The following is a 45,940-nucleotide window of genomic DNA, read 5'->3' as shown; positions in this document are numbered from 1 at the left end:
CGCAAGGTCGACAAGGCCTGGCTCGACCGCGTCGTCGACACCGTCGGCCTCTCCGGCCGCCTCAGCCACCGCCCCTCCCAGCTCTCCGGCGGCCAACAGCAACGCGTCGCCTGCGCCCGCGCCCTCGCCGGCAAGCCCGACATCATCTTCGCCGACGAACCCACCGGAAACCTCGACTCCCGCTCCGGCGCCGAGATCCTCTCCTTCCTGCGCAACTCCGTCCGCGAACTCGGCCAGACCGTCGTCATGGTCACCCACGACCCCGTCGCCGCCTCCTACGCCGACCGCGTCGTCTTCCTCGCCGACGGCCGCATCGTCGACGAACTCCACCACCCCACCGCCGACACCGTCCTGGACCGCATGCGCCGCTTCGACGCCAAGGGCCGCACCAGCTAGAGCCACCACCAGCCAGGGCCCGCCAGCCCAGCCGCCGCCCCTACGCGAAACCCAGGACACCCCATGTACCGCACCGCACTGCGCAACGTGCTGGCCCACAAGGGCCGACTCCTCATGACGGCGCTGGCCGTCATGCTCGGCACCGCCTTCGTCGCCGGCACCATGGTCTTCTCCGACACCTTCGGCAAGGCCATGCGGGACAACAACTCCAAGAGCTACTCGGACGTCTCGGTCCAGGTCGTGGACTACTCGGCCGGCTCCCGCGCCAGCACCAAGGTGAAGAGCGAGAGCGGCAACGCCTCGCTCACCGACGCCACCGTCCAGCAGCTGGCCGCCCTGCCGGGCACCGCCAACGCCCGCGGCGTGGTCAGCGGCTTCACCGGGGTCGCCGACCGGAGCGGCAACCTGATCGGCCAGTTCTGGGCCGCCAAGGGCGCCAACTTCGCCCCGGCCGCGGACGGCAAGGACCCGCGCTACCCGATGGCCGAGGGCCAGGGCCCGAAGAACGGCAAGGAGATCGCCCTCGACCGCAAGACCGCCGACAAGGCCGGCTACAGGATCGGCGACACCGTCCGGATCGCCATCAACGGCCCGGTGATCGAGGCGAAGCTCACCGGCGTCTTCACCACCGACGACCCGGTGGTGAACAGCGGCGGCACCCTCACCCTGTTCGACCGCGCCACCGCCCAGCAGCTGCTGCTGGAGCCCGGCCACTTCAGCAGCATCGTGCTCACCGCCAAGCCCGGCACCAGCGAGGACGCGCTGCTCGCCCAGGTCCAGCCCAAGGTGCCGTCCGACCAGCACTTCGACGTCGAGACGGGCGCCAAGCTCAAGGCCGACGAGCAGGAGATGATCACCAAGGCCACCGACAGCATGCGCACCATGCTGCTGGTCTTCGCCGGGATCTCGCTCTTCGTCGGCATCTTCATCATCGCCAACACCTTCACCATGCTGGTCGCCCAGCGCACCAAGGAACTCGCGCTGCTGCGGGCGATCGGCGCCAGCCGCAAGCAGGTCACCCGCTCGGTGCTGGTCGAGGCCCTGGCGATCGGCACCGTCGCGGCGCTGGCCGGGCTGCTCGCCGGCATCGGGATCGGCGCCGGCATGCAGTCCCTGATGGGCCGGCTGAACGAGAACATGCCGCACGGCACGCTGGTCATCAAGCCGCTCACCATCGCGGTGACCCTGGCCGTCGGCGTCCTGGTGACGGTGCTGTCCGCCCTGCTGCCGGCCGTGCGCGCCGCCCGGATCGCCCCGGTGGCGGCGATGAGCAGCGGTGACCAGCCGGCCAGCCAGAAGAGCCTGCTGGTCCGCAACGCGATCGGCTCGGCGCTCACCGCCGGCGGCCTCGCGCTGATCGGCTTCGGCGCCTCCACCGGCAACGACAGCGGCCGCCTGCCGGTCGGCCTCGGCGCCCTGCTCGCCCTGATCGGCGTGTTCGTCCTGCTGCCGCTGCTCTCCCGCCCGGTGGTCGCGCTGATCGGCCCGCTGCTGCGCGGGCTCGGCGGCACCCCGGGCAAGCTCGCCCAGCAGAACGCGGTCCGCAACCCGCGCCGCACCGCGTCCACCGCCGCCGCGCTCACCATCGGCCTGACCCTGGTCAGCGGCCTCACCGTGATCGGTGCCTCGGTCGGCGGCGCGATCGACAAGGCCGTCACCAGCTCGATGAAGTCCGACTACATGGTCTCGGGCGCCAACCACATGAGCCTGTCCGAGCAGGTGCCCGGGCAGATCGCCAAGGCCCCCGGGGTGGCAGCCTCCTCCGCGGTGACGACCGCCAGCTGGAAGTTCGACGGCACCGGCGTGACGATCACCGGCATGGACGCCGGCTCCTTCGACCAGCTCGCCGAGGTCAAGCTGACCAGCGGCGCCACCGCCGCGCTCGGCCAGGGCAAGGTCCTGGTGGACCAGGACCTCGCCACCAAGCTCCACCTCACCGCCGGCTCGACGGTGGCGGTCTCCTACCCGGACCAGTCCACCGGTCAGCTCACCGTCGGCGGCGTGTACGAGAAGGGCGGCATGCTCGGCCCGGTCCTGCTGGCCAACAGCGAGGTCGCCAAGCACGAGCCGAAGCCCTACATCACCGACGTCCTGGTCAAGGGCAAGGACGGCGCCACCACCGCGCTCAAGCAGTCCCTCAAGGACGCCACCGGCGCCAACCCGGTGATCGACGTCAAGTCCAAGCAGGACGTCCGCGACGACTTCAGCCAGACCATCACCTTCGCGCTGAACCTGATGTACGGCCTGCTGGCGATGTCCGTGCTGGTCGCGATCCTGGGCGTGATCAACACGCTGGCGATGTCGGTCTTCGAGCGCAAGCGCGAGATCGGGATGCTGCGGGCGATCGGCCTGGACCGCCGGGGCATCAAGCGGATGGTCCGCCTGGAGTCCGTGGTGATCTCGTTGTTCGGCGCCGGCATCGGCCTGCTGCTCGGCTGCTTCATCGCCTGGGCGATCAACGGCACCCTGAAGTCCAGCCTGAGCGGCCTGACCACCGTCCTGCCGTTCGGCGAGCTGGCGCTGTTCCTGGCCCTGGCCGGGGTGGTCGGCCTGGTGGCCGCGATCTGGCCCGCCCGCCGGGCGTCCAAGCTGGACATCCTGGCGAGCATCAAGACCGACTGACCGCCCCTCACGGGCCCGCCCAGCGGGCGGACGACGAGAAAGGGCCCCTGCCGGAGGGTTTCGGCAGGGGCCCTTCTACTTCTGTACTCCGCCCGGTCGCACGGCCGGCTGAGCACCACGGAGGTCGTGGTCCGGCGACACTGCCGGGCGGAGGGCCTCCGACTCATACCCCGGTGCTCCCACACCGGGGTCTCAGTCGCTTACTTGCTGGCGAGTTCCTTCTCGGCGGCCGGCTTGGCGGCCTCCACGGGCTTCGTGGGCGCCGTGACCTCCTGGATCGGCAGGCGCGGCTGCTCCATCTGGGAGAGGCCGACCATCTCGCGCTTCAGGAACATGGCCAGCGTCCAGTCGGTGAAGACCCGGACCTTGCGGTTCATGGTCGGGACCATGGCGCCGTGGTACGCGCGGTGGAACCACCAGGCCAGACGGCCCTTCAGCTTGACCTTGCCGAAGAGGATCGCGACGCCCTTGTGCAGGCCCAGGCCGGCGACCGCACCGAGGTTCTTGTGCTCGTAGTTCTTCTGCGGGAAGCCCCGCATGCCCGAGATGACGTTGTCACCGAGGACGGCGGCCTGGCGCACGGCGTGCTGCGCGTTCGGCGGGCACCAGGCGCCCTCGCCGGAGGCGAGGTCCGGGACCTGGGCGTTGTCGCCGGCGGACCAGACGTAGTCGAAGCCCTGGACCTGGAGGGTCGGCGCGGTGTCGACGTGGCCGCGCGGGCCCAGCGGCAGGCCGAAGTTGGCCAGCACCGGGTTCGGCTTCACGCCGGCCGTCCACACGATGGTGGAGGCGTCCATCTCCAGGCCGTTCTTCAGCACCACGTGCTGGTCGACGCAGGAGTCCATCGAGGTCTCGATGTAGACCTCGATCTTCCGCTCCTCGAGCTTCTCCTTGGTCCACAGACCGAGGTCCGGGCCCATCTCCGGGAGGATGCGGTTGGCCGCCTCCACCAGGACGAAGCGCATGTCGTCACGGCTGACGGTCTTGTAGATCTTGGCGGCGTCGCGCGCCATGTCCTCGACCTCGGCGATCGTCTCGACACCGGCGAAGCCGCCGCCGATGACGACGAAGGTCAGGGCCTTGCGGCGGACCTCCTCGTCGGCGGTGGACTCGGCCTTGTCGAGCTGGGCCATGACGTGGTTGCGGAGGCTGATGGCCTCCTCCACCGTCTTCATGCCGATGCCGTGCTCCGCCAGACCCGGGATCGGGAAGGTGCGGGAGACCGAGCCGGTCGCGACGACCAGGTACTCGAAGGGCAGCTCGTAGCTGTCGCCGGCCGCGGGCTGGATGGTGGCGACCTTGCGGGCGTGGTCCACACCGGTGACCGCACCGGTGAGCACCTCCGCCTTCTTGAGGGCGCTGCGCAGCGGCGCGACGAGGTTGCGGGGCGCGACGTTGCCGCCGGCCGCCTCGGGGAGGAAGGGCAGGTACGTCATGTACGACCGCGGGTCCACGACCGTGACGGTCGCTTCGCCGTAACGCATCTTCTTGAGGATGCGCATCGCGGCATACAGGCCGACGTAACCACCGCCGACAATGAGGATGCGAGGACGCTCCGTGGTGCTCATATCCGAAAGTATCCAGCACCGTCCGGAGCAGCCTTCGTGAGCCCGGTCACAAGCTTCTGGACACCCCGTGCTACACTGCGCGGCCGCAAATCCGGGCCCGGCGCGCCGGCTCACGGCCTCGGGCGCCCCCTCGTGAGCGCACGCCGGAATACCACCCTGCTGAGCAGCAACGATCCGTACGGTGCCCGGGTTCCCGCTCGTGATTTCGATTTTCAAACCTCAACCGAGGCTTGACCTGCGATCCAGGGGTCGTCACGGCGAGCAGACCTTCGGTCCCACATTTCGGACGTAGCGGGCGAGCGGCTGCGACGAATGACTGGATCGCCATGTGAAGAAATTCACGAACTTTCCCGCACCGGTCCGGGCGCGCCCCGGCCCCGGACCCCCGAAAGGGGTGCCGGGGCCGGTCGGGTAAGGCTCGCAGGAGGTCAGGAGGCCATACTCCAGGCGATGCCGTCCAGGATGTCGTGCTCGCTCACGACCACCTCGGCCGCGCCCGTCCGCTCCATGATCTCCAGCAGCTCCAGCGCGCCGGCCGCGATCACGTCCACCCGGCCCGGGTGCATCGACGGGATGGCCGCGCGCTCGGCGTGGGTGGCACCCAGCAGCTCGCGGGCGATCCCGGCGACCCGCTCCCGGCCGATCCGCGAGTGGTGGATCGCCGCCGAATCGTAGGCCGGCAGGTCCTGGGCGATCGCGGACACCGTGGTGACCGTCCCGGCCAGGCCCACCAGGGTGGCCGCGCCGCGCAGCGGGACGACCTCCTCGGCCTTGTCCAGCTCGGCCCGCACGTGCGCCCGGGCCGTCTCGATCTGCTCCGGCGAGGGCAGCTCGGCGCCGCCGAAGTGCCGCTCGGTGAGCCGGACGCAGCCGATGTCCACCGAGCGCGCCGCCTGCACGTCCGCACCGCCCAGCACGAACTCGGTCGAGCCTCCGCCGAGGTCGAACACCAGGTACGGCGCCGGGAACTGGCCGCCGGTCAGCTCCTTGGTGGCGCCCACGAAGGACAGGTGCGCCTCCTCCTCGCCGCTCACCACCTCGGGCTCGACGCCCAGGATCGCGCGCACGCCCTCGACGTACTCGTCGCTGTTCTCGGCGTCCCGCGAGGCGCTGGTGGCGACGAAGCGGGTGCGCTCCGGGCCGACCCCGAACCCGGCGATGACCTCCCGGTACTCGCGGCAGGCCGCGAAGGTGCGGGCCAGCGCGTCCGGGTGCAGCCGGCCGGTCTGGTCCACGCCCTGGCCCAGCCGATTGATGATCATGCGGCGGTCGAGGTCGGTGATCTCCCCGGTGGCCGGGTCCAGGTCGGCGACCAGCAGCCGGATCGAGTTGGTGCCGCAGTCGATCGCGGCCACCCGGGTCATGCTCACGCGGACTCCCCGGCGTCGGACTCCTCGGCGGCCCGCTTCTTCGCGGCGCGCTCGGCGGCCTTCTGCTGCTTGGCCTCGATCACGGCCTGGTGGTCCTGGTCCTTGGCCCGGTTGCGGGCGACCCGCTCACCGGCGGCCTCGACCTCGGCCGGGGAGACGCAGGGGCCCTTGGCCCACCAGTCCTCCAGCAGGCCGATCGCCTCGTCGCCGAGCGGGTTGACGCCCTCGCCGGCCGCCAGCGAGTGGCCGACCAGCACGTGCAGGCACTTCACCCGGTCCGGCATGCCACCGGCGCTCGGGAAGCCCTCCAGCACCTCGATGGCATCGCGCCGGGCGATGTAGTCCTCGTGCGCCTTCTGGTAGGCGGCGGCCAGCTCCGGGTCCTCGGCGAGCCTGGCGGTCTGCTCCTTCATCACGCCGTCCGCCTCCAGGGTGCCGATCAGCGAGGCGGCCTTGGGGCAGGTCAGGTAGTACAGCGTCGGGAACGGCGTGCCGTCCGGCAGTCGGGGGGCCGTCTCCACGACGTCCGGGTTGCCGCAGGGGCAGCGGTGCGCCACGCCGCGCAGGCCGCGCGGCACCCGGCCGAGCTGGGCGGCGATGGCGGCGACGTCGGCGTCGGAGACGGCGGGGTGGTTCTCAGTGGTCATGGGGGGAGGTGTCTCCAGCGGGGGACGGTGGGAGCGGACGGGGGGAGGCGGGGGCCGGGGCGGCGGCGTCGGTGGTGTCGGCGGCGTCGACCGAGTCCCAGATGCTGGCGTACCAGGGCTTGGCGGCCCGCGCCGAGCCGCCTGGCGCGCCGTCGGAGGCGGCCGGGCCGGCGGCGGTGGCGGAACCGCCGGCGGACGCCGAGGGCCGGGCGGCGGCCGGACCGGCCGGATCCACCGCGATGTACGGGGTCTCCCCCGGCATCGCGTAGTGCAGCCGGGCACGGGCCTGCGCCTTGACGTACTCGGGGTCCTGCCAGCGGGCCTTCTCCCGGCGCAGCTGCTCGACCTGCTGGCGGGAGCGGTCGGCCTTCGCCTGCTGGGCGGAGATCTCGGCGCGCTGGGAGATGAACTGCCGCGTCGGGTAGGCGAGGATCGCCACCAGCGAGCAGAGCACCAGGACGAGGACGGTCGCCCGGCTCGTGAAGCGAGGCCGGGCCGCCAAGCCCGGGATCCTCCAGCCTGCCATCTCCCGTTCCCCTCCTGGTCGCGACGGTGCCCCGCCGTCCACCCTACGGGGTGAACGGCGGGGCACCGGTCAGGCGTGCTCACCGGTCGGCGGAGCGACCGTGCTCGCCGCTCCGAGGAGCGGCTGAGCCTGCTGCTCCGCGGAGCGGCTGTGCTTGCTATTCCGCAGAGCGGAAGCGCGGGAAGGCGCCGCGGCCGGCGTACTCGGCGGCGTCGTCGAGGATCTCCTCGATGCGCAGCAGCTGGTTGTACTTGGCGACGCGCTCGGAGCGGGCCGGGGCACCGGTCTTGATCTGGCCGCAGTTGGTGGCGACGGCCAGGTCGGCGATGGTGACGTCCTCGGTCTCGCCGGAGCGGTGCGACATCATGCAGCGGTAGCCGTTGCGCTGGGCCAGCTCGACGGCGTCCAGGGTCTCGGTCAGCGAGCCGATCTGGTTCACCTTCACCAGCAGCGCGTTGGCGGTGCCGGTCTCGATTCCCCTGGCCAGGCGGGCCGGGTTGGTGACGAACAGGTCGTCGCCGACCAGCTGGACCTTGTCGCCCAGCTTGACGGTCATGGCCTTCCAGCCGTCCCAGTCCGACTCGTCCAGCGGGTCCTCGATGGAGACCAGCGGGTAGGCGTCGACCAGCTCGGCGTAGTACTCGATGAGCTCGGCGGCGGAGATGGCCTTGCCCTCGAACTGGTAGGCGCCGTCCTCGTAGAACTCGGACGCGGCGACGTCCAGGGCGAGCGCGATGTCACGGCCGGGCACGTAGCCGGCCTTCTGGATGGCCTCGGTGATGAGGTCCAGGGCCTCGCGGTTGCTGTCCAGGTTCGGCGCGAAGCCGCCCTCGTCGCCGAGGCCGGTGGACAGGCCGCGCTCCTTCAGCACGCCCTTGAGGGTGTGGTAGACCTCGACGCCCCAGCGGACGGCCTCGGAGAAGGACTCCGCGCCGATCGGGGCGATCATGAACTCCTGGATGTCGACGTTGGAGTCCGCGTGCGAACCGCCGTTGAGGATGTTCATCATCGGAACGGGCAGCACGTGCGCGTTCGGGCCGCCCAGGTAGCGGAACAGCGGCAGGTCGCTGGCCTCGGAGGCGGCGTGCGCCACGGCCAGCGAGACGCCCAGGATCGCGTTGGCGCCGAGCGAGGACTTGTCCGGGGTGGCGTCCAGGTCGAGCATGGCCTGGTCGATCAGGCGCTGCTCGGTGGCGTCGTAGCCGACCAGCTCCGGGCCGATCTGCTCGATGACGGCCAGGACGGCCTTCTCCACGCCCTTGCCGAAGTAGCGGTTCTTGTCACCGTCGCGCAGCTCGAGCGCCTCGAAGGCGCCGGTGGAGGCACCCGACGGGACAGCGGCACGGCCGGTGCTGCCGTCGTCGAGGCCGACCTCGACCTCGACCGTGGGGTTGCCACGCGAGTCGAGGATCTCACGGGCTACGACGACATCGATGGACGGCACGAGGCATCTCCTTGCGGAAGCAGGGTCCGGCTGACGTTGGGTGCTGCCGGCGGGACGATTGCGGAGTCGTTACGACCAGAGCCTAACCGCCCCGGCCCCCGGGGCCGCGCTGGCCTCGGTCCCGTCTCAGCGTGTGGCCCGGCTACCCACCGGTAGTTCACCTGCTTGCCCGATCGAAGCGGGCGAATACGGGGGAATGCGGGCGAAGGGGGACGGGTCCCGTCCCCCTTCGCCCGCAGGGCGCGGGCCGTTCAGGGCCCGGGCCGCTCAGCCGAGGTGCAGCACCTGGCCGGGCATGATCAGGTTGGGGTTGCCGCCGACGGTGCCGCGGTTGCCGTCGTACACCGACTGCCAGCCGCCGGACACGCCCTGGGCGGCGGCGATCGTCGACAGCGTGTCGCCGGCCCGGACGGTGTAGTCGTGACCGCCCTGCGCGGCGGCGGGCTGCGCGGCCGGGGCGGACTGCGCGGGCTGCGCGGCGCGGGGCGCGTACTGCGGCTGGGCGGCGGGCTGGCCCGCGTACTGCTGGTAGACGCTCTGGTGGCTGGTCCAGTACCAGGCGCCGTTGTTCTGGTACCAGTACACCTTCGCGTCGGCGTCCCAGCCGGCCTTGCCGGAGAAGCCCTGGGTCTGCGGCTGCGTCTGCTGCGGGGCCTGCTGGACGGGCTGCTGGGCGGCCGGCTTCGGGGCGGCCTGCTTGACCGGCTGCTGGGCGGGCTTCGGGGCCTGCGCCTGCTGGGTCGGCTTGGCGGCGGACTGCTTGGCGGGCTTGGCGTCCGTGGAGGTGTCCACGGAGGCCGGGGCGCCGCCCTTGCTCAGGCCCGCCTTCTGGGAGCAGACCGGCCAGGCGCCCGGGCCCTGCGAGGCCAGCACCTTCTCGGCGACCGAGATCTGCTGCGCCTTGCTGGCCTGGTTGGCCTGCGGGGCGTAGGAGGTGCCGCCGTACGCCTTCCAGGTGCTGGGCGTGAACTGCAGGCCGCCGGAGAAGCCGTTGCCGGTGTTGATGCTCCAGTTGCCGCCGCTCTCGCACTGGGCGACGGCGTCCCAGGTGGAGGCCGGGGCGGCGGAGGCGCCGGTGGCGGTGAGGAGCGGCATCGCGAGTCCGACGCCGGCCACACCGGCGACGGCGATGGCCTTCTCGGTCTGGGTGCGACGGCGGTGGCGGCCGGTTCCAACGAACAGCATGAAGAGGTCCCTCTCCGCACGCCTGCGAGGTGAGCTGTCGGGTTCGGACCGGGAGGTGGCCCGGCCGCCGAAAGCGGAAACGATTCCGCTCGGGCGGCTTCACCCCAAGCCGTCGGGGAACGGCAACAAACCTGGTTCCCCCGCCCCTGCCCAGGGTCTGGTCGGTTTCCCGTGACGCGGCGGGCAGGATTCGGCGTTCCGCGCACGAGGTCCGCAGCTGCGAACTCCAGGGAGAGTAGACAGATCATCAGACCAATAACAAGCTCATATCACCGACATCACACACAAATTACGGCGCGTGGTCAATCGCCTACCAACGGCGGCGGTATGTCCGGATTAATGCGGGTTCAGACCTGGCTCCACGGGCCTCCGGAGACATGCCGTCAGCGTGTCGGGGCGTCGGTCGGCGTGACCGGCGGCGCGTGCGGAGAGCGGGTCTCCGGAGTGAATTCGACCGGGAGTTCCCGCAGGCCACGCATGATCAGGCCGCCCCTCCAGCGCAGGTTCTCCGGGTTTTCCGCGAGCCGCAGGTCCGGCAGCCGGGAAAGCAGCGTGGCCAGTGCGCTCCGCCCCTCCAGGCGGGCCAGCGGGGCGCCGATGCAGTAGTGGATCCCGTGGCCGAAACCCAGGTGCGGATTGTCCGTGCGGGCCAGGTCCAGGGTGTTCTCGTCCGCGAACCTGGCCGGATCGCGATCCGCCGCGGCCAGCACCACCAGCACCGGATCACCCACCGGGATGTCCACCCCGCCGATCGACAGCGGCCGCGTCGCGAAACGCCACGTCGCCATCTCCACCGGCCCGTCGTAGCGCAGGAGTTCCTCGATCCCGGTCTCCAGCAGCGCCGTCTCGCCGCGCACCACCGACTCCTGCAGCAGCCTGCGCTGCTCCGGGTTGCGCAGCAGCGCGTACGTGCCGTTGCCGATCAGGTTGACGGTCGTCTCGAACCCCGCGAACAGGAGGATGAACGCCATCGCGGCGGCCTCGTTCTCGTTCAGGTGCTCGCCGTGGTCGCTCGCCCGGATCAGGCCCGAGATCAAGTCATCACCCGGATCCGCCCGCTTGCGGTGGATCAGCTCCAGCAGGTACGCCCGCATCCGCTTCACCGCCCGCCCCACGCCTCCGCGTTGGCCGCCGCCGTGCCGGATCATCATCCCGGCCCAGTCCCGGAAGTCGTCCTGGTCCTCGGCCGGCACGCCCAGCAGGTCGCAGATCGCGTAGATGGGGAGCGGGAACGCGAACTCGTGGATCAGGTCCGCCGAACCGCGCTGCGCGAAGCCGTCGATCAGCCGGTCCGTGAGCTGCTGCACCCGCGGCTCGAACTCCGCCACCCGGCGCGGCGTGAACGCCTTCGACACCAGCCGGCGCAGCCGGGTGTGGTCCGGCGGGTCGATGTTCAGCAGATGCGTCATCAAGTCCGCCTGGCGCTCCCCCGGAATTCCCACCCGCCCGGTGCGGTGCGCCTGCTCGCTGTGGTGCGCCGGGTTCTTCGACAGCCGGCCGTCCGCCAGCGCCTGCCGCGCGTCCGCGTAGCGGGTCACCAGCCAGGCCTCCACCCCGCTCGGCAGCGTCGTGCGGTGCACCGGGGCGTGCTCGCGCAACCAGGCGTAGGCGGGGTACGGATCGGTGGCGAACTCCCAGGTGAAGAGCTGCGGGGCGGCGGGATCGGGCTGCACTGGCATGCGTCGACCGTATCCGGTGGGTCGGGGCCGCACCGCCTCCGGCGGACGCGACCGGCGGGGCCGGATCGTCGACACCCGGCGGACGGCCCGCCAACGCTCCGTGGACGCCCCGTGGACGGTCCGTGGACAGCTCTTGGACAGCTCTTGGCCGGGTGGCGGGCGTGACCCTGGTCACCTGAGGGGTAATCCCTGTTGCGGAGGGTCAGGACCTGCCTACGATCCTCCGCAGAAATCGTGGGCGCCGGTGCGGTGTCGCCCACAGGGAGGAGCAGACCATGCGGGTCAGCGGGGCAGTCGTCGTCATCGCGGTACTCGACGGCGGATCGGGAGCCGAGCTCGCCCGCCGGTTCGCCGCCGCCGGCGCCGCCGGAGTGCTGATCGCCGACCAGCGTGCGGGCGTCGCCGAGGACCTCGCCACCGAACTCGACCGGCCGGGCTGCCCCGTCGTCGGCGTCGGCGGCGACATCCGCCGCCCCAGCGACGTCGCCGCCCTCGTCGACACCGCCGAGAAGCACCTCGGCCCCATCGACCTGTTCTGCGTCGCCGGCCCCGACGGCGAGCGGATCGTCTCGCTCGCCGAACTGCCCGCCCGCCTCGACCTCGAACGCCTCGCCGAACTCCTCGCCCTCGTCGGCGAGGCCATCGGCGAAGTCGTCCCCCGGCAGCGGCGGCCGATCGAGAACACCGCCACGGCCGCCTGAGGCCCTGCCCGGGCCCGCTACTCGCCGACCGGCCCGAGGCCCTCGGCCGCGCGCACCGCGTCCCGGTAACCGCGCGCGGCCGAGCGCAGCGCCGCGTCCACGTCCACCCCGGCGTCGTGCGCCCGCTGCGCCACCGCCAGCAGCAGCCGCCCCGCCGACTGCGCCGTCAGCTCCGCCGGCAGCGCGTACGGCTCGTCCGGCACGCCCGCGAAGCCCGCCCGGCGCACCCGCGACACCAGCTTCGCCGCGTACGCCAGCGACGGCAGCCCGGCCGGCACGCCGTCCAGCACCGACTCCCGGTCCGCCTTCTCGGCCGCCTTCAGCTGCTCCCAGTTCGCCTCCACCTCGGCGGCGCCCTCCGCCTCGACGTCCCCGAACACGTGCGGGTGCCGGTACATCAGCTTCTCGACGATGTCACCGGCCACGTCGTCGATCGAGAACGCCTCCGCCGGGTGCTCCTCGGCGATCCGGGAGTGGAAGAACACCTGGAGCAGCACGTCGCCCAACTCCTCGCGCAGCGTCTCCCGGTCCCCCTCCTCGATCGCCTCGACCAGCTCGTACGCCTCCTCGACCAGGTACTTCACCAGGCTCTCGTGCGTCTGCTCGGCGTCCCACGGGCAACCGCCCGGCGAGCGCAGCCGGTCCATCACCGACACCAGGTCCAGCAGCCGCGCCCCCGGCAGGTCGTACGACCCCGGCAGCACCTCGATCTCCGGCACCTCACCGGCGTGCTCCACCGCCAGCCGCGCCAGCGCGTCCGTCAGCCCCGGATCCCCGTCCGGGCTGCCCAGCCACACCGTCGGCCCAGCCCCGCCCGGCTGTCCGGTCAGCAGCCGCGCCAGCGCCGGTGCCGATCCCGCCGCCACGACCTCGACCTCCACCCCGGCCTGCCGCACCGCCGCCACCTGCGGATGCCCCGCGTCCCCCGCCAGCACCCGCCCCGCCGACCGCAGCGCCTCCCACGCCGGCCACGCCAGCAACCCGGGGGCCACCCGGTGGGTGGTCGTCAACAGGATCAGCTTCGCGTCCGGAACATTCGTCGTCACACCCCGAACCTACCCGCCGCCCGCCCGGGGCGGGGACGGGCCCGACGGGACCCGCCCCTCCCGCCGGGGTCCTACTTCTTCGACCCCGCCAGGTCGTCGAACATCGCCGACAGGAACTCGCTGCACCAGCCCAGCAGTTCCCGCCCGACCAGCGGCTTGCCGCCGATCCGCCCGGTGCTCGGCCGCGGCACCAGCAGCTGCTGGGCGGCCGCCTTGACCTGGCTGCGCGGGTAGAGCCGGTTCAGCCGCAGCTGCTGGGACTCCCGCAGCTCCACCGGCCCGAACCGGACGTTGGCCCCCTGGAGGGTGATGTCCGCGATGCCGCACCGCCGGGCGTACAGCCGCAGCGCCGCGACCAGCAACAGGTTCTCCACCGGCTCGGGCAGCTTGCCGTAGCGGTCGACGAGCTCGTCCCGGACCTGCTGGATGTCCGCCTCCGAGTTGACCGCCGCGATCGAGCGGTACGCCTGCAGCCGCAGCCGCTCGCCGGGCGCGTAGTCGTGCGGCACGTGCGCGTCGACCGGCAGCTCGATCTTCACCTCCAGCGGCTCCTCCTCCGGCTCGCCGCCGTTCGCCAGCGACTCGCGGAACTCGGCCACCGCCTCGCCGACCATCCGCATGTAGAGGTCGAAGCCGACGCCCGCGATGTGCCCGGACTGCTCGCCGCCGAGCAGGTTGCCGGCGCCGCGGATCTCCAGGTCCTTCATCGCCACGTACATGCCGGCGCCCATCTCGGTGTGCTGGGCGATGGTGGCCAGGCGCTCGTGCGCGGTCTCGGTGAGCGGCTTCTCCGGCGGGTACAGCATGTACGCGTAGCCGCGCTCGCGGCCCCGGCCGACCCGGCCGCGCAGCTGGTGCAGCTGGGAGAGGCCGAAGGTGTCCCCGCGCTCGACGATCAGGGTGTTGGCGTTGGAGATGTCGATGCCGGACTCCACGATCGTGGTCGACACCAGGACGTCGAACTCCTTCTCCCAGAAGTCGACGACGACCTTCTCCAGCTGGTTCTCCCCCATCTGCCCGTGCGCGGTGGCGATCCGCGCCTCGGGGACGAGGTCCTTGAGCCGGGCGGCCGCCTTGTCGATCGACTCCACCCGGTTGTGGATGTAGAACACCTGGCCCTCGCGCAGGAGTTCACGCCGGATCGCGGCCGAGATCTGCTTCTCGTCGTAGGGGCCGACGAAGGTCAGCACCGGGTGCCGCTCCTCCGGCGGGGTGGTGATGGTGGACATCTCGCGGATGCCGGTGACGGCCATCTCCAGGGTGCGCGGGATCGGCGTCGCGGACATGGTGAGCACGTCGACGTTGGCGCGCAGCTTCTTCAGCTGCTCCTTGTGCTCGACGCCGAAGCGCTGCTCCTCGTCGACGATGACCAGGCCGAGGTCCTTGAACCTGGTCTCGGAGGAGAACAGCCGGTGGGTGCCGATGACGACGTCCACCGAGCCCTCGAACAGGCCCTCCAGCACGGCCTTGGCCTCGCTGTCGCTCTGGAACCGGGAGAGCGCCTTCACCGACACCGGGAAGTTGGCGTACCGCTCGGCGAAGGTGGAGAAGTGCTGCTGCACCAGCAGCGTGGTCGGCACCAGCACCGCCACCTGCTTGCCGTCCTGCACCGCCTTGAACGCGGCGCGCACCGCGATCTCGGTCTTGCCGTAGCCGACGTCGCCGCAGATCAGCCGGTCCATCGGGACGGACTTCTCCATGTCGGACTTGACCTCGGCGATGGTGGTCAGCTGGTCCGGCGTCTCCGCGTACGGGAAGGCGTCCTCCAGCTCGCGCTGCCAGGGGGTGTCCGGGCCGAAGGTGTGGCCGGGGGCGGCCATCCGCGCCGAGTACAGCTTGATCAGGTCGGCGGCGATCTCCTTGACCGCCTTCTTGGCCCGCTGCTTGGTCTTCGCCCAGTCCGCGCCGCCGAGCCGGTGCAGCGTCGGGGCCTCGCCGCCGACGTACTTGGTGACCTGGTCGAGCTGGTCGGTCGGCACGAACAGCCGGTCGCCGGGGTGGCCGCGCTTGGCCGGGGCGTACTCCAGCACCAGGTACTCGCGGGTGGCGCCCTGGACGGTGCGCTGCACCATCTCGACGTACCGGCCGACGCCGTGCGCCTCGTGAACGACGTAGTCGCCGGCGGCCAGGGCCAACGGGTCGATCGCGTTGCGGCGCCGGGACGGCATCCGGCGCATGTCCTTGGTGGAGGACTTCTGGCCGGACAGGTCGGTCTCGGTGATGACCGTCAGCTTCAGGGCCTCGTCGACGAAGCCGTGCTCGATCGAGCCGCAGGAGACGTAGACGACGTCCCGGGTGGGCGCCTCGGCGAGGTCGGCGACCAGCCGGGCCGGGATGCCCTCGTTGCCGAGCACCTCGGCGAGCCGGGAGGCGGGCCCGTGGCCCTCCGTCACCATCACGACGCGCCAGTCGGCGGCCAGCCGCTCCTTGGCGTCGGCGATCGCCCGGGCGGTGTCGCCCCGGTAGGCCTCGACGGCGTGCATGCCGAGGGTGAGCGTGTTGGCGTCGAACTCCAGGACCTCGTTCACGGTGGACTCGCTGGTCGCGAACGGGCTGACCGACCACCAGGGCAGGCCGATCTCGGCGGCGTGCTCGCGCACCTCGGCGAGCGAGCGCAGCGAGGCGGCGGAGACGTCGATGGTCTCCAGGTCGATCGGCCGGTCCCCGCCGGCCGCGGCCGCCACCCAGGAGGCGTGCAGGAACTCCTGGCTGGTCGCCACCAGGTCGGCGGCCCGGGTCCGGACCCGCTCGGGGTCGCAGACCACGGCGACCGAGCCGAGCGGCAGCACGTCCATCAGCAGTTCCATGTCGTCCACCAGGACGGGCGCCAGCGACTCCATGCCCTCGACCGCGATGCCCTCGGCGATCTTGTCCAGGATCTCGGCCAGCCCGGGGTGCTCGGCGGCCAGCTCGGCAGCCCGCGCCCGCACCTCGTCGGTGAGCAGCAGCTCGCGGCAGGGCGGCGCCCACAGGCCGTGCTCGGCGATCTCCAGCGAGCGCTGGTCGGCGACCTTGAAGTAGCGGATCTCCTCGACGTCGTCGCCCCAGAACTCCACCCGCAGCGGGTGCTCCTCGGTCGGCGGGAAGACGTCCAGGATGCCGCCGCGGACGGCGAACTCGCCGCGCTTCTCGACCAGTTCGACACGCGCGTAGGCGGCGGCGGAGAGCCGTCGGGCGACCTCCTCCAGGTCGTGCGACTCGCCGCGCCGGACGGCCACCGGCTCCAGCTCGGCCAGCCCCTTGACCTGCGGCTGGAGCACGGAGCGGACCGGCGCGACGACCACCTGCACCGGGCCGGCCGCCGGGTCGTCCGCCCGCGGGTGCACGATCCGGCGCAGCACGGCCAGCCGGCGCCCGACGGTGTCCGAGCGGGGCGACAACCGCTCGTGCGGCAGGGTCTCCCAGGCCGGGTACTCGGCGACCGCGTCCGGCGGCAGCAGCGAGCGCAGCGAGGCCGCGAGGTCCTCGGCCTCCCGGCCGGTCGCGGTGACGGCGAGCACCGGACGGCCCCGCTCGCCGGCGGCCTGGCCGGCCAGCGCGCGGGCGAGCGCGGCGATGGCGAACGGCCGGGCGGCGGGCGGTCCGACCAGGTCCAGGTGGCGGCGGCCGCCGGCCGCGGCTCCGGTGGCGGTCGCCGCCTCGATGGCCTCGGCGAGGGCCGAGTCCCGCGCGACGACATCGAGCAGTCCGGTCAGACTCATCAGGGTCTCTTCTTCGTCCCGTGGCTGGTGCTGCCTCCGGGCGGCAGCGGCCTGCCGGGGCAACGCGAACGGCCCGGCACGCCGAGCGGCCGGGGGTCTCCAGCCTACGCCGCGGCACGGACGCGCACGCGGTGTACGGCCCGGCGGGGCCGGGCGGGAACGAACCACCGTCCGGGGCGACGAACGGCCCCCGGGCGGAGCCCGGGACCGGACCGCGACCGGACCGCGGACGAACCACTGGACGGAACACCGGACCGGCCGGTGGACGAACCGTCCGGCCCCCGGTCAGATTCGGCTCCGCGATCTGCCACGAACTGGACATACTCCTGTCACTGCCTGTCCATGGAGATCGCGCACCATGGTGAATGTGCCCGCCGCACCCAACCGTGGGGGATGGCTGTGGCGGCACTGTCGCACCCCCGATGGGGGTCGGAGGTGCGAGGCCGGGCGACCCTGGGTGGGGGCGCCCGCCCAAGCGCCGGGAACCGTGGCGCCCTTTCCTGGAGGGCGCCACGGGTCTCGGCCTCACTCATGGCCGCGCCCCGCCGGATCGCGTTGCGGCCCACCGCCGCCGCCACGGGCGCGGCGACCACCGGCGGGACGGGCCGACGTCGTACGTCATCACCTGGGGCCCCTGGTCGGCGGCGAAGCCGTACCGCTCCTCTTCGGTTCGCCGTCCCGGCCGGCTGCCGGCGCCGGCTGGTCGGCCGCGACGCGCAGGCCCTGGCCGCCCGGTGGGAGCGGTCAGGGCCCAGGACGCGAAGCCCACCCGGGCTGATCACGGGCGAGCCCCCGGCGGAGGCGCCGGCGCGGCGGTCAGCGGCGCCGGTAGCTCACCGTGTTCGGCGTGGCGTAGCCGGCACCGTCGTCCACGATGACGATCTTCGGGATGACCCGGGTCTCCTCCTGCGGCTCCTTCTCGGCGCCGTCGCCGTCCCTGTCGGCCTCCGCCGACCGGGGCGGTCCGACCGGCTTCGGCGGCGCCGCGGCCGGCGCGACCGGGCCGGTCGCCACCGCCCCGGCGGGCGCCTTGTCGGCGGGCGCACCGGAACCGCTCGCGGCCCCGGCGGCGGCCCCGCCCACCACCGGCATCCGCGGCCCGGCCACCGGTTTCTCCCGCGCCGCCGGTGCGACGGCCTTCCGCAGGTCGGCCACCTCGATCTCGCCGGTGTCCGCCTCCGAGTCCACCGGCGCCGCGTCCACCGGTGCCGCGTCGGCGACCGGCCCCGCGACCGCCGCCGCCAGCCGCTCCGGCTCGATGGCGCCGACCGCCGCGCCGGTGAGCGAGGCCAGGGTGGCCTTGATGTGGTCCAGGTGCTTCTGCACGGTCTCCAGACGGCCGTCGAACTCGCCCTGCTCGCGTTCGCTCGCCGCGTTGATCCGCTCGGCCTCCCGGCGGGCCTGCTCGATCAGCTGGTCGGCCTTGGCCTGGGCGTCGGTCTCCAGCTGCTTGATCCGGCCGAGCACGGTCTCCCGGTGCTGCTCGGCCTCCTTGACCCGCCGCTCGGCGGTCGCGGAGACCTGGGCGTCCTCGGCGTCGGCCTTGGTCTGGGCCTGGGCGAAGGTCTCGTCGGCCTTGCGGCGCAGTTCGGCGAGCGTGGCCTCGGCCTGCTCGCCGGCCTCGGCGGCGGCCACCCGCACCTTGGCGGCGTAGGAGGTGGCGGCGTCCCGGACGCTGCGGCTCTCCCGGTCGGCCTCGGCCCGGATGCCCTCGGCCTCGGCGCGGGTGCGCTCGTCGGTGCGCCGGGCGGCCTGGTCGGCCTCGGAGCGGGTGGTGGCGGCGTACTCCTTGGCGGCGTGGCCGAGGGCCTGGCCGGCCTCGTAGACCTCGTCCCGGAGGTCCTCCGAGAAGCGCTCGGCCTTCTCCCGGACGGCGCGCGCCTCGTTCTGGGCCATCACCGCCAGTCCGGCGGCCTGCTCGCTGAGCACCTCGTAGTCGGGCTCCGGGGCGTCCTCGGCGGCCCGGCGGATGTCGGCCAGCCGGGCCTCCATCTGCCGGATCCCGGCGCCGAGGACGCTCAGCCGCTCCCACGCCTCGTCGCGCTGCGCGGTGAGGGCGGTGAGGGCTCGGTCGACCTGCTCGGGCGCGTAACCGCGCCGGGCAGAGGTGAAGCCGTACTCGGGGACGGCGTCGCTCATGGGCTCTTCCCCTCATGTCGCGGGCTGCGGAGCCCATGATCGGACGGAACGGACGGATCCGGAACCGGTTCGGCGGCCAGGGCCGAAATCGGACGCCTGGCGGACCGGAATACGTCGAGGACCGGACGAAAGACCCATCCTCTTGACCTATTTTGCGCAGATCCGGGCGAAACCCCAACGAGGCACAGCCGGGACGGCATGCCGGAGGGGTCGTTCCAAACACCGGAACGACCCCTCCCCACCTGCGAGGATCCGCGACGACCCGCTACAGCAGGCCGTCCCAGAACTGCTCCAGCAGCACGGCCCACCACGTGTCCGCCGTCTGCAGGGCCGCCGGGTCGATCGCGGCGAGCTGCGCCTGGAAGTCGGTCGTCCAGCGACCGGCCTGGTCCGGGGTCAGCCCGTACCGCAGCCGCCACATCCGGCCCAGCAGGGCCATCGCGCGGACGAACTCCGGTACACCCGTGTTGACGAACCGGGGCGGCTGGCCGGTTCCGTCGACGTCCACGGCGACCACGTTCGCGGTGCCGTACTGGACACAGAGCTGGCGACCGTAGTCGTTGCCGAGCACCAGGTAGCCGCCGAAGTCCGGGGCCGCGGGCAGACCGCGCTCGGCGGCCAGCTCGGCGAGAGTCGGGATCGGCCGACCCTCCTGCGCCTGCGCCCAGAAGAACGGGCCGAAGTCGCGCGGCAGCCCCGCCCACACCAGGGCCTGCGACACCGGCTCGGGCACGCCCTGACGGGAGACCGCGCGCTGCTCGTAGCGGAACACGTTCTGGCCGAAGGCCGCCCCGAGCTCCTGGGCGAGCTGCTGCGGCGGGAGCGGCGGCAGCGGCTGGACCGTCCCCGGCGCGGGCAGCGGCACCCGGGACGGGCGGACCCGCTGGGCCCCGGAGGCCAGCTGGTGCAGCTCGTCCAGGTGGTCGAGCAGCTCGGCCATGCCGGCCTGCCGGGACGCGTGGTCACGGCCGTAGGCGGCGGTGTGGGTGAGCCGGACGTTCGGCCAGGACGCGGCGATCATGCGGTTGCAGTAGCCGCCCGGCAGGTCGCACGACTCCAGCTCGGTGTAGAGCTCCAGCACCTGCTCCGGCGGCACGTTCAGCCGCCGCAGGTCCTGGAGGATCTTCCACTCGGGGTGCGGGGTGCCGGGCTCGCTGCGGTGCAGCAGCTTCTGCTCGGAACCGTCCGGGCCCCGGTAGCTCAGCGCGGCGAAGTAGCCGGGGCCGACCGCCGGCACCCCCGGCGGGACGGCGGCGCCCTGCGGCACGCCGGGCACCGACGCCGGCGGGACGGCCGGGGCCGCACCGCCCGCGTTCGGGTAGCCGTACCCGGCCGCGGACGCGGCGGGGGCCGCCGGACCGCCGGGCGGCGGCGGGACGGCGGGGCCGCCGGACGGCGGGGTGCCCGGGTCGGCCGGCACGGCGCCCAGCAGCGCCGGGTCGACCGCCTCGGCCAGCTGGGTCGCCTCGTACGCCGCGCCGGAGGCGGGCGCGGCCGGCGGCACCGGGGCGGGCGCCGGGGCGACGGCCCCGCGCAGGCCCGCCGGAGGCGGGGGCGGCGGGGTCGAACCGGCCGCGCGGCCGCCGGGGCCCGCGGCGGGCGCGCCGGCCCCCGGGGTGTGCCGCAGCCCGGCGGGCGGGGGCGGCGGCGGGGCGGAGGCCGGACTGCGGCCGAGCGCGACGCCGTGCGCGCCCGGACCGGACGCGCCACCGCGCAGCGCGGCCGGAGGAGGCGGCGGCGGGGCCGACCCCGGGTTGCGGCCGAGCCCGGCTTGCGGCGCCGGGACCGGGGCCGCGGGAGCCCCGGGTGCCGGGGCAGCGGGCGGACCGCCCAGGCCGGGCAGGCCGCCGGGCGCGGCGAGCACGGTCGGCGCGTGCTCCACCGGCGCGGCCGGCTGCGGGGCGGCGGCGGGCGGGGCCAGGACGGTCGGCGTCTGCTCCACCCCGCCGGGCGGCCCGGACGGCGCACCCGGCAGGCCCATCAGCCCCGGCACGGCGTCCGACGACGCGAGCAGCGTCGGCGCCGGCTCGACGGCCGCGGGCGGCGGGACGGCGGAGGGCACGGGCAGCGGGACGACGGCGGGCGGCTGGGCGGCGGGCGGCGGGACCGGCGGCATGCCGTAGCCACCCTCCGGCGGCATCAGCACGGTCGCGGCCTCGGCCCCGGCCGGCGCGGGCGCGTCGGGCAGGTCGGAGCCGGTGGTCCGCAGCCCCTCGGGCATCAGGACGGTGGCCGCCTCGGCCCCGGCCGACGGCACCGGCACGGGGGCCGGGGCCTGCGGCGGGACGGCGAAACCGGCGGGACCGGACGGCACGGCGGGCGCTGCAGCGACCGGCGCGGGCGGCTCGGCCACCGGAGCAACGGCAGCCGGAGCCCCCTGGCCCCCCAGCCGCTCCGCCTCCGCCGCGATCGCCGCGGCCCCCGCCTCCTGCAGCCACTGCGGCGGGCTGAGCAGGAAGGACGTCGCCTCGACCGGCCCTGGCGCGGGCTTCGCCGCCCCCGCCGGGTTGGCCGCGACCGGCCGCCCGTACGCCTCCTCGTACTGCCGGACCACCTCGTTGACGGGCAGCGCGGGCCAGAGCGTGGTCGCGCCGGAGTCCCGGGCGATCACCAGTCGCGCCTCGCCGGCCGACCCGCCCCCCGCCCCCGACGGCCCCGCCGTCCCGTCCCCGGGGGCCACCGCCCAGCAGACGAAGCCCAGGTCGAACTCCCGGACCCGTACCTCGCGCTGCCGCGGCTGCGGCACCCCGCCGTTGATCCACTCCTCGGCGAGCTCCTGCGCCTGCGCGTACGTCACCACGCCCGGTTCACCCCTGTCCCCATCCTCGTCGTCCCCGCTCGTTCCACCGCCGCGGCCACGTCAGTCCACCGGGACGGCCCGGGCGAACCCGCCGTCCACCATCAGCTCCGCGACCGTCTCCAGCTCCGGCGGGCTGCCGGCCAGCCGCAGCAGGAACGCGTCGAAGTCCTCGCCGCAGGGCAGCAGCAGCCGGGCGCAGCGGTCCTCCGGGGCCTCCGGCGCGCCGGTGTCGCGGGCGTCGTCGTACAGGTGGAACCAGACCGAGCCGGCCCGGTCGCCGCGCACCTTGAGCGCGACGATGCCGCCCTGCGCGTAGGCGACGCCCAGGTAGTCCTTGGTGAGGTGGTCGCGCAGGCACTTGTTGGCGTACACGACGTCCTGGGTGCCGTACTCCTCGCTGAGGGTGAGGAAGGGCTGGTCGAGCAGCATGCCGAGCTCGGTGTCCAGCGCCACCCCGACCGGGGCGCGGCCGCCGCCCAGCTTGAGGAAGGTGCGGTAGGCGCCGGGCAGCCGGTAGCCGAGGCGCTCCTCGGCGCGCTGCACCAGGTCCTCGGGGACGCCGATCGGGTCGCCGCCGTCCTTGGCCAGCGAGAAGTGCACGGGCCGGCGCTCCTGCAACGGGCGGGTGCCGCGGCGGGTGTGGTCGGCGGCGGAGGTGGCCAGGCCGGCGTGGTGCCGCAGCAGCGCCTTGACCTCCACCGGGACGAGCTCCATCCGCCGCCAGCCGGGGGCGGCCCGGCCGACCGCGTGGTGCCAGGTCCAGCCGGGCGGGGTGGCGACGGCGGTGTCCAGGTCGGCCCAGAGCGGGTGGCCCTGGGTGAACAGCGCGGCGTTGGCCGACACGTAGTCGGTCAGCCGCAGCTCGTCCACGCCGAAGCCGTCCGGCGGGTCGGCGACCTCGGCCGCGGCGGCGGCGTACGGGCCGAAGTCCGGGTAGCCGTACTCGTCCACCCGGACCCCGGCGGGGTGTCGCTCCGCGCGGACCGGATCCGGGAACTGCACCACCTGACCTGCGTACGCCGCGTTCGGTGCGGCGGCGACGCCGGGCCGACCTGTCGTCATCTGGGAGCCCCCACTGGCTGCTGCAAATTCTCGAAGCGCTTGCTGGACACCAGCGTAGGGGGTCGTCTCCGGGCCCGGGCCCCCGCCCGGGAGAAGGGGAACCGTCAGAGCCGCTGCCCGAGCGCCCCGGCCAGCACCCCGGCGACCCTGGTCTGCTGCGCCTCGGTGAGGTGCGGGTGCAGCGGCAGGCTGAGCAGTTCGCGGGCGGCCCGTTCGGCGACCGGGAACGCCCCCGCGCGGTGGCCGAGGTGACGGAACGCGGGCTGGAGGTGGACCGGGACGGGGTAGTGCACCCCGGCGCCGATCCCGGCGGCGCGCAGCGCGGCGAGGACGGCGTCGCGGTCCCGGCCGGGGCCGATCCGCACCGCGTACAGGTGCCAGACGTGCTCGTTGCCGGGCGCGGTGCGCGGCAGGGTCAGGCCGTCGAGGCCGCCGAGCAGGGCGTCGTAGCGGGCGGCGGCGGCCCGGCGGGCGGCGTTCCAGGCGGGCAGCCGGCGCAGCTTGGCCCGCAGCACGACGGCCTGCAGCGCGTCCATCCGGGAGTTGAAGCCGAACCGCTCGTGCCGGTACTTCTCGCGCGCGCCGTGGTCGCCGATCAGCCGGACGGCGGCGGCGAGTTCGTCGTCGTCGGTGAGCACCGCCCCGGCGTCGCCGTAGCCGCCGAGGTTCTTGCCCGGGTAGAAGCTGGTGGCCGCGATCCGCCCGTAGCCGGTGCGACCGTGCTGCCGGGCGCCCTGGGACTGCGCCGCGTCCTCCACCACCGGCCGGCCGTCGGCCAGCTCCAGCAGCGGCCCCATCGGGGCGAGCTGGCCGTTCAGGTGGACGGGCAGCAGCGCGACCGCGCCGGGCAGCGCTCCGGCGGCCCGCTCGGGGTCGATCAGCAGGTGCGCCGGGTCGGCGTCGACCAGTACCGGGCGCAGCCCGGCCCGCTGTACGGCCCCGGCGGTGGCGACGAAGGTGTTGGCGGGCAGCACGACGCCGCCGCCGGGCGGCAGGTCGAGGGCGCGCAGGGCGAGTTCGAGGGCGTCGGTGCCGTTGCCGGCGCCCACGCAGTGCCGGGCGCCGGTGAAGTCGGCGTACTCCCGCTCGAAGCCGTCCACTTCGGGGCCCTTGACGTAGCCGCCGGAGGCGAGCACCCGGTCGAAGCCGGCCCGGACCTCGGCCGCGACCTCGGCGTGCGCGGCCGCCAGGTCGACCAGCGGGATCGGGTCGGCCGGCGGGATGCCGGCGCTCACCGGGTGGCCGCCCGGTCCCCGGACCCCACCGGGACGGTGGCACCGCCGAGTTCGAGGCTGAGCGAGGCCGCCTCCAGCAGCTGGAGCACCCGCACCCCGGCCCGGCCGTCGGTGAGCGGGGCCCGGCGCTCGGTGATCGCGGCGGCGAACTCGGCCATCACGTTGCGCAGCGCCTCCTGCTCGACCAGCGCGGGCGCGACCATCTCGCCGACCCGGTAGGAGATCAGCGCCCGGTGCCGGATCGCGTCGGTCAGCTGGTCGGGCGGGGTGAGGTCGACGCCGCGGTCGTGCACGGCCAGCCGGGCCTGCGGGTTGAGGTCGTCCCAGACCAGGGTGCGCCGGGAGCCGCCGATCAGCGTGGTGCGGACCTTCGTCGGGGAGAGCCAGTTGACGTGGCAGTGGGCCAGCGCGCCGTTGCTCAGCCGGACCGTCAGGTACGCCACGCAGGCCCGGCCGGCGCCGATCGGGTCGGCGCCCTGGGCGGACACCCCGACCGGTTCGACGCCGGGCGGCAGCACGAAGTCGAGGATCGACAGGTCGTGCGGGGCGAGGTCCCACAGCACGTCCACGTCGGGCTGCACCAGGCCGAGGTTGATCCGCACCGAGTCGAAGAACTGGACGTCGCCGATCTCGCCGCCGTGCACCAGCTCGCGGATCCGGCGCACCACCGGGGTGTAGCAGAAGGTGTGGTCGCACATCAGCACCAGCCCGCTGCGCTCGGCCAGGTCGACCAGTTCGGCGGCCTCGGCGGCCGAGGTGGTGATCGGCTTCTCCACCAGCACGTGCTTGCCGGCCTCCAGCGCGGCCCGCACCAGCCGGTAGTGCGCGGCCGCGGGCGTGGCCACCGCGACGGCCCCGACCCGTTCGTCGTCGAGCACCCGCCGGTAGGAGCCGGTCGCCCGGACGGTGCTGTACTCCCCCAGCACGGTACGGGCCTTGGCCTCGTCCAGGTCGCACAGCCAGTGCAGCCGCAGCGCCGGGGTGTCCTGCGCGTTGCGGACCAGCTTCGGGCCCCAGTAGCCGGCCCCGACCACGGCGAGGCCCACCGGGCGTTCCGGCGCCGGCCGGGGCGGTTCGCCCGGCGTGGGCACGTGCCCGCCGGGCGCCTGGTTGGCGGCCTGCGCATCCCAGGCCCCCGACCGCTGCCGTGGTCCGTTCCGACCGGGCTGCTCCGACGTCATCCACGAGCCCCTTCGCTCCGCCGCCGGGGCGGGCGCGGGCCCACCCCGGCGGCCCCAACGTCCGGCGCGGGCACCGGGTCCGGGCCCGCCCGCGCGTCCGCGGACGGTCGGCCGGATCCCCTTCGGCCTCGCTGCCGGAACGGTACCGGCCGTGCCCCCGGCCCGGGGGTGGTTTCGGGAAATCGGCGGACAAGTCGTGACGACGGTGTGCGGATCCGGCCCCGGTCCGGCGAGGATCGGGTGCCGGCCCGGCCGGTCCCGCACGGTCGTTCGTCCGCCCCCGCACCCCGGTTGTGCGGATGTCGGTGTCGTTTGACAGGCTTGCCCCGGACCGTCCCACCGGTCCTTCCGTCAGCGGGAACAGAGGAGGAGGACGACGCATGACCACCGGTGAGCCCGCGGGCCCGCCCGTGCTGCGCCACCACCGCGACAGCCTGCTGCCCGCCGTCGCCGCCGCCCTGTCGCTCAAGGGCGGCGAGGTGCACACCCTGGCCGGGGACAAGGACGCCCGACGGCCGGTCCTGCACCCGCTGGTCGGCGAGTTCCTGGACACGCTGCCCGTCGAGGCGCGCGAGCGGTTCACCGGCCGCTGCCCGGAGGCCGTCCTGCTCTCCCAGCACCTGGCCGCGGTCGACGGCCGGCGCTCCAAGCGCGCCGCCCGCAAGCCGATGACCCTGCACGAGGCCCGCAAGGCGCTCAAGGGCTCCCGGATGACGACCGTTCGCATCCGGGAGGAGGGCGACCCGGCGCACGGCACCCACGCCCCGCCGTGCCGTTCCTGCGCGCCGATGCTGGAGCACTTCACCGTGCAGAGCGTCGCCGTCGGGCCGCCCGCGCCCTGACCGCGCCCTCGTACGCCCCCTGTCCCCGAGCCCTGGAGTCCGCCCTGAACCCGCCCAGCCCGCCCCCGCCGGCCACCCTGTCCGCCGCCCCCACCGGGCGGGTTCGCCCGCGCTTCCCCGCCGACGTCGCCGCCGAGCTCAAGGCGGCCGGCTGGCACCCCGGCCGCTGGCAGATACGGCAGGCCGAGGAGTGGGCCGACGCCCTGGTCGGGTACGGCGGGCCGTCCGGTCTGCGGCACGCGGTGTTCCCGGCGGCGGTGGAGGCCTGGGCCGAGTTCGGCGGCCTCGCCTTCGACCTGGCCGGCCCGGGCCGCCAGCTGGCCCGCACCCCGTTCCTGATCGACCCGCTGTGCGGGCTGCACCAGCCGCGCACCCTGCTCGACCTCGGCCGCGCCCTGGGCACCCAGCTCGCCCCGCTCGGCGAGGAGGCGTACGGGCAGGCGCTGCTGGCCGTCGACGAGGAGGGCCGGGTCTACAGCCTGGACCACACCGGCGAGTGGTTCCTCGGGCACGGCATCGACCAGGCCGTCACCACCCTGGTCCTGGGCACCGCCCCGGAGCGGCTGCGCACCGCCGACGGATCCTGACGGCGGCCCGGCGGGCCCCGGGGCGGTCCGCCGACGCGCCCTGACCGCCGGGCCGGGCCTGGCGGCGCGTCACCGCAGCCGTTCGGCCCGGACCGCCAGCCGGGACGGCAGCACCGCCTCGACCCGGAACCCGCCGTCCGCCTCCGGCCCGGAGGAGAAGGTGCCGCCCAGCGCGATCACCCGCTCCCGCATCCCGACCAGCCCGTTGCCGCCGCTGGGCAGCTTCGCCGCGCCCCCGCCGCCGCCCGGGCAGGCGTTCACCACGCTCACCCGCACCCCGTTGGGCGCGTACGCGAGCAGGACGGACACCTGTGCGCCGCCCGCGTGCTTGTGCGCGTTGGTCAGACCCTCCTGGACGACGCGGTAGGCGGTCTGCTCGGCCTCGCCGGTGAACTCCTGCCGACTGCCGCTGACGGTCAGCGTCACCGCCATGCCGGCCGCCCGGGACTGGTCGACCAGCCGGGGCAGCCCGGCCAGCGAGTCCGGCTCCGGCTGGCGCTCGTCGTCCATCCGCAGCACGCCGAGGATCTCCCGCAGCTCGTTCAGCGCCTGCCGCCCGACCTCGCCCATCAGCTTGGCGCTCTGCGCGGCCTTCTCCGGGTCCTTGGCGACGATCCGCTCCAGCGCCCCGGCGTGCACCACCATCAGGGACACCCGGTGCGCCACCACGTCGTGCATCTCCCGGGCGATCCGGGTACGCTCCTCCAGCCGGGCCCGGCGGGCGCGCTCCTGGGCCTGCTCGGCCAGCAGGTCCAGTTCGGTCTCCAGGCCGTGCGCGCGGTCCTTGAGCGAGTCGATCAGCCGCCGCCGCGCGCCCACGTACAGTCCGGTGACCACCGGCGGGACGGTCAGGCCGACGGAGACCAGCACCGCGATCAGCACCTGGCCCCAGAGCGGCGGCTGCTCCACCGCCGTGTCGCCGGGCGTCAGCATCGACACCATCATCACGGCGACGGTCTCGGCGAAGGCCAGTGCGGACAGCGCCACCACCCGCCAGCGCCGGGTGGGCCACTCCCAGGTCGCCGCCAGCGTGTACAGCGACACCACCAGCAGCAGGACGCCGAGCATCCCCGGCATCGCCACCAGGGTCACCAGCACCGGTACGGCCGGCCAGCGGCGGCGCAGCACCAGCGAACCGCCCGCCACCACGCCGAGCAGCGAGGTGCCGGCCACCCCGGCGGCGTCCAGGTGCACCCGGCCGGAGAGGAAGGCGATCGTGCTGAGCGCGCACTCCAGCGCGGCGAGCACCGCCAGCCCGATGTCCAGGAAGGCGCTGCGCGGCCGCTCCCACCACCAGAACGACCGGACCGGCGCGCGCTCCCCAGGCGACTTGCTCATGGCCGACAGCCTAAGCGGCAACCCCCTCCCCTCCCCACCGGGATTGCCCCCGGCACCTCCCCGGACCCCCAAGTGGTCCAGACCACATGCGGCCTGCGGCGTCACTGTCCGCCATCCGGCCACCTCGCGGACAGCGACCGCCCCGACACCTATGCTGGTCGCGTCGGACAGCGCGGTCCGCACGCGTCACACCCGCCACACGCGGGCGGACCTGTGACGATGAGCCGTTGCCGAACCCCACCACCACAGGGAGCCAGCCGTGACCGCTCCGGTCCCCACCCCGGCGGACAGCCCCAATGTCCACGCCACCGGCCCAGTTGCCGACAACGCGGCCCTGCGTGCGGACATCCGCCGCCTCGGCGACCTGCTCGGCGAGACGCTGGTCCGCCAGGAAGGCCCCCAGCTGCTGGGCCTGGTCGAACAGGTCCGCCTGCTCAGCCGCACCGACGGCGAGGCCACCGCCGAACTCCTCTCCGACATCGACCTGGACACCGCCGCCAAGCTGGTCCGGGCCTTCTCCACCTACTTCCACCTCGCCAACGTCACCGAACAGGTGCACCGAGGCCGCGAGTTCGCCACCCGCCGCGCCCGGGAGGGCTCGCTGCTCGCCCAGACCGCCGACCAGCTCGCCGAGGCCGACCCCAAGCACCTCGAGAACACCCTGGCCCACCTCGCCGTCCGGCCGGTCTTCACCGCCCACCCCACCGAGGCCGCCCGCCGCAGCGTCCTCAACAAGCTGCGCCGCATCGGCGAACTCCTCGACCGCATCCACCGCGAGGAGATCGCCGCCGGCCTCTCCCAGGCCGACCCGGCCCGCACCAGCAGCGCCCGCCGCCAGGCCGACCGCCGCCTCGCCGAGGTCATCGACCTGCTCTGGCAGACCGACGAGCTGCGCATCGCCCGCCCCGAGCCCACCGACGAGGCCCGCAACGCCGTCTACTACCTGGACGAGCTCTACCGCGACGCCGTCCCCCAGGTCCTGGAGGAACTGCACGAGGAGCTCGGCCGGGTCGGCCTGACCCTGCCCGACGGCGTCCGCCCGCTCACCTTCGGCACCTGGATCGGCGGCGACCGCGACGGCAACCCCAACGTGACCCCGCAGGTCACCTGGGACGTCCTCAACCTCCAGCACGAGTACGGCATCAAGGACGCCCTGGCCGCCGTCGACGACCTGCGCAGCACCCTCTCCACCTCCGAGCGGCTGGCCGGCGCCTCGGTCGAACTGCTCGCCTCGCTCAACACCGACCTGCACCAGCTCCCCGAGCTCAGCCCCCGCTACAAGCGGATGAACGCCGAGGAGCCCTACCGCCTCAAGGCCACCTGCGTCCGGCTCAAGCTGGAGAACACCCGCGAGCGGCTCGCCCAGGGCACCCCGCACGTCGAGGGCCGCGACTACCTCGGCACCCGCGAGCTGATCACCGACCTGCGGCTCATCCAGGACTCCCTGCGCTCCCACCGCGGCGAGCTGATCGCCGACGGCCGCCTCGCCCGCGCCATCCGCACCATCGAGGCCTTCGGCCTCCAGCTCGCCACCATGGACGTCCGCGAGCACGCCGAGGCCCACCACCACGCCCTCGGCCAGCTCTTCGACCGCCTCGGCGAGGAGGCCTGGCGCTACGCCGACATGCCCCGCGAGTACCGGCAGAAGCTGCTCGCCAAGGAGCTCCGCTCGCGCCGCCCGCTCGCCCCCACCCCGGCCCCGCTGGACGCGGCCGGCACCAAGACCCTCGGCGTCTTCAACACCATCCGCGAGGGCTTCGAGCGCTTCGGTGACGAGATCGTCGAGAGCTACATCATCTCCATGTGCCAGGGCGCCGACGACGTCTTCGCCGCCACCGTCCTGGCCCGCGAGGCCGGCCTGATCGACCTGCACGGCGGCATCGCCAAGATCGGCATCGTGCCGCTGCTGGAGACCACCGAGGAACTCCAGAAGGCCGACCTCATCCTCGACGAGATGCTGTCCGACCCCTCCTACCGGCTGCTCGTCTCGCTGCGCGGCGACGTCCAGGAGGTCATGCTCGGCTACTCCGACTCCTCCAAGTTCGGCGGCATCACCACCTCCCAGTGGGAGATCCACCGCGCCCAGCGCCGGCTGCGCGACGTCGCCCACCGCTACGGCATCCGGCTGCGCCTGTTCCACGGCCGCGGCGGCACCGTCGGCCGCGGCGGCGGCCCCTCCCACGAGGCCATCCTGGCCCAGCCCTGGGGCACCCTGGAGGGCGAGATCAAGGTCACCGAGCAGGGCGAGGTCATCTCCGACAAGTACCTGCTCCCCTCCCTCGCCCGGGAGAACCTGGAGCTGACCATCTCCGCCACCCTCTCCGCCTCCGCGCTGCACACCGCCCCGCGCCAGGCCCCCGAGGAACTGGCCCGCTGGGACGCCGCGATGGACCAGGTCTCCGCGGCCGCCCACACCGCCTACCGCGCCCTGGTCGAGCAGGACGACCTGCCGAAGTACTTCTTCGCCGCCACCCCGGTCGACCAGCTCGCCTCGCTGCACCTGGGCTCCCGCCCGTCCCGCCGCCCCGACTCCGGCGCCGGCCTCGACGGCCTGCGGGCCATCCCGTGGGTCTTCGGCTGGACCCAGTCCCGCCAGATCGTCCCCGGCTGGTACGGCGTCGGCTCCGGCCTCGCCGCCGCCCGCGCGGCCGGCCTCGGCGGCGTGCTCGACGAGATGCACGGCCAGTGGCACTTCTTCCGCAACTTCCTGTCCAACGTCGCCATGACGCTGGCCAAGACCGACCTGCGGATCGCCCGCCACTACGTCGAGCAGCTGGTGCCCGCCGAACTGCACCACGTCTTCGACCAGATCGTCGCCGAGCACGACCTCACCCTGCGCGAGGTGCTCCGGCTCACCGGCGAGGGCGAACTGCTGGAGCACAACCCGGTGCTCAAGCAGACCTTCACCGTCCGCGACGCCTACCTCGACCCGATCTCCTACCTCCAGGTCGCGCTGCTGCGCCGCCAGCGCGAGGAGGTCGCCACCGGCCGCCACGAGGACCCGCTGCGCGCCCGCGCGCTGCTGCTGACCGTCAACGGCATCGCCGCCGGCCTGCGCAACACCGGCTGACGCCACCGCGCGTACGGGACGGGGCCGCCGTCCGCCCTCCGGGGTGGGCGGCGGCCCCGTCCCGTACCGGAAGGGTTCGGGGCACGCGAAAGGGCCGGCGCCCGTGGGCACCGGCCCGGTGTCGTGCTCACCGCGCGGGCGGCCAGGCCCCGGACACGGCCTACTCGCCCGGCTCGCCCGTGCGCCGGCGCTTCAGCCACAGCGCGGCGCCGCCGGCCGCGACCACCAGGCCGCCGCCGACCGCCAGCAGCCCGGCGTCCGTGCCCATCGAGTCACCGAGCAGCGGCCCGAACTGCGCCGCCGCCGGATCCGCGGAGACGCCCGGATCCGGCTCGGCCACCGCGTCCGCGTGCGCCACCGCGCCGCCCGAGAGCAGCACCCCGGCCGCCCCCAGCGCACCGACCGTGCCGACCCGCCGTCCGAACTGCTTCAGTCGGACCACCCGGAGCCGCCGCAGTCGGCGGACCGGACGAAAACCCCGCATCGAGAACTCCCCAGGACTCGTTCGCGTACCAGGCCGACGCTATCCGATCCCGCACAGGGTTCTCACACGGATTCAGGTTTGGACCGTCAAGCGTTGTACGACCGTTGCGTAACACCGCTCCCGGACTTGATGGAGCATCAGGAGTTGTAGGTGCCCTGCGCCCGCTCCAGCCCCTCGGACAGCAGCGCCTCCACCGCGTCCGCCGAGCGGTCCACGAACCACTCCAGTTCCTTGCGCTCGGCGCCGGAGAAGTCCTTCAGCACGAAGTCCGCGACCTCCATCCGGCCCGGCGGCCGGCCGATCCCGCACCGCACCCGGTAGTAGTCCGGCCCCAGCGACTTGGTGATCGACTTCAGTCCGTTGTGGCCGTTGTCCCCGCCGCCCAGCTTGAGGCGCAGCGCCGCGTAGTCGATGTCCAGCTCGTCGTGGACGGCGACCAGCGCCGAGGCCGGCGCCTTGTAGAAGTCCCGCAGCGCCGTCACCGGCCCGCCGGAGAGGTTCATGAACGACATCGGCTTGGCCAGCACCACCCGGCGGCCGGACAGCCGTCCTTCGGCCACCTGCGCCCGGCTCTTGTGCGCCTTGAACTTCGCGCCCATCCGCTGCGCCAGCAGGTCCACCACCATGAACCCGATGTTGTGCCGGTTCCGGGCGTACTGCTCGCCCGGGTTGCCCAGCCCCACCACCAGCCAGGGGCCCTCGTACTCGTCAGCCATGCCCTCTCTCCTCCTGTGCGCGCTCTACGTCATCTTCCCGGACACACCGCTGCCCCGGCCGCTCCGAGGGGAGCGACCGGGGCAGCGGTCACAGCTGGTGGGGCGAGGCTCAGGCCTCGGTGCCCTCGGCCTCGGCGGCCTCGTCCTCGGCCGGGGCGGCCTGGGCGCCGATGACCTGCAGCACGACGGCGTCGGCGTCGACGGCCAGGGTGACGCCGGCCGGCAGGGCGATGTCCTTGGCGAGGACGGAGGCACCGGACTCCAGGCCCTCGACCGAGACGGTGACCGACTCGGGCAGGTGGGTGGCCTCGGCCTCGATCGGCAGCGCGTTGAGGACGTGCTCCAGCAGGTTGCCGCCGGGGGCCAGCTCGCCCTCGGTCAGGACCGGGATCTCGACGGTGACCTTCTCGCCGCGCTTGACCAGCAGCAGGTCGACGTGCTCGATGGTGCGCTTGATGGCCTCGCGCTGCACGGCCTTGGGCAGCACGTACTCGTCCTTGCCCTCGATCGGCACGACCAGCAGGGCGTTCGGGGTCTTGAGCGCCATCATCAGGTCGTGGCTCGGCAGGTTCAGGTGAACCGGGGCGTGGCCGTGGCCGTAGACGACACCGGGGACGAAGCCGGCACGGCGGGCGCGACGGGCGGCACCCTTGCCGAACTCGGAACGGGTCTCAGCGGCGATGCGGATCTCGGACACGACTGCACTCCTCGGGAAGACTGGCGCGGGGGTGCAGGCAACGCGAAAAACCGCCGGGGCCACACCCTCAGTACGTTCGGGGGTCACTCGGCGGTAACGGCCTCTGCCGACGGACGGAAATCCGACACCGGCAGCGCGTCGATCACGGAGCGGGCACCCGGCAAGCAGGCGCACGGCATCCCTCGCCGAGCAGTTTCACGAGTCTAACCGCATGAACGGCCTCCCGTGAAATCGGCGGCGGCCCCGGTCCGATCCGGACCGGGGCCGCCGCCGTCGGGCTTCGTCAGTGCACGCCCTCGAAGAGGCTCGTGACCGAACCCTCCTCGAACACCTCGCGGATCGCGGCCGCGATCGAGGGGGCGATGGACAGCGTGGTGATCTTGTCCAGCTGGATCTGCGCCGGGGTCGGCAGCGTGTTGGTGAACACGAACTCGCTCACCCGCGAGTTCTTCAGCCGGTCCGCGGCCGGGCCGGAGAGCACGCCGTGGGTGGCCGCCACCAGGACGTCCGCGGCACCGTTGTCGAACAGCGCGTCGGCCGCGGCGCAGATCGTGCCGGCGGTGTCGATCATGTCGTCGACCAGGACGCAGACCCGGTCCTTGACGTCACCGACGACCTCGGCCGACAGGATGGTGTTGGCCTGGGTCATGTCGCGGCGCTTGTGGATGATCGCCAGCGGCGCGTCCAGCCGGTCGCACCACTGGTCGGCCACCTTCACCCGGCCGGCGTCCGGCGACACGATGGTCAGCTTGGAGCGGTCCACCCTCCCGCCCACGTAGTCCGCCAGCATCGGCAGCGCGAACAGGTGGTCCACCGGGCCGTCGAAGAAGCCCTGGATCTGCGCGGTGTGCAGGTCCACGGCCATCAGCCGGTCGGCGCCCGCCTGGCGCAGCAGGTCGGCGACCAGGCGCGCCGAGATGGGCTCGCGGCCCAGGTGCTTCTTGTCCTGGCGGGCGTACCCGTAGAACGGCAGGATCGCGGTGATGCTCTTGGCGGAGGCCCGCTTCAGCGCATCGATCATGATCAGCTGTTCCATGATCCACTGGTTGATGGGAGCCGTGTGGCTCTGCATCACGAAGCAGTCCGCGCCGCGGGCCGAGTCCAGGAAGCGGACGTAGATCTCGCCGTTGGCGAAGTCCAGGGCCTTGGTCGGGACGAGCTCGGTCCCGAGCGCCTCGGCCACCTCCCTCGCCAGTTCCGGGTGGGCACGGCCGGAGAAGAGCTTGAGTTTCTTCTCACCCGACGTCGTGATCCCGCTCACTGCACCGTCTCCTCGCGTTGCTGACGCTGAACCCCGTCGTCCCGTGCGGGCAGGCGCAGCCGGCTCGCACGGGGTCGGGGGAATTGTCGGTACGCCTGGACACGGGCCGTAAGCCCAGTGGCGCACGTATGACCCCAAGGTTACGCGCCCACGCAGAAACCGTCCGCCCCGGGACCGCCCTCGGGCTCCCGCCCGTCCCGTCAGGCGTCCGCGGCCCCGTCCGTCGCGGCCTTCGCGGCCCGCGCGGAGGTGGTCCCCGGGCGCTTGCGCTCCACCCAGCCCTCGATGTTGCGCTGGTGCGCCCGGCTCACTCCGAGCGCGCCCGGCGGGACGTCGGTGGTGATCACCGAACCGGCCGCGGTGTAGGCGCCGTCCCCGATCGCCACCGGGGCGATGAACATGTTGTCGGAACCGGTGCGGCAGTGCGCACCGATCACCGTGCGGTGCTTGTTGACGCCGTCGTAGTTCACGGTGACCGAGGCCGCGCCGACGTTGGTGCCCTCGCCGATCGTGGCGTCCCCGATGTAGGAGAGGTGCGGCACCTTGGCGCCCTCGCCCAGCTCGGAGTTCTTCACCTCGACGTAGGTGCCGACCTTCGCCTTGCGGGCCAGCTTGGCCCCCGGCCGCAGGTAGGCGTACGGGCCGGCGGTGGCCAGCTCGCCCACCTCGGCGCGGTCCGCCGTGGTGTTGCTCACACGGGCGCCGGCGCCGATCAGGGTGTCGGTCAGGGTCGAGTTCGGGCCGACCTCGCAGCCCTCGCCCAGGTGGGTGGCACCCTGCAGCTGGGTGTTCGGCAGCACGAGGGCGTCCGGCTCGTACGTCACCTGCACGTCGATCCAGGTGGTCGCCGGGTCCACCACGGTGACGCCGGCCCGCATCGCCCGCTCCAGCAGGCGGTCGTTCAGCAGCCGGCGGGCCTGCGCGAGCTGCACCCGGTCGTTGATGCCCAGGATGTCCCGGTGGTCCTCCGCGACCACGGCGCCCACCCGGTGTCCGGCGGTGCGCAGGATCTCCAGGGTGTCGGTGAGGTACTCCTCGCCCTGCGAGTTGTCCGTGGTGAGCTCGGCCAGCGCCTCGACCAGCAGCTTGGCGTCGAAGGCGAAGACGCCCGAGTTGATCTCGGCGATCGAGCGCTGGACGGCGGTGGCGTCCCGCTCCTCGACGATCGCGGCGACGGTGCCGTCCTCGTCCCGCAGGATCCGGCCGTAGCCGAAGGGCTCGGGGACGACGGCGGTCAGGACGGTGACCCCGTTGTCCTGGCCGGCGTGGGCCTTCGCCAGGCGGCGCAGCGTGTCCCCGGTCAGCAGCGGGGAGTCCCCGGCGGTGACGATCACCGTGCCGTCCAGCACCACGCCGTCGGCGGCCAGCGCCTCCAGCGCCGTGCGCACCGCGTGCCCGGTGCCCTTCTGGTCCTCCTGCACCACCGGACGGGCCGCCGGGTAGTGCGCCGCGAGGTGCTCCTGGACCTGCTCCCGCTGGTGTCCGACCACCACGACGAGCTGTTCCGGCGTCAGTTCGCTGGCCGCCGAGACGGCATGACCCACCAGCGACCGGCCGCAGACCTCGTGCAGCACCTTGGGCAGCTTGTTCGACTTCATCCGGGTCCCGCCACCGGCGGCGAGCACGACAACGGCGGCAAGCGAATTGGCACCCATGCGGGGAGGCTCCTCGGTCGGTTCACAGAGCGGGCAGAACGGGCCCGGACCGGACCGAGGCCGGTCGCCATTCGCACAGTCCGCCGAGCAGCACCGACAATACCGGCGGTTCGGCGGTACGCCCGAACCTGAGGCGTGCAGAGGCTCCGCCGCTAGGATTCGAACCCAGACAAAGGCCTCCAAAGGGCCCTGTGCTGCCATTACACCACGGCGGATGGTTGCTCAGACCCTACCCGAGTCGACCCTGCCATGGGTATCAACTGCCGCGATCCGCAGGCCCCGATCCGCCGGGAACGGTCGAACAAGCCGGGCCGCCGGTTCATCCATCCAGTCGGGTGAATTCACTCAAGCGCCGTGCGGCGGCGTGTTCCCTTCGCCGCGGAGCGCAACCTACGATGCCGTAGGTTACGCCAACGTAGCCTCCGCTCCTGCCTCCCGCACAGGGATGACGCAAAGGGACGCCCATGACCACCAAGGCCGGCGAGCCGAGCGCGGGGAACGCCGCGCTTCCCACCGAATCCCCCGATCCCACCGACACCGCCGCCACCCGGCTGTCCGCCACCCGCGGCGGGGAGAAGCAGGGCCTCGCCGAACGGCTGGCGCTCGGGCTGTTCATCCTCGTGCCGTTCGCCGCGCTGGTGGCCGCCGTGCCGGTGGCCTGGGGGTGGGGACTGGGGTGGACGGACGCGGCGATCACCGTCGCCATGTACTTCCTCACCTGCCACGGCATCACCGTCGGCTACCACCGCTACTTCACCCACAGCGCGTTCAAGGCCAACCGCCCGATGCGGCTCGCCCTCGCGGTCGCCGGCAGCCTGGCGGTCGAGGGCCCGCTGGTGCGCTGGGTGGCCGACCACCGCAAGCACCACCGGTTCAGCGACAAGGACGGCGACCCGCACTCGCCGTGGCGCTACGGGGAGAGCCTCCCGGCCCTGCTCAAGGGCCTGTGGTGGGCGCACATGGGCTGGATGTTCGACGAGGAGCAGACCCCGCAGCTCACGTACGCGCCGGACCTCGTCCGCGATCCGGCCATACGGCGGATCTCCCGGCTGTTCTGGCTCTGGACCATGATCTCGCTGCTGCTCCCCCCGCTGGTCGGCGGGCTGGTGACGCTGTCCTGGTCGGGCGCGCTGTCCGCCTTCTTCTGGGGATCGCTGGTCCGGGTGGCCCTGCTGCACCACGTCACCTGGTCGATCAACTCGATCTGCCACGCCGTCGGCCGCCGCCCGTTCCGCTCCCGGGACCGCTCGGGCAACGTCTGGTGGCTGGCGGTGCTCTCCTGCGGCGAGTCCTGGCACAACCTGCACCACGCGGACCCGACGGCCGCCCGGCACGGGGTGCTGCGCGGGCAGATCGACTCCTCGGCCCGGCTGATCCGCTGGTTCGAGCTGGCCGGCTGGGTCCGGGACGTCCGTTGGCCGGACGCGCAGCGGATCGCCGCCCGCCGCGCCGCATGAGTCGTCGCTTCCAGCATGATGTAGGGGTGAACGGGAGCAGCGCAGACAGCACAGGCGGCCACCAGAGCACGCGGACGGACGCGGCGCCCGACGCGGCGCCGGCCCGTCCGCGAACCGCTGCACCGGCGGGCGAGGGCGCCTCGGGGGGTGCGCCCGCCCCGGCGCCGCGCCGCCGGGGCGGGCGGGTCCGGATGACCGGCAAGCAGCGGCGGGAGCAGCTGCTGGAGATCGGCCGGACGGTGTTCGCGGAGCGCGGCTACGACGGCACCTCGGTGGAGGAGATCGCCGAGCGGGCCGGGGTGTCGAAGCCGGTGGTGTACGAGCACTTCGGCGGCAAGGAGGGGCTGTACGCGGTGGTGGTGGACCGCGAGATGCAGTTGCTGCTGGACATGGTCACGGGGGCGCTGACCGGCGGGCACTCGCGGGAGCTGCTGGAGCAGGCCGCGTTCGCGCTGATGGACTACATCGACACCTCGACGGACGGCTTCCGGATCCTGGTCCGGGACTCCCCGGTGGCCCAGTCGACCGGCACCTTCGCGTCGCTGATCAGCGACATCGCGACGCAGGTGGAGGACATCCTCGGCCTGGAGTTCAAGTCCCGGGGCTTCGACGCGCGACTGGCCCCGATGTACTCGCAGATGCTGGTCGGCATGGTGGCGCTGACCGGGCAGTGGTGGCTGGAGGTCCGCAAGCCGGACAAGGCGCAGGTCGCGGCGCACCTGGTGAACCTGGCCTGGCACGGGCTGGAGGGCCTGGAGCGGCACCCGAGGCTGGTCGGCGGGCGCAAGGACTGACCTGCGGGCGAACCGGCGGCGGGGTGGGGCCGACCGGCGGGCGGAAGGAGCGACCGACGGGCGGAAGGGCCGGCGGCCCTCCCGCCCCGCATCAGGCCCTGGTCCCGACGGCGAAGATCCGCCGGAACGGGAAGACGGTGCCGTGCGGCCCGGCCGGGTAGGCCTCGCGCAGGAGCGCCCCGTACTCGGCGAGGAAGGCGGCTCGGCGGGCGGGGTCGGTCAGCCGGGTGAGGACGGGGCGCAGGGCGGTGCCCTTGACCCAGGCGAGGACCGGGTCCGGGCCCGGGAGCAGGGTGCGGTAGGTGGTCTCCCAGACGTCGGGCGCGCAGCCGGCGGCGGTGAGGGCGTCCAGGTAGCGCTCGGGCGGGTGGACGCCGGCCCTGGCGGCGTCGTCGCCGAGGAGGCCGCGCCAGCGGGGGCTGCGCCGGAGTTCGGCGAGCAGGGTGTGGCTGGGGGCGTCGAAGTTGCCGGGGACCTGGAAGGCGACGGTGCCGCCGGGCCGCAGGGCGCCGGCCCAGCGCGGGACGAGGTCGAGGTGGCCGTCGATCCACTGCAGCGTGGCGTTGGAGACGATCAGGTCGGGTCCGGCCGGGGCCGGGTCGAAGTCGCGGGCGTCGGCGAGCAGGTAGTCGGCGGTGGGCTCACCGTCGGTGCGGGCGGTGGCGAGCATCGGGGCGGAGTTGTCGACGCCGGTGAGGCGGGCGTGCGGCCAGCGTGCGCGCAGCACGGCGGTGGAGTTGCCGGGGCCGCAGCCGATGTCGAGGATCACGGGATCGCTCGGGTTCGGGAGGGCGGGGACGCGGGCGAGCAGGTCGCGCAGCGGACGGGTGCGTTCGTCCGCGAAGCGCAGGTACTGCGCCGGGTCCCAGACGGGACTGGTCATGGTCCACCTCGCAAGTATCTCGACATCAAGATATCCCAGGTAGCCTTGCTGGCACATTTCTCGACGTCAAGAGACTTCACATCGACACATCCACCGATACACTGATCGTCATGGAGGACGAGGTCGACAGGCTGGTCGCAGCGTGGCGCCGAGAGCGCCCCGACCTCGACGTGGAGCCGCTGGAGGTACTCAGCCGGGTCAGCAGACTCGCCCGGCACCTCGACCGCGCCCGCCGCACCGCCTTCGCCGAGCACGGGCTGGAGCCCTGGGAGTTCGACGTCCTGACCGCCCTGCGCCGGGCCGGCTCCCCCTACCAGCTCTCCCCCGGCCAGCTGCTCACCCAGACCCTGGTCACCTCCGGCACCATGACCAACCGCATCGACCGCCTCACCGGCAAGGGCCTGGTCAAGCGCCTGCCCGACCCGGACGACCGGCGCGGCGTGCTCGTCCGGCTCACCGACGACGGCCGCGACCGCGCCGACCAGGCGCTCGCCGGACTGCTCACGCACGAACGCGAACTGCTCGCCCAGCTCAGCTCCGGCCAGCAGGGCGAACTCGCCGCGCTCCTGCGGCAGCTGGTCGCCCCGTTCGACAACATCCCGGGCTGATCCGCGCCCCGGAGTTCACGTCCGGTCCACCGCGGTCACGACGGACGGCGGCGCCGGCAGGGCCGGCTCGGCCGGGCTGACCCCGGCCCGGCGGGCCACCGCCACCGCGGCCAGCGTGGAGTGCACCCCGAGCTTGCCGAGCACGTTCTGCATGTGCGTCCGGACGGTGTGCGGCGACAGGTAGAGCCGCTCCGCGACCGCCTGCCGGCCCAGGCCCGCGACCATGCAGCGCAGGATCTGCTTCTCCCGCGGAGTGAGGGTGTCGACCAGCCGCTCGCTCTCGGTGCGGTCCCGCCGGGCGGTGGTCAGCTCGCGGATCACCCCGGTCAGCAGCGCGGGCGGCAGGTGCGTCTCGTCTCGCAGCACCCCCCGGACCACGGAGAGCAGCCGGGCCAGCGAACTCTCCTTGGCCACCCAGCCGGTGGCGCCCGCGTGCAGGGCCCGGGCGGCGCGGTGCGGGTCGTCGGCGACGGCCAGCACGACCGCCCGCAGCCCCGGATGGGCGCGGCGGACCCGGGCGAGCAGGGTGATGCCGTCCGGTGCCGGAGGCGTGGTTCTGAGCTGGTCGGCCCGGTACGCGTCGGAGCGGGCCGGTTCCGTGCCGCGCCCGCCCGGGCGCAGCAGGTCCACCGGGCGGCCGCCGGACTGCGCCACCGGCGGGCCGACCGGGTGGCGGGGCGGCGGCACCGCCTGGGCCGGCCGCCGCCGGGCCGCGTCGGCCGCGTCCGGGCCGAGCCGGCTCCGGACACCCGCCGAAGCAGTGCCCTCGGCCCCCAGGTCGGCGTCGATCAGGACCACGTCGAAGGCCCGCCCCTCGACGGCGGCACGCTCCAGCGCCCGCTCGGCGGCGGCCCCGCTGCCGGCCGCCCCCACCTCCACGTCGGGCTCGGCGGCGAGCGCCGCGGCCAGGGCCTCGGCGAAGATCCGGTGGTCGTCGACCACCAGGACGCGGATCCGCCCCATCGTCACTACCCCCCTGCTCAGACCGACCCGAGCCCGGGGGCGGGGACCGGCCCCGGCACCCGCGGTCTGGGCCCGTCACTCCGCCCGCCCACCGGTGGCCGGTGAGGCCGAAAAGGGCGCCGGCCCCCACCGGTACCGCACTCAGCGTACGGGCCGGGAAACCCCCTCGTGGCGGTTTGGTGAAGTTTCGTCAGGAGGTGCGCGAGTGGCGGGATTTCACGCCATCACCGGTCGAAGCGGGCAACGCCGAGGCGCCGCCCCCGAACCTCCGGGAGCGGCGCCTGCGGGGTCCTGCGGCCTACTTGCCGTGCTTCTCCAGGGCGAACTTCCAGGCGTCGGCGACGATGTCGTCCAGGTTCGGGCGGCGCGGCGTCCAGCCCAGCGCCTCGTGGGCGCGGGCCGCCGAGGCCACCAGCACGGCCGGGTCGCCGGCCCGGCGGCCGGCCGCCTGCACCGGGATCTCCCGGCCGGTGACGCGCCGGACAGACTCGATCACCTCGCGCACCGAGAAGCCGCTGCCGTTGCCCAGGTTGCAGATCAGGTGCTCGCCCGGCTTGGCCGCGTCCAGCGCCAGCAGGTGCGCGTCGGCCAGGTCCGCGACGTGGATGTAGTCGCGGATGCAGGTGCCGTCCGGGGTCGGGTAGTCCTCGCCGTACACCGCGATGTGCGGGCGCTGACCCAGCGCCGCCTGGAACACCAGCGGGATCAGGTGCGACTCGGGGTCGTGACGCTCCCCGTACGCGCCGTACGCACCGGCCACGTTGAAGTAGCGCAGCGAGACGGCGGCCAGGCCGTGCGCGACGGCCTCGCTGGTGATCAGGTGGTCCACGGCGAGCTTGGTGGCGCCGTAGGCGTTGGTCGGCGAGGTGCGGGCGGTCTCCGCGATCGGCACGACCTCCGGCTCGCCGTAGACGGCGGCGGTGGACGAGAACACCAGCTTGCGCACACCCGCCGCGCGCATCGCCGCGACCAGCTCCAGCGAACCCGCCACGTTGTTGCGCCAGTACTTCTCCGGGTCCACGACCGACTCGCCGACCTGCGAGGAGGCGGCGAAGTGCAGCACGCCGTCGAAGGAACCGTCCAGCACCCGGCCGGCCTCCTGGACCCGACCCTCGACGAACTCGGCACCGACCGGGACGCCCTCGCGGAAACCGGTGGAGAGATCGTCCAGGACGGTCACCTGGTGCCCCGCCTCCAGCAGGTGGGCGGCCACCACGCTGCCGACGTAGCCGGCGCCACCCGTGACCAGGTACTTACTCATGATGAGACCTCCAGCGGGCGACGGTCCGCCGGTCAGCGGCGGCCGTCGATGACGTGTGTACGACTGAGGCTATTCTCCCTGCCCGCCGGAGTGCCCAGGACCATGTGAACGGGCCGCCCGGGAGCCGGTTTCACGGACCCCGAGCCCCCCTCAGCCGCCGGCCATCCGCTCCAGCAGCCCGGTACGGGCCGCCACCGCGGCCGCCTCCAGCCGGGTCCGCGCACCGAGCTTCATCAGCACCCGCTGGACGTGCGTCCGGGCGGTGCTCGCGGCGATCCGCATCCCGGCGGCGATCGCCGCCGTGTCCTCCCCGTCCGCGATCCGGGCCAGCACCTGCACCTCACGGCGGGTCAGCAGCCGCAGCAGCCGCACCGCCTCGTCGTCCGGCTCGGCGACCGGCCGCAGCAACTGGTCGAAGGCCCCGCGCAGCACGTCCACGGCCACCGCCGCCTCGCCCGCCCGGGCCCGCCCGATCGCCCGCTCGACCACCCCGATCCGCTCGTCGCTCGGCACGTACCCCGCCGCCCCGGCCGCGAACGCCCCCGCCACACCGCGCAGTTCACCCACTGGACCGAGCACGATCACGGCCACCTCGGGGCGCTCCCGGCGGATCCGGCGCAGCCCGTCGAAAGCCGCCGGCTCACTCGGCGCGGCCACCCCCAGCAGACACACCTCCGGCCGCCGGCCGACCACCAGATCGGCCGCGACCCCGGCCGGGCAGCCGACCGCGAGCACCCGGTGGCCGCGCAGCTGCAACGCCGTGGCCAGCGCCTCGGCCAACAGCCGGTGATCGTCGACCACCACGAGTCGAACGCCCATGACGCCCTCCCGGTCGGGGTTCGGCTCGCGCCCGCACCCCATGGGCGGGCGGCCGATGACGCACCATCACAGCGCATTCCGTACCCGACCCGCTAGGCCGCCGCGCTCGGCCTCCGCACCGGGCCCGACGGTCTGATCGGGGAACAGCAAAAGGCCCTCGCCATGAAGCGAGGGCCTTCGAATGGAGCCCCCATGCGGAATCGAACCGCAGACCTTCTCCTTACCATGGAGACGCTCTACCGACTGAGCTATAGGGGCTTGCCGGGCTTTCACCGGGCCGGTCGAACAAGGAAGACATTACACGGCTGGCGGCCAGGAAGGGAAATCGGGTCCGCGGCCCCGGCGCATGCCGGACCGACCCCCGGCGGGCGGGCACCCGCCCCTCGGCGCGGGCCCGGCCAGTCCTCGGCGCGCCTTCGGTGCGCGCGTGGTCAGCCTTCGGCGTGCGCCAGGTCAGCCTTCGGCGTGCGTCTCGTCGAACTCCTCGCGGGCGGCCAGCATCTGCCCGGTCCGCTGCTCCGTCCACCGGCCGAGCGGCGCCAGCAGTACGGCCAGCTCCCGGCCGAGCGGCAGCAGGTCGTAGACCACCCGCGGCGGCGTCTCCGGGAACACGGTGCGGCGCACCAGTCCACTGCGCTCCAGGCTGCGCAGCGACTGGGTGAGCATCTTGCGACTGACCCCGCCGACGCCGCGCTGCAGTTCGGAGAACCGCTGCTGCCCGCAGGCGGCGAGGCTCATCAGAATCAACATCGACCACTTGTCGGCCAGTTCGGCGAACATCGCGCGGCTGGGACAGAGCTGGGCGAAGACGTCGAGCTCCTGCTCCCGGTCCTGCCCGCCCTCCCGTTCCTGCCCCTGCCGCCCGGTGCCGCTCTCCGCCCGGGCCGCTTCCTCCGTCGTCATGCCGTCCAGGGTAGCCCCGCGGTCTCCAATCCACCCTTGGTAACTAATGGAGACTTGGTCTATATTGGAGACCGGTCGACGGGCCGGGGTGCGGCAGCACGCCCCCCGCCGCCGCTCCCTGCCTTGCCCCTGCCTTGCCTGCGTTGCCCCTGCCCGCACCCGTTCCCGTACAGGAGTGCCCCCGTATGACCGCCATCCGCCCGACCGTCGCCCTCGCCTACCACTCCGGCTACGGCCACACCGCCGTCATCGCCGAGGCCGTCGCCCGCGGCGCCGCCGCCGCCGGCGCCGAGGTCGTCTCGATCGCCGTCGACACCATCACCGACGAGCAGTGGGCCCAGCTCGACGCCGCGGACGCGATCGTCTTCGGCTCCCCCACCTACATGGGCACCGCCTCCGGCGCCTTCCACGTCTTCGCCGAGGCCACCAGCAAGCGCTGGTTCTCCGACGCCTGGCGGGACAAGGTCGCCGCCGGCTTCACCAACTCCGCTTCCAAGAGCGGCGACAAGGCCGGCACCCTCGGCTTCTTCCAGACCCTCGCCGCCCAGCACGGCATGAGCTGGGTCAACCTCGGCCTCAAGCCCGGCTGGAACGCCACCACCGCCACCGAGAACGACCTCAACCGCCTCGGTTTCTTCAACGGCGCCGCCGCCTCCAGCCCGTCCGACGCCGGCCCCGAGGCCGTGCACAAGGCCGACATCGCGACCGCCGAGTACCTCGGCGAGCGGGTCGCCCAGCACACCGCCGTCGTGCTGGCCGGCCGCGCCGCCCTCGCCGGCTGACCGCACCGCACGGTCGGCACCTACGCCGCCGGGTCCGCCCCCAGGAGGGGCGCCCGGCGGCGTCCGCCGTCCACCGCCCCCAACTCCGCGCCACCGGTCTCCGGCAGCAGCCACAGGCACCCCAGCGCCACCGCGCCCAACCCCACCAGGTACCAGCCGACCGGCTCCGCCGTCCCGTACGCCTCCGTCAGCCGCGTCGCCACCAGCGGCGTCGTCGCCCCGCCCACCACGCCGCCCAGGTTGTACGTCAACGCGGCACCCGTGTACCGCACCCGGGTCGGGAACAACTCCGGCAGGAACGCCGCCACCGGCCCCATCAGGCACCCCAGCACCACCAACGCACCCGCCAGCGCCACGAACATCAACGGCCGGCGCACCGTCTCCAGCAGCGGGAACAGCACCAGCGACCACCCCGCCGCCAGGCCCGTCGCCCAGCACAGCGTCCGCCGCCGCCCCCAGCCGTCACTGCGCGACGCGCTCACCCACACCGTCACGCCCATGCCCAGCGCGCCCACCAGCAGCATCACCAGCACCAGCGAACTCGCCACCCCGAGCCCGGACGTCGCGTACGCCAACGCGTACGTCGTGGTCAGGTAGAACAGCGCGTACCCCACGGTGATCGCCCCGCAGCCCAGCAGCACCGTGCGCCAGTGCCCGCGCAACACCTCCACCACCGGCGCCCGGTCCCTCGGCTCGTCCGGCCGGAACAGCGGCGTCTCCTCCAACCGCAGCCGCACGAACAGCCCCACCGCCACCAGCCCCAACGACGCCAGGAACGGCACCCGCCAGCCCCACTCCCGGAACGCCCGCTCGTCCAAGCCGAGTTGGACCGCCAGGAACACCCCGTTCGCCAACACGAACCCGCTCGTCGGCCCCAACTGCAGGAACGCCCCGTACCGCCCCCGCCGCCCGGCCGGCGCGTTCTCCGCGATCAGCAGCGCCGCCCCGCCCCACTCCCCGCCCAACCCCACGCCCTGACACACCCGCAACGCCACCAGGGCCACCGGCGCCCACCACCCCCACGACCCGAACCCCGGCAACACCCCCACCGCCGCCGTCGACAGCCCCATCAACAGCAGCGACACCACCAGCGTCGCCTTCCGCCCCACCCGGTCCCCGAAATGCCCGAACACCACCGCCCCCAGCGGCCGGGCCAGGAACGCCACCGCGTACACCGAGAACGCCGCCAACAGCGCCCCCACCGTGCCCAGTTCAGGAAAGAACACCGACCCGAACACCAAGGCCGCCGCCGTCCCGTACAAAAAGAAGTCGTAGAACTCGATCGCCGTACCGATCAGCGCCGCAGCCGCCGCACGCCTCAACTGCCCCGCCCGCCGGGCTTCCTCCGCATCCATACCACCACCCTGGACACCAGCCCGCCCCGCCACCAGCCCCCACCCGAGTGACCCCCGCGCACACCCCACCCCACGCGCCCCCGGCTCAACACCGCAGGCGCACACCAGCGCAGGCCCCCGGATCACCGCACGTACGGGTCCTCCCCCGGCGGCACCGCAGGCT

36 protein-coding genes, 2 tRNA genes, 1 pseudogene and 1 riboswitch (1 of these 40 running past the window's edge) are annotated in these 45,940 nt (G+C 73.6%); of the genes and pseudogenes, 10 read left to right on the top strand and 29 right to left on the bottom strand.

From position 1 onward, the window contains the following. Both AB0O19_RS12105 and AB0O19_RS12100 read left to right on the top strand, forming a co-directional pair. Positions 1-396, top strand: a 396-nt coding sequence (locus AB0O19_RS12105; RefSeq protein WP_363619239.1) for an ABC transporter ATP-binding protein, incomplete at its 5' end; no start/stop codon positions are given. Positions 397-459: 63 nt separating this feature from the next. Then, entirely contained in the window at positions 460-3,018 is a 2,559-nt protein-coding gene (locus AB0O19_RS12100) for an FtsX-like permease family protein (protein WP_363619238.1), read from the top strand. 200 nt (positions 3,019-3,218) lie between these two features. Here AB0O19_RS12100 and AB0O19_RS12095 read toward each other — a convergent pair whose 3' ends face one another. From AB0O19_RS12095 to AB0O19_RS12065, 7 genes and pseudogenes are all read right to left on the bottom strand, one after another. Continuing rightward, a complete protein-coding gene (locus AB0O19_RS12095) occupies positions 3,219-4,586 on the bottom strand; it encodes an NAD(P)/FAD-dependent oxidoreductase (RefSeq protein WP_063348030.1) in 1,368 nt (455 codons plus the stop codon). Positions 4,587-5,014: 428 nt separating this feature from the next. Next, positions 5,015-5,950 (bottom strand): Ppx/GppA phosphatase family protein, encoded by a 936-nt coding sequence (locus AB0O19_RS12090; RefSeq protein ID WP_063348031.1) that lies wholly within the window; start codon positions 5,948-5,950, stop codon positions 5,015-5,017. Positions 5,951-6,105: 155 nt separating this feature from the next. Next, positions 6,106-6,621, bottom strand: a pseudogene (locus tag AB0O19_RS12085) (DUF501 domain-containing protein); the annotation flags it as partial. Beyond that, positions 6,593-7,105, bottom strand: coding sequence for a septum formation initiator family protein (locus tag AB0O19_RS12080; protein WP_363619237.1), 513 nt, complete (start codon positions 7,103-7,105; stop codon positions 6,593-6,595). The gene AB0O19_RS12080 and the pseudogene AB0O19_RS12085, both read right to left, overlap by 29 nt. 181 nt (positions 7,106-7,286) lie before the next feature. Beyond that, positions 7,287-8,573, bottom strand: coding sequence for a phosphopyruvate hydratase (eno, locus tag AB0O19_RS12075; protein WP_363588371.1), 1,287 nt, complete (start codon positions 8,571-8,573; stop codon positions 7,287-7,289). A 267-nt stretch (positions 8,574-8,840) separates the two neighbouring features. After that, the gene (locus tag AB0O19_RS12070; RefSeq protein WP_363588373.1) at positions 8,841-9,758 is read right to left on the bottom strand and encodes a transglycosylase family protein; all 918 of its coding nucleotides are present in this window, start codon (positions 9,756-9,758) and stop codon (positions 8,841-8,843) included. 5 nt (positions 9,759-9,763) lie between these two features. Continuing rightward, positions 9,764-9,931, bottom strand: a riboswitch (cyclic di-AMP (ydaO/yuaA leader). A gap of 210 nt (positions 9,932-10,141) precedes the next feature. Beyond that, the gene (locus tag AB0O19_RS12065) at positions 10,142-11,437 is read right to left on the bottom strand and encodes a cytochrome P450 (protein ID WP_363619236.1); all 1,296 of its coding nucleotides are present in this window, start codon (positions 11,435-11,437) and stop codon (positions 10,142-10,144) included. A gap of 275 nt (positions 11,438-11,712) precedes the next feature. Here AB0O19_RS12065 and AB0O19_RS12060 point away from each other — a divergent pair, with 275 nt between their 5' ends. Next, positions 11,713-12,138 (top strand): SDR family NAD(P)-dependent oxidoreductase, encoded by a 426-nt coding sequence (locus tag AB0O19_RS12060; RefSeq protein WP_363588377.1) that lies wholly within the window; start codon positions 11,713-11,715, stop codon positions 12,136-12,138. A 17-nt stretch (positions 12,139-12,155) separates the two neighbouring features. On the opposite strand, the gene AB0O19_RS12055 is transcribed toward AB0O19_RS12060, so the two are convergent. The 7 genes from AB0O19_RS12055 to AB0O19_RS12025 form a co-directional block, all read right to left on the bottom strand. Beyond that, a complete protein-coding gene (locus AB0O19_RS12055) occupies positions 12,156-13,184 on the bottom strand; it encodes a MazG family protein (protein ID WP_363619235.1) in 1,029 nt (342 codons plus the stop codon). Positions 13,185-13,255: 71 nt separating this feature from the next. Beyond that, positions 13,256-16,885 (bottom strand): transcription-repair coupling factor, encoded by a 3,630-nt coding sequence (gene mfd, locus AB0O19_RS12050; RefSeq protein WP_363619234.1) that lies wholly within the window; start codon positions 16,883-16,885, stop codon positions 13,256-13,258. Positions 16,886-17,701: 816 nt separating this feature from the next. Next, on the bottom strand, positions 17,702-19,024 hold the full coding sequence (locus tag AB0O19_RS12045; RefSeq protein WP_363619233.1) for a hypothetical protein: 1,323 nt from the start codon (positions 19,022-19,024) through the stop codon (positions 17,702-17,704). 265 nt (positions 19,025-19,289) lie between these two features. Further along, entirely contained in the window at positions 19,290-21,824 is a 2,535-nt protein-coding gene (locus AB0O19_RS12040; RefSeq protein WP_363619232.1) for an SUKH-4 family immunity protein, read from the bottom strand. A gap of 60 nt (positions 21,825-21,884) precedes the next feature. Next, entirely contained in the window at positions 21,885-22,886 is a 1,002-nt protein-coding gene (locus tag AB0O19_RS12035) for an SMI1/KNR4 family protein (RefSeq protein WP_363588387.1), read from the bottom strand. A gap of 104 nt (positions 22,887-22,990) precedes the next feature. Further along, complete coding sequence (locus AB0O19_RS12030; RefSeq protein ID WP_363619231.1) at positions 22,991-24,121, bottom strand: DegT/DnrJ/EryC1/StrS family aminotransferase; 1,131 nt, start codon at positions 24,119-24,121, stop codon at positions 22,991-22,993. Next, entirely contained in the window at positions 24,118-25,302 is a 1,185-nt protein-coding gene (locus tag AB0O19_RS12025; RefSeq protein ID WP_363588391.1) for a Gfo/Idh/MocA family oxidoreductase, read from the bottom strand. Before AB0O19_RS12025 ends, AB0O19_RS12030 begins: the two co-directional genes overlap by 4 nt. Before the next feature lie 380 nt (positions 25,303-25,682). On the opposite strand from AB0O19_RS12025, the gene AB0O19_RS12020 reads away from it, so the two are divergent. Both AB0O19_RS12020 and AB0O19_RS12015 read left to right on the top strand, forming a co-directional pair. After that, positions 25,683-26,144, top strand: coding sequence for a YwqJ-related putative deaminase (locus AB0O19_RS12020; RefSeq protein WP_350877742.1), 462 nt, complete (start codon positions 25,683-25,685; stop codon positions 26,142-26,144). 77 nt (positions 26,145-26,221) lie between these two features. Continuing rightward, positions 26,222-26,731 carry an SUKH-3 domain-containing protein gene (locus AB0O19_RS12015; protein ID WP_363619251.1) on the top strand — a complete coding sequence of 170 codons (510 nt, stop codon included), beginning with the start codon at positions 26,222-26,224 and terminating at the stop codon, positions 26,729-26,731. A 69-nt stretch (positions 26,732-26,800) separates the two neighbouring features. Here AB0O19_RS12015 and AB0O19_RS12010 read toward each other — a convergent pair whose 3' ends face one another. Further along, complete coding sequence (locus tag AB0O19_RS12010; RefSeq protein WP_363619230.1) at positions 26,801-28,069, bottom strand: histidine kinase; 1,269 nt, start codon at positions 28,067-28,069, stop codon at positions 26,801-26,803. 334 nt (positions 28,070-28,403) lie between these two features. On the opposite strand from AB0O19_RS12010, the gene ppc reads away from it, so the two are divergent. Continuing rightward, a complete protein-coding gene (gene ppc, locus AB0O19_RS12005) occupies positions 28,404-31,139 on the top strand; it encodes a phosphoenolpyruvate carboxylase (RefSeq protein ID WP_363619250.1) in 2,736 nt (911 codons plus the stop codon). A 160-nt stretch (positions 31,140-31,299) separates the two neighbouring features. Here the strand turns inward: ppc and AB0O19_RS12000 are convergent, their stop codons facing one another. The 6 genes from AB0O19_RS12000 to AB0O19_RS11975 form a co-directional block, all read right to left on the bottom strand. After that, positions 31,300-31,623 carry a hypothetical protein gene (locus AB0O19_RS12000; RefSeq protein WP_363619229.1) on the bottom strand — a complete coding sequence of 108 codons (324 nt, stop codon included), beginning with the start codon at positions 31,621-31,623 and terminating at the stop codon, positions 31,300-31,302. Between the two features lie 137 nt (positions 31,624-31,760). Next, entirely contained in the window at positions 31,761-32,339 is a 579-nt protein-coding gene (gene pth, locus AB0O19_RS11995; protein WP_063348046.1) for an aminoacyl-tRNA hydrolase, read from the bottom strand. A 109-nt stretch (positions 32,340-32,448) separates the two neighbouring features. Continuing rightward, the gene (locus AB0O19_RS11990) at positions 32,449-33,036 is read right to left on the bottom strand and encodes a 50S ribosomal protein L25/general stress protein Ctc (protein WP_363619228.1); all 588 of its coding nucleotides are present in this window, start codon (positions 33,034-33,036) and stop codon (positions 32,449-32,451) included. Positions 33,037-33,319: 283 nt separating this feature from the next. Continuing rightward, positions 33,320-34,297 (bottom strand): ribose-phosphate diphosphokinase, encoded by a 978-nt coding sequence (locus tag AB0O19_RS11985; RefSeq protein WP_350877737.1) that lies wholly within the window; start codon positions 34,295-34,297, stop codon positions 33,320-33,322. A gap of 200 nt (positions 34,298-34,497) precedes the next feature. Further along, a complete protein-coding gene (glmU, locus tag AB0O19_RS11980) occupies positions 34,498-35,952 on the bottom strand; it encodes a bifunctional UDP-N-acetylglucosamine diphosphorylase/glucosamine-1-phosphate N-acetyltransferase GlmU (protein ID WP_363619227.1) in 1,455 nt (484 codons plus the stop codon). 144 nt (positions 35,953-36,096) lie between these two features. Then, positions 36,097-36,167 (bottom strand) — tRNA-Gln (locus AB0O19_RS11975). Positions 36,168-36,416: 249 nt separating this feature from the next. On the opposite strand from AB0O19_RS11975, the gene AB0O19_RS11970 reads away from it, so the two are divergent. Together AB0O19_RS11970 and AB0O19_RS11965 are read left to right on the top strand one after the other, a co-directional pair. Then, on the top strand, positions 36,417-37,409 hold the full coding sequence (locus tag AB0O19_RS11970) for an acyl-CoA desaturase (RefSeq protein WP_363619226.1): 993 nt from the start codon (positions 36,417-36,419) through the stop codon (positions 37,407-37,409). Positions 37,410-37,600: 191 nt separating this feature from the next. After that, positions 37,601-38,203, top strand: a complete 603-nt coding sequence (locus AB0O19_RS11965; RefSeq protein ID WP_063348051.1) for a TetR/AcrR family transcriptional regulator — start codon at positions 37,601-37,603, stop codon at positions 38,201-38,203. 91 nt (positions 38,204-38,294) lie between these two features. On the opposite strand, the gene AB0O19_RS11960 is transcribed toward AB0O19_RS11965, so the two are convergent. Further along, a complete protein-coding gene (locus AB0O19_RS11960; protein ID WP_363619225.1) occupies positions 38,295-39,086 on the bottom strand; it encodes a methyltransferase domain-containing protein in 792 nt (263 codons plus the stop codon). Between the two features lie 110 nt (positions 39,087-39,196). Between AB0O19_RS11960 and AB0O19_RS11955 the strand changes: the two genes are divergently transcribed. After that, a complete protein-coding gene (locus AB0O19_RS11955) occupies positions 39,197-39,694 on the top strand; it encodes a MarR family transcriptional regulator (protein ID WP_363585323.1) in 498 nt (165 codons plus the stop codon). Between the two features lie 15 nt (positions 39,695-39,709). Here the strand turns inward: AB0O19_RS11955 and AB0O19_RS11950 are convergent, their stop codons facing one another. The 5 genes from AB0O19_RS11950 to AB0O19_RS11930 form a co-directional block, all read right to left on the bottom strand. Then, positions 39,710-40,657, bottom strand: coding sequence for a response regulator transcription factor (locus AB0O19_RS11950; protein WP_363619224.1), 948 nt, complete (start codon positions 40,655-40,657; stop codon positions 39,710-39,712). Between the two features lie 298 nt (positions 40,658-40,955). Next, complete coding sequence (gene galE / locus AB0O19_RS11945) at positions 40,956-41,918, bottom strand: UDP-glucose 4-epimerase GalE (RefSeq protein ID WP_350877731.1); 963 nt, start codon at positions 41,916-41,918, stop codon at positions 40,956-40,958. Between the two features lie 150 nt (positions 41,919-42,068). Then, positions 42,069-42,737: a LuxR C-terminal-related transcriptional regulator gene (locus tag AB0O19_RS11940; RefSeq protein ID WP_063348056.1), complete on the bottom strand. Its 669-nt coding sequence runs from the start codon at positions 42,735-42,737 to the stop codon at positions 42,069-42,071. 182 nt (positions 42,738-42,919) lie between these two features. Beyond that, positions 42,920-42,995, bottom strand: a tRNA-Thr gene (locus AB0O19_RS11935). Positions 42,996-43,190: 195 nt separating this feature from the next. After that, positions 43,191-43,640, bottom strand: coding sequence for a helix-turn-helix domain-containing protein (locus tag AB0O19_RS11930; RefSeq protein WP_363585326.1), 450 nt, complete (start codon positions 43,638-43,640; stop codon positions 43,191-43,193). A 185-nt stretch (positions 43,641-43,825) separates the two neighbouring features. Here AB0O19_RS11930 and AB0O19_RS11925 point away from each other — a divergent pair, with 185 nt between their 5' ends. Further along, complete coding sequence (locus AB0O19_RS11925) at positions 43,826-44,422, top strand: flavodoxin family protein (RefSeq protein WP_363619223.1); 597 nt, start codon at positions 43,826-43,828, stop codon at positions 44,420-44,422. Positions 44,423-44,442: 20 nt separating this feature from the next. Here AB0O19_RS11925 and AB0O19_RS11920 read toward each other — a convergent pair whose 3' ends face one another. Beyond that, entirely contained in the window at positions 44,443-45,777 is a 1,335-nt protein-coding gene (locus AB0O19_RS11920) for an MFS transporter (protein ID WP_363585328.1), read from the bottom strand. A 122-nt stretch (positions 45,778-45,899) separates the two neighbouring features. Next, on the bottom strand, positions 45,900-45,940 hold the end of the coding sequence (locus AB0O19_RS11915; protein WP_363619222.1) for a S8 family serine peptidase. It continues 1,279 nt past the right edge of the window; the window shows 41 of its 1,320 coding nt (coding positions 1,280-1,320); its start codon lies beyond the right edge, outside the window — the gene reads right to left on this strand; it ends in the stop codon at positions 45,900-45,902.

Source organism: Kitasatospora sp. NPDC091276 (assembly GCF_040684355.1).
In the GTDB taxonomy this organism is placed as follows: domain Bacteria; phylum Actinomycetota; class Actinomycetes; order Streptomycetales; family Streptomycetaceae; genus Kitasatospora.
This window is presented reverse-complemented; position numbering and strand designations above follow the sequence as displayed.

Excerpts from the sequence above, each read along its gene's own strand:
- AB0O19_RS12100 (WP_363619238.1), top strand. The coding sequence starts at position 460 with ATGTACCGCACCGCACTGCGCAACGTGCTGGCCCACAAGGGCCGACTC.
- AB0O19_RS12095 (WP_063348030.1), bottom strand. The coding sequence starts at position 4,586 with ATGAGCACCACGGAGCGTCCTCGCATCCTCATTGTCGGCGGTGGTTAC.
- AB0O19_RS12090 (WP_063348031.1), bottom strand. The coding sequence starts at position 5,950 with ATGACCCGGGTGGCCGCGATCGACTGCGGCACCAACTCGATCCGGCTG.
- AB0O19_RS12070 (WP_363588373.1), bottom strand. The coding sequence starts at position 9,758 with ATGCTGTTCGTTGGAACCGGCCGCCACCGCCGTCGCACCCAGACCGAG.
- AB0O19_RS12065 (WP_363619236.1), bottom strand. The coding sequence starts at position 11,437 with ATGCCAGTGCAGCCCGATCCCGCCGCCCCGCAGCTCTTCACCTGGGAG.
- AB0O19_RS12060 (WP_363588377.1), top strand. The coding sequence starts at position 11,713 with ATGCGGGTCAGCGGGGCAGTCGTCGTCATCGCGGTACTCGACGGCGGA.
- mfd (WP_363619234.1), bottom strand. The coding sequence starts at position 16,885 with ATGAGTCTGACCGGACTGCTCGATGTCGTCGCGCGGGACTCGGCCCTC.
- AB0O19_RS12045 (WP_363619233.1), bottom strand. The coding sequence starts at position 19,024 with ATGAGCGACGCCGTCCCCGAGTACGGCTTCACCTCTGCCCGGCGCGGT.
- AB0O19_RS12035 (WP_363588387.1), bottom strand. The coding sequence starts at position 22,886 with ATGACGACAGGTCGGCCCGGCGTCGCCGCCGCACCGAACGCGGCGTAC.
- AB0O19_RS12025 (WP_363588391.1), bottom strand. The coding sequence starts at position 25,302 with ATGACGTCGGAGCAGCCCGGTCGGAACGGACCACGGCAGCGGTCGGGG.
- AB0O19_RS12020 (WP_350877742.1), top strand. The coding sequence starts at position 25,683 with ATGACCACCGGTGAGCCCGCGGGCCCGCCCGTGCTGCGCCACCACCGC.
- AB0O19_RS12010 (WP_363619230.1), bottom strand. The coding sequence starts at position 28,069 with ATGAGCAAGTCGCCTGGGGAGCGCGCGCCGGTCCGGTCGTTCTGGTGG.
- AB0O19_RS12000 (WP_363619229.1), bottom strand. The coding sequence starts at position 31,623 with ATGCGGGGTTTTCGTCCGGTCCGCCGACTGCGGCGGCTCCGGGTGGTC.
- pth (WP_063348046.1), bottom strand. The coding sequence starts at position 32,339 with ATGGCTGACGAGTACGAGGGCCCCTGGCTGGTGGTGGGGCTGGGCAAC.
- glmU (WP_363619227.1), bottom strand. The coding sequence starts at position 35,952 with ATGGGTGCCAATTCGCTTGCCGCCGTTGTCGTGCTCGCCGCCGGTGGC.
- AB0O19_RS11970 (WP_363619226.1), top strand. The coding sequence starts at position 36,417 with ATGACCACCAAGGCCGGCGAGCCGAGCGCGGGGAACGCCGCGCTTCCC.
- AB0O19_RS11965 (WP_063348051.1), top strand. The coding sequence starts at position 37,601 with ATGACCGGCAAGCAGCGGCGGGAGCAGCTGCTGGAGATCGGCCGGACG.
- AB0O19_RS11960 (WP_363619225.1), bottom strand. The coding sequence starts at position 39,086 with ATGACCAGTCCCGTCTGGGACCCGGCGCAGTACCTGCGCTTCGCGGAC.
- AB0O19_RS11955 (WP_363585323.1), top strand. The coding sequence starts at position 39,197 with ATGGAGGACGAGGTCGACAGGCTGGTCGCAGCGTGGCGCCGAGAGCGC.
- AB0O19_RS11950 (WP_363619224.1), bottom strand. The coding sequence starts at position 40,657 with ATGGGGCGGATCCGCGTCCTGGTGGTCGACGACCACCGGATCTTCGCC.
- galE (WP_350877731.1), bottom strand. The coding sequence starts at position 41,918 with ATGAGTAAGTACCTGGTCACGGGTGGCGCCGGCTACGTCGGCAGCGTG.
- AB0O19_RS11940 (WP_063348056.1), bottom strand. The coding sequence starts at position 42,737 with ATGGGCGTTCGACTCGTGGTGGTCGACGATCACCGGCTGTTGGCCGAG.
- AB0O19_RS11930 (WP_363585326.1), bottom strand. The coding sequence starts at position 43,640 with ATGACGACGGAGGAAGCGGCCCGGGCGGAGAGCGGCACCGGGCGGCAG.
- AB0O19_RS11925 (WP_363619223.1), top strand. The coding sequence starts at position 43,826 with ATGACCGCCATCCGCCCGACCGTCGCCCTCGCCTACCACTCCGGCTAC.
- AB0O19_RS11920 (WP_363585328.1), bottom strand. The coding sequence starts at position 45,777 with ATGGATGCGGAGGAAGCCCGGCGGGCGGGGCAGTTGAGGCGTGCGGCG.